Origin of the sequence: Rothia sp. 27098_8_29 (assembly GCF_041432785.1) — a bacterium.
GTDB classification, from domain to species: Bacteria; Actinomycetota; Actinomycetes; order Actinomycetales; family Micrococcaceae; genus Rothia; species Rothia mucilaginosa.
The window spans coordinates 1211100-1268770 of the sequence record NZ_JAPWAI010000001.1; the positions used below are offsets into that span (position 1 = coordinate 1211100).

General features: G+C 61.0%; 41 protein-coding genes, 3 tRNA genes and 1 pseudogene (2 of these 45 cut by a window edge). 8 read left to right on the forward strand and 37 right to left on the reverse strand.

The genetic code is table 11. The features are described from left to right. The 6 genes from O3649_RS04665 to glnA form a co-directional block, all read right to left on the reverse strand. On the reverse strand, positions 1–389 hold the start of the coding sequence (locus tag O3649_RS04665; protein WP_371572983.1) for an HNH endonuclease. Its footprint begins 607 nt before the window's first position; 389 of the gene's 996 nt are visible here — the first part of the coding sequence; its start codon is at positions 387–389; its stop codon lies off the left edge, out of view. A gap of 599 nt (positions 390–988) precedes the next feature. After that, a tRNA-Val gene (locus O3649_RS04670) sits at positions 989–1060 on the reverse strand. Positions 1061–1084: 24 nt separating this feature from the next. Then, positions 1085–1155: transfer RNA gene (locus O3649_RS04675), tRNA-Cys, on the reverse strand. A 47-nt stretch (positions 1156–1202) separates the two neighbouring features. Then, a tRNA-Gly gene (locus O3649_RS04680) sits at positions 1203–1275 on the reverse strand. Positions 1276–1675: 400 nt separating this feature from the next. Continuing rightward, positions 1676–5029 carry a bifunctional [glutamine synthetase] adenylyltransferase/[glutamine synthetase]-adenylyl-L-tyrosine phosphorylase gene (locus O3649_RS04685; protein WP_371572986.1) on the reverse strand — a complete coding sequence of 1118 codons (3354 nt, stop codon included), beginning with the start codon at positions 5027–5029 and terminating at the stop codon, positions 1676–1678. A 229-nt stretch (positions 5030–5258) separates the two neighbouring features. Further along, positions 5259–6599 (reverse strand): type I glutamate--ammonia ligase, encoded by a 1341-nt coding sequence (gene glnA / locus O3649_RS04690; protein WP_296546936.1) that lies wholly within the window; start codon positions 6597–6599, stop codon positions 5259–5261. Between the two features lie 405 nt (positions 6600–7004). On the opposite strand from glnA, the gene O3649_RS04695 reads away from it, so the two are divergent. After that, positions 7005–8852 (forward strand): geranylgeranyl pyrophosphate synthase, encoded by a 1848-nt coding sequence (locus O3649_RS04695; protein ID WP_371572988.1) that lies wholly within the window; start codon positions 7005–7007, stop codon positions 8850–8852. A gap of 66 nt (positions 8853–8918) precedes the next feature. Next, a complete protein-coding gene (gene panB / locus O3649_RS04700) occupies positions 8919–9833 on the forward strand; it encodes a 3-methyl-2-oxobutanoate hydroxymethyltransferase (protein ID WP_102034051.1) in 915 nt (304 codons plus the stop codon). Positions 9834–10005: 172 nt separating this feature from the next. Here the strand turns inward: panB and O3649_RS04705 are convergent, their stop codons facing one another. Then, positions 10006–10263 (reverse strand): hypothetical protein, encoded by a 258-nt coding sequence (locus tag O3649_RS04705; RefSeq protein ID WP_070593468.1) that lies wholly within the window; start codon positions 10261–10263, stop codon positions 10006–10008. A 283-nt stretch (positions 10264–10546) separates the two neighbouring features. On the opposite strand from O3649_RS04705, the gene map reads away from it, so the two are divergent. Then, positions 10547–11458 (forward strand): type I methionyl aminopeptidase, encoded by a 912-nt coding sequence (gene map / locus O3649_RS04710; protein ID WP_005506520.1) that lies wholly within the window; start codon positions 10547–10549, stop codon positions 11456–11458. Between the two features lie 97 nt (positions 11459–11555). Then, positions 11556–12407 (forward strand): polyphosphate--glucose phosphotransferase, encoded by an 852-nt coding sequence (gene ppgK, locus O3649_RS04715; protein WP_049340710.1) that lies wholly within the window; start codon positions 11556–11558, stop codon positions 12405–12407. 132 nt (positions 12408–12539) lie between these two features. On the opposite strand, the gene nrdR is transcribed toward ppgK, so the two are convergent. From nrdR to dinB, 24 genes and pseudogenes are all read right to left on the reverse strand, one after another. Beyond that, positions 12540–12995, reverse strand: a complete 456-nt coding sequence (gene nrdR / locus O3649_RS04720) for a transcriptional regulator NrdR (RefSeq protein WP_005506525.1) — start codon at positions 12993–12995, stop codon at positions 12540–12542. Positions 12996–13169: 174 nt separating this feature from the next. After that, entirely contained in the window at positions 13170–16712 is a 3543-nt protein-coding gene (dnaE, locus tag O3649_RS04725; RefSeq protein WP_070634439.1) for a DNA polymerase III subunit alpha, read from the reverse strand. 90 nt (positions 16713–16802) lie between these two features. Continuing rightward, positions 16803–17789, reverse strand: coding sequence for an RluA family pseudouridine synthase (locus O3649_RS04730; RefSeq protein ID WP_005506532.1), 987 nt, complete (start codon positions 17787–17789; stop codon positions 16803–16805). Between the two features lie 122 nt (positions 17790–17911). Beyond that, positions 17912–18514: a signal peptidase II gene (lspA, locus tag O3649_RS04735; protein ID WP_371572991.1), complete on the reverse strand. Its 603-nt coding sequence runs from the start codon at positions 18512–18514 to the stop codon at positions 17912–17914. A 294-nt stretch (positions 18515–18808) separates the two neighbouring features. Continuing rightward, complete coding sequence (locus O3649_RS04740; protein ID WP_303954479.1) at positions 18809–19348, reverse strand: DivIVA domain-containing protein; 540 nt, start codon at positions 19346–19348, stop codon at positions 18809–18811. Between the two features lie 462 nt (positions 19349–19810). After that, positions 19811–20110 carry a YggT family protein gene (locus tag O3649_RS04745; protein WP_005507764.1) on the reverse strand — a complete coding sequence of 100 codons (300 nt, stop codon included), beginning with the start codon at positions 20108–20110 and terminating at the stop codon, positions 19811–19813. 10 nt (positions 20111–20120) lie between these two features. Further along, positions 20121–20432, reverse strand: a pseudogene (locus O3649_RS04750) (cell division protein SepF); the annotation flags it as partial. 765 nt (positions 20433–21197) lie between these two features. Further along, positions 21198–22031 (reverse strand): YggS family pyridoxal phosphate-dependent enzyme, encoded by an 834-nt coding sequence (locus O3649_RS04755; protein WP_070687130.1) that lies wholly within the window; start codon positions 22029–22031, stop codon positions 21198–21200. A 49-nt stretch (positions 22032–22080) separates the two neighbouring features. Further along, complete coding sequence (locus O3649_RS04760) at positions 22081–22929, reverse strand: polyphenol oxidase family protein (protein ID WP_371572993.1); 849 nt, start codon at positions 22927–22929, stop codon at positions 22081–22083. A 149-nt stretch (positions 22930–23078) separates the two neighbouring features. Next, positions 23079–24260 carry a cell division protein FtsZ gene (gene ftsZ / locus O3649_RS04765; RefSeq protein WP_005506541.1) on the reverse strand — a complete coding sequence of 394 codons (1182 nt, stop codon included), beginning with the start codon at positions 24258–24260 and terminating at the stop codon, positions 23079–23081. 196 nt (positions 24261–24456) lie between these two features. Continuing rightward, positions 24457–26127 carry a cell division protein FtsQ/DivIB gene (locus O3649_RS04770; protein ID WP_371572995.1) on the reverse strand — a complete coding sequence of 557 codons (1671 nt, stop codon included), beginning with the start codon at positions 26125–26127 and terminating at the stop codon, positions 24457–24459. Positions 26128–26136: 9 nt separating this feature from the next. Next, entirely contained in the window at positions 26137–27636 is a 1500-nt protein-coding gene (murC, locus tag O3649_RS04775) for a UDP-N-acetylmuramate--L-alanine ligase (protein WP_049352998.1), read from the reverse strand. Then, complete coding sequence (murG, locus tag O3649_RS04780) at positions 27636–28736, reverse strand: undecaprenyldiphospho-muramoylpentapeptide beta-N-acetylglucosaminyltransferase (RefSeq protein WP_049345226.1); 1101 nt, start codon at positions 28734–28736, stop codon at positions 27636–27638. The genes murC and murG overlap by 1 nt, the downstream gene beginning before the upstream one ends. A 211-nt stretch (positions 28737–28947) precedes the next feature. Further along, positions 28948–31053, reverse strand: coding sequence for an FtsW/RodA/SpoVE family cell cycle protein (locus O3649_RS04785; protein ID WP_371572998.1), 2106 nt, complete (start codon positions 31051–31053; stop codon positions 28948–28950). A 149-nt stretch (positions 31054–31202) separates the two neighbouring features. Then, positions 31203–32789, reverse strand: coding sequence for a UDP-N-acetylmuramoyl-L-alanine--D-glutamate ligase (gene murD, locus O3649_RS04790; protein ID WP_371573001.1), 1587 nt, complete (start codon positions 32787–32789; stop codon positions 31203–31205). Continuing rightward, entirely contained in the window at positions 32789–33994 is a 1206-nt protein-coding gene (gene mraY / locus O3649_RS04795) for a phospho-N-acetylmuramoyl-pentapeptide-transferase (RefSeq protein ID WP_049353001.1), read from the reverse strand. Before mraY ends, murD begins: the two co-directional genes overlap by 1 nt. A gap of 6 nt (positions 33995–34000) precedes the next feature. Beyond that, complete coding sequence (gene murF, locus O3649_RS04800; RefSeq protein ID WP_371573003.1) at positions 34001–35620, reverse strand: UDP-N-acetylmuramoyl-tripeptide--D-alanyl-D-alanine ligase; 1620 nt, start codon at positions 35618–35620, stop codon at positions 34001–34003. After that, positions 35613–37358 (reverse strand): Mur ligase family protein, encoded by a 1746-nt coding sequence (locus O3649_RS04805; protein ID WP_371573006.1) that lies wholly within the window; start codon positions 37356–37358, stop codon positions 35613–35615. The genes murF and O3649_RS04805 overlap by 8 nt, the downstream gene beginning before the upstream one ends. Positions 37359–37526: 168 nt before the next feature. Beyond that, positions 37527–39392 (reverse strand): penicillin-binding protein 2, encoded by a 1866-nt coding sequence (locus O3649_RS04810; RefSeq protein ID WP_049345236.1) that lies wholly within the window; start codon positions 39390–39392, stop codon positions 37527–37529. 62 nt (positions 39393–39454) lie between these two features. Further along, complete coding sequence (locus O3649_RS04815; protein WP_070690050.1) at positions 39455–40462, reverse strand: amino acid ABC transporter ATPase; 1008 nt, start codon at positions 40460–40462, stop codon at positions 39455–39457. A gap of 20 nt (positions 40463–40482) precedes the next feature. Then, a complete protein-coding gene (gene rsmH / locus O3649_RS04820; RefSeq protein ID WP_371573009.1) occupies positions 40483–41547 on the reverse strand; it encodes a 16S rRNA (cytosine(1402)-N(4))-methyltransferase RsmH in 1065 nt (354 codons plus the stop codon). A 100-nt stretch (positions 41548–41647) separates the two neighbouring features. Next, entirely contained in the window at positions 41648–42079 is a 432-nt protein-coding gene (gene mraZ / locus O3649_RS04825) for a division/cell wall cluster transcriptional repressor MraZ (RefSeq protein ID WP_005507741.1), read from the reverse strand. 552 nt (positions 42080–42631) lie between these two features. Further along, entirely contained in the window at positions 42632–43033 is a 402-nt protein-coding gene (locus O3649_RS04830) for a DUF3040 domain-containing protein (RefSeq protein ID WP_005506566.1), read from the reverse strand. A 158-nt stretch (positions 43034–43191) separates the two neighbouring features. After that, entirely contained in the window at positions 43192–44586 is a 1395-nt protein-coding gene (dinB, locus tag O3649_RS04835) for a DNA polymerase IV (protein WP_371573011.1), read from the reverse strand. A 185-nt stretch (positions 44587–44771) separates the two neighbouring features. On the opposite strand from dinB, the gene O3649_RS04840 reads away from it, so the two are divergent. Then, the gene (locus tag O3649_RS04840; RefSeq protein ID WP_371573013.1) at positions 44772–46004 is read left to right on the forward strand and encodes a polyprenyl synthetase family protein; all 1233 of its coding nucleotides are present in this window, start codon (positions 44772–44774) and stop codon (positions 46002–46004) included. Between the two features lie 127 nt (positions 46005–46131). Here the strand turns inward: O3649_RS04840 and O3649_RS04845 are convergent, their stop codons facing one another. Further along, on the reverse strand, positions 46132–46500 hold the full coding sequence (locus O3649_RS04845) for an Rv2175c family DNA-binding protein (protein WP_219101697.1): 369 nt from the start codon (positions 46498–46500) through the stop codon (positions 46132–46134). 248 nt (positions 46501–46748) lie between these two features. Here O3649_RS04845 and O3649_RS04850 point away from each other — a divergent pair, with 248 nt between their 5' ends. Next, positions 46749–48446, forward strand: coding sequence for a serine/threonine protein kinase (locus O3649_RS04850; protein ID WP_371573016.1), 1698 nt, complete (start codon positions 46749–46751; stop codon positions 48444–48446). A gap of 186 nt (positions 48447–48632) precedes the next feature. Here O3649_RS04850 and O3649_RS04855 read toward each other — a convergent pair whose 3' ends face one another. Together O3649_RS04855 and O3649_RS04860 are read right to left on the reverse strand one after the other, a co-directional pair. Further along, positions 48633–49997 carry a class II 3-deoxy-7-phosphoheptulonate synthase gene (locus O3649_RS04855; RefSeq protein ID WP_294628888.1) on the reverse strand — a complete coding sequence of 455 codons (1365 nt, stop codon included), beginning with the start codon at positions 49995–49997 and terminating at the stop codon, positions 48633–48635. Positions 49998–50302: 305 nt separating this feature from the next. Continuing rightward, positions 50303–51052 (reverse strand): lysophospholipid acyltransferase family protein, encoded by a 750-nt coding sequence (locus tag O3649_RS04860; protein WP_314360176.1) that lies wholly within the window; start codon positions 51050–51052, stop codon positions 50303–50305. A gap of 228 nt (positions 51053–51280) precedes the next feature. Between O3649_RS04860 and O3649_RS04865 the strand changes: the two genes are divergently transcribed. Both O3649_RS04865 and O3649_RS04870 read left to right on the forward strand, forming a co-directional pair. Next, on the forward strand, positions 51281–52147 hold the full coding sequence (locus O3649_RS04865) for a carboxylesterase (protein ID WP_070819772.1): 867 nt from the start codon (positions 51281–51283) through the stop codon (positions 52145–52147). A 151-nt stretch (positions 52148–52298) separates the two neighbouring features. Continuing rightward, positions 52299–54458: an AMP-binding protein gene (locus O3649_RS04870; protein ID WP_371573018.1), complete on the forward strand. Its 2160-nt coding sequence runs from the start codon at positions 52299–52301 to the stop codon at positions 54456–54458. A 110-nt stretch (positions 54459–54568) separates the two neighbouring features. Here the strand turns inward: O3649_RS04870 and O3649_RS04875 are convergent, their stop codons facing one another. The 3 genes from O3649_RS04875 to O3649_RS04885 all read right to left on the reverse strand — a co-directional run. Beyond that, the gene (locus O3649_RS04875; RefSeq protein WP_371573020.1) at positions 54569–56026 is read right to left on the reverse strand and encodes a mycothione reductase; all 1458 of its coding nucleotides are present in this window, start codon (positions 56024–56026) and stop codon (positions 54569–54571) included. 300 nt (positions 56027–56326) lie between these two features. After that, positions 56327–57139, reverse strand: a complete 813-nt coding sequence (locus tag O3649_RS04880) for a ParA family protein (protein WP_005507726.1) — start codon at positions 57137–57139, stop codon at positions 56327–56329. Positions 57140–57330: 191 nt separating this feature from the next. Then, a protein-coding gene (locus tag O3649_RS04885) for a MerR family transcriptional regulator (protein WP_371573023.1) crosses the window boundary here: on the reverse strand, positions 57331–57671 show its 3' portion. 304 nt of this gene lie beyond the right edge of the window; only the last 341 of its 645 coding nucleotides appear in the window; its start codon lies beyond the right edge, outside the window; the stop codon is at positions 57331–57333.

A 57671-nucleotide genomic window follows, 5' to 3' on the forward strand; every position in this document is an offset into this window, starting at 1 on the left:
TCGAGAACGACCTGTTGGGATGCCTTGTAGATGTGAGGGTGGCGTTCTTCGGGTTTCTTCTGCAGCAGCGTCTTCCAGGTTTTGGGTTGTTGAACTTCGACGGTGGCGAGGTGGCTGTACATGTCGTTGGTGGAGGTGCCGAGTTCGTAGATTCCGTGCGTGTAGATGTCGTGTACGTAGCTGGCGATTTCGTTGTATTCGCTGGCGAGTGTGGCGGTGCGTTGGCGGTGCGTCTGGAATTCGGGGGATGCGAAGTACCGGTTTTTGCGGATGGTCAGGACAATGCCCACGATGACTACGATGATGACGACGCCGAGGATGACGTACCAGAGGGAGAAGGCGAAGCATACGGCGAAGAAGACGCCGAACCCTTTGAGGGAGGATTTCACGGGTGTTCCTTTGCGATACGGCGGTGTATCTGTGAGTGTAGATTTCCTCCATTAGGGTATCGGAGGTAGGTGCGGTGCGCAAAGCATTTGGTCGTATCGGTGAGCTATTGAAAAGGGTTGGCGGGCAGACTACACCTTCCGGATGCGCCCTCAGGGTGCCCGAAGCGGAGCGAGGGCGGGTCCCCTGCGACGGCGCGGAGGAAGTGTGTAAGATGCGCGCCCTACGAATGTAGACTCGGCGGAGCCAGCAAAAGATTGAGAAGGCGACAGCCCCTCCCCCTCCAGTTCGTTATACCGGTATCGCGCACACAAGCCCTGCGCTTACTGAACCGGGCTCGAGTGTTTTACCTACGGGGCGGAGGGATGGTGTCCTCCGTCGTGACATCGGGGACGCGGAGCGGGGCGAGCGTATTTTCCGGAAGCGCCCTCAGGGTGCCCGAAGCGAAGCGAGGGCGGGTTCCCTGCGACGGCGCGGAGGAAATATACGGAGCACCGCCTCCAGAACAAACACAAGTCAGCTGAGGAGTACCACCCCTCTAACCAAAACCAAAAAAGTTAAACACAAAAGCCCTTAGCTCGAAAGCTAAGGGCTTTATCTGTGCGCGATACTGGGATCGAACCAGTGACCTCTTCCGTGTCAGGGAAGCGCGCTACCGCTGCGCCAATCGCGCTCACAAAACAGTTGTTTTGTTGCGAGGTGAGGACGGGATTCGAACCCGCGTACACGGCTTTGCAGGCCGCTGCCTAACCACTCGACCACCTCACCGCATACGCTCCACGAGGGAACGCGTTCGAACTCTTGGAGTCCTTACGAGCGGTTGACGAGACTTGAACTCGCGACATCCACCTTGGCAAGGTGGTGCTCTACCAACTGAGCTACAACCGCATATCAGCGTATTCAATTTGAATCATTCCGTTGGAGTTTTTCGCTCCGTCGTGCTGACAGGTAAATACTATACGGGGTTTTTGAGCGTTTGCCAAATCCTTTGCAGATCACCTTGTGTTCCGCGTGTTTCCGGGGCAGAACGGGGTATTTGGGGTCGTTTTTGAGGTGTGCGAGCAAAATTTATTTTCATGGTGCCGGTCACATTTTTGGGGTTTTGGGGTGGTTACTGTTCCCGTGAGGGCAGCGGCGGGCACACGATGTCCTCCACGATGTCTGCAGAACGTCCGCAAAATTTTTCGCAAGGACACGAAAAGGAGGGGCGGGGAACCTGGTTCCCCACCCCTCCCCTATGAAATCCGCACCGGCAAATACGCCAGGCTCATATTTTTCTGGAATCTTTTTAGAGTTCTTCGAAGAAGAGGCGTTCGTAGACCTTGCGGGCGTTGCGGGTTTGGCGCAGGTAGTCCTCTTCGAGGGCGCGTGCGCTACCGGCGGGGTATCCGCACCAGCGGGCGATTGCTTCCAGGTCGGCACGTCCCGAGGGTAGGGTGTCGGATTGGCGCACGCCGCGCAGTACGTTGCCGCCGCGGATCTTCGTGGCGAGTAGCCAGGCGCCACTGAGGATTTCAGCGTCCGCAGCTTCGACCAGCCCCGCCTCAACCGCGGCGTTTAGCGCCTTCAGGGTGGAGGTGGTGCGCAGCCCAGGCACGGCGTGCGCGTGGCGTAGCTGTACGAGCTGGACCAGCCATTCCACGTCGGAGAGGCCACCGCGGCCGAGCTTGAGCTGGCGGGTGCGGTCAGCACCGTGCGGCATGCGTTCGTTTTCAACACGCGCTTTCATGCGGCGAATCTGCTGCACCTGTTCGGGCGTGAAAGCTGCCGGGTAGCGGTATGGGTTGATGAGCTCCACGAAAGCCTCGCCTAGCGCCTCGTCGCCGGCGATGGGGCGGGCGCGGGTGAGCGCCTGGAACTCCCAGGTTTCCGCCCAGCGTTCGTAGTAGGAGCGGTAGGAGTCCAGCGAGCGCACGATAGCGCCCTGCTTGCCTTCGGGGCGCAGGTCGGCGTCCACTTCGAGGGGCCGTTCGGCGCGAATGGCGGGTTTGACGGGCTGCTTGAGGAGCGTCAGGGTGCGGTTGACGATGCGTGCCGCCTGTTCCTGCGCGGCGTCTTCGTCGGCCCCGTCGAGGGGTTCGTGGACGAACATGACGTCCGCGTCGGAGCCGAAGCCGTTCTCGGCGCCGCCGAGGCGGCCCATGCCGATGACGGCGATGCGGGTGAGCAGCTTCTCCCCCGCTGTCTCCTCAGCTTCGGCGGGTTCGGCGCCTTCCGGTGCCGCTTGGAGTTCACGCAGGGCAATCTGCAGCGCCGCACCGATTGTGCACTCGTCGATGGCGGCAAGACCGGCGCAGGTGTCCTCAACGTCGACGATGCCCAGGGTCCAGCCCATGGCGGTGCGCAGGGTTTCGCGGCGGCGCAGGTAGCGCACGGCGCGCATTGCCTCGGCGGCGTCCGCGTGGCGTGCCAGCAGGGAGGAAATCTCGGAGGCGAGCGCTTCCTCCCCCAGCGGTTTGAGGTCGGCGACCTTGTCCAGCCAGGCGATGGAGGCGGAGGCATCCTCGAGCAGGTCGGTCATGGGGCGCGAGCTGGAGAGTAGCTGGCTGAGGCGTTCGGCGGCTGCGGGTGAGTCGCGGAGCATGCGCAGGTACCAGCTGGTGCTGCCGAGCGATTCGGAGACGATACGGAATCCGAGCAGGCCGGCGTCCGCGTCCACACCGCGGGCGAACCAGCCCAGTAGCACGGGCATGAGGTGCCGCTGAATGTCTGCACTGCGGGAAAGTCCCGTGGTGAGTGCCTTGATGTGGCGCATGGCGCCGCGCGGGTCGCGGTAGCCGAGGGCTGCGAGGCGGTCCTGTGCCGCCTGTTCGCTGAGCACCACTTCGTCGCGGCTGAGCGTGGAGACGGCGGCGAGCAGCGGGCGGAAGAAGATTCGCTCGTGCAGTGAACGGACGTTCCGTTTAATTTTCTGCCATGCCTTGAGCATCTGCTCGGCGGAGAGCGTGCCGTTGCGTTCCGGGGAGAGGATTGAGCGGGCGAGGGCGCGCTGTTCGGCGTCCTTTTCGGGCATCAGGTGGGTGCGGCGCAGCTGCTGCAGTTGGATGCGGTGCTCGAGCACGCGCAGCTTCTTGTAGTCGCGGCTGAATGCTTCGGCGTCGGTGCGGCTAATGTAGCTGACGGCGGTCAGCGCCGCGAGGGAATCCACGGTGGATTTGGTGCGTACGGCGGGGTCGGTTCGACCGTGCACGAGCTGCAGCAGCTGCACGGTGAACTCGATATCGCGCAGGCCGCCCGGGCCCAGCTTAATCTGGCGGTCCACCTGGTTCGAGGGAATATTGTCGGTCACCCGGGCGCGCATCGCCTGCACGGATTCCACAAAGGATTCACGGGCGGCGGACTCCCACACGAAGGGGTCAATGGCGCGGGCGTAGCGGGCACCCAGCTGCGCCGAACCGGCGATGGGGCGCGCCTTGAGCAGCGCCTGGAACTCCCAGTTTTCCGCCCAGCGCTTGTAGTACTGAACGTAGGATTCAACGGTGCGAACGAGCGGGCCGTCCTTGCCCTCGGGGCGCAGGTTCGCGTCGACCTCCCAGAGGGCGGGTTCGGGTGCGGGGCCCATGATGGCGCGGGTGAGAGCGTGCACGAGCTCCGTGCCGATGGTGGAACATTCGTTCTCGGTGAGCTTGAGCGGTGCGCTCTCCCCCTCTGCCCCGGCATGAGGCGCGGCGCCAGCGGCGGCGGGTTCCACGGGCGCAACCACGTACACCACGTCAACGTCAGAGATGTAGTTCAGCTCGCGGGCACCGCACTTGCCCATGCCGATAATTGCCAAGTCCAGGGCGTCTACGGCTTCGCCTCGGCGAGGAGCCGCCAGGCCGGGGCCCAGCCCCTCCGCCACTTCGGTGCGCGCAATGGCGAGCGCACCCTCCAGCGCGGCGGCAGCCAAATCGGCGAGGTGACGACCGATGGTGGGCATCATTTCGACCGGGTCTTCGCAGCACACGTCGAGCAGGGCGATGCGCGCCAGGGCGGCGCGGTAGGCGACGCGCAGGGTCACGTAGCCGTCTTTGCCGGTCTGTTCGGCGGTAGCGCGCGGACGCTCCGCGTGGGGGTCGGCACCGAGGGCTGTGAGTATGTCGCGGCGGTAGGGGGTGTCCAGCGGTGCGATGGGGGTCAGGAATTCCCCGTCGGTTTCCGGCAGAATCGACGCCGGGTACTGGGAGCGAATCAGCGCGCTCTCAGCCGGGTACACCTGCGTGTCGAAGAGCGGGTCAATGTGTTCGGGGCGGCGGTAGAGAAAATCGCCAATCGCCTGGGATGCGCCGAGCAGGCGGTACATGCCGAATTCTTCTTCGCCGCGGTTGGCGCGTTCGGCGACCGCCGGGTGCTTCTCGATGAGGCGCACGAGGGCGGGCAGGGCAATATCCGGTGAGGGCGCGAGGCGCAGCCCGGCAAAGAGCGCATCCTGCGAGACGTGCTTCAGTTCGGGTGCGTTGAGCCAGCGTTCTGCCTTGGACGGGTCGTGGAAGCCGGTGGCGATCATGCGGGTGCGCAGGCGTAGCTGGGCTTTGCGTTCGGCTTCGGCGCGTTGCTCGTCGTCGAGTGCGTCGGGGGCGATGTCGGTGAGCGGTTTGGGTTCTTTGGCGGGGTCGATAATGCGGATGAGCCCGGTGGCCGGGTAGTGGGAGCTGTCAGTCATAGCGTGAGAACCGTGGGTAGAGAACTAGGTTAGAGAACTGTGGGTGGAGAGTAGATCCGGGGCGGAAAGTATAAATTTCGGCGGCTAAAAATCGGCGGTGAACGGCGCAGCCGATAGGTGCATTTGATAGACCTGTGGGCGGTACCCGCCGGCGTGTTACCGGTAGCGGGTACCGCCCTGAGGCTGTCAGCGCTCACTCATCCCGAGGGGAGGCTAGAAGATCCAGCCGTTAGAGGATTCCGAGGTTGTGCTTGAGCTCGTACGGGGTCACCTGAGCCTGGTACTGGTCCCAGTCGGCGCGCTTATTGCGCAGGAACTGCTCGAAGACCTGCTCGCCCAGAACCTCCGCCATGAACTCGGATTCTTCGGTGATATTGATGGCTTCACGCAGGGACGCGGGCAGCGGGTTGTAGCCCATGGCGCGGCGTTCGGCGTTGGTCATGGCGGCGAGGTCTTCGGTCACGGCGGGCATGAGCGGGTACTCGTTTTCGATACCCTTCAGACCTGCGGCGAGAATCACCGCGTAGGCCAGGTACGGGTTCGATGCCGAGTCCAGGCCACGGTACTCGATGCGGGCGGACTGCATCTTGTTCGGCTTGTACAGGGGCACACGCACGAGGGCGGAGCGGTTGTTGTGGCCCCAGGAGACGTAGGAGGGTGCTTCGCCGCCACCCCAGAGGCGCTTGTAGGAGTTGATGAACTGGTTGGTGACCGCGGTGAATTCGGGGGCGTGCTTGAGCACACCGGCGATGAAGTGGCGTGCGGTCTTGGACAGCTGGTATTCGGCACCGGCTTCAAAGAATGCGTTGGTGTCGCCTTCGAAGAGGGAGAAGTGGGTGTGCATGCCGCTGCCGGCGTACTTGGTGAAGGGTTTGGGCATGAAGGTTGCGTACATGCCGAGCGAGTAGGCGACTTCCTTGATGACGGTGCGGAAGGTCATGACGTTGTCGGCGGTCTGCAAGGCGTCGGCGTGGCGCAGGTCGATTTCGTTCTGTCCGGGGCCGGTTTCGTGGTGGCTGAATTCGACGGAGATGCCGACTTCTTCGAGCATCGTCACTGCCTTGCGGCGGAAGTCCTGCACGATGCCGCCGGGGGTGTGGTCGAAGTAGGATTCGTGATCCACGGGCATGGGGAATCCGTCGGCGCCGAGCTTGGAGGACTCCAGCAGGTAGAACTCAATTTCGGGCGAGGTGTAGCAGGTGAAGCCCATCTCCGCGGCCTTGTTGAGCACGCGCTTGAGCACACCGCGGGTGTCGGAGGCGCTAATCTCACCGTCGGGGGTGAGCACGTCGCAGAACATGCGGGAGGTGATGTCTTCCTCACCGCGCCAGGGCAGAATCTGGAAGGTGGAGGGGTCGGGCTGTAGGAGCATGTCGGATTCGTAGACGCGGGAGAAGCCCTCGATGGAGGAGCCGTCAAATCCCAGGCCCTCGTCGAAGGCGCTTTCTACTTCAGCCGGTGCGAGCGCCACGGATTTGAGGGTGCCGACCACATCGGTGAACCAGAGGCGGATAAAGCGGATGTCGCGCTCTTCGATGGTGCGCAGTACGAATTCCTGTTGGCGGTCCATGAGTTGCCCTCTCGGTGCGGGCGCGCATCCGCGTGGTACCCGTCTGTGGGTGGCGGAGGCGCGCTAAATTTGCTGCCGAGGTGAAGAAGACCCTGTTGCGGAAGGTCCTGCACGTCCCTTGGGTTTCCAAGGGGTTGCGGCGGGTTGTGTACCAGCGGTGCTGGCGCCTCCTTGCCCCGGCGTGTGTCCTGTTGTTATCTAGCCTATCGGGTTCTGCTGTGCGTCGCGCGGGTGGGAGGTTTCGTTTGTGTAAATTCTCTTCTTGCGTGCCGCGGTAGCTCAGATTCTGGGCGGTACCGGGGCCGCTCCCCCACTTTTCTGCGGTGCGGGTCTAGGCTTTGTTCAGATACCTGGCAGATGACGGTTCGCGGGGCGTGGTCGGAGTCGCCTTGCGATAATGGGGGTATGCTACATTCCGTTCTTCTCTCATCAGCTTTGCAGGCGCTGCCCGCACAGGTGGCGCCCGCACAGATTCCTCTAGCGGCAAGCACACTGGTTGCTGCTGACCCCACCGGGCTTGAGTGGCTGCTACTTATTGCCGCCCCCATTGTTTTCTTGGTGTTGTATCTGGTCTGCCTTTTTGCGGTTGCGGTCTTTGGCCCGACAGTCATGAAGAATAACAAGACCGGTGGTGCGACCTACCTGCTGGACCGCCCCTCCCGTGTGGCGTTTAGGGTTCGCACTTTGGCGTTGTGGGCGCTGATTGGTGCGTTTGTGGAGTTCATCTGGACCGGTTACACGGGCCGTTTGGGTTCGAGCGCGGCTATTCCGGTCATTATTTTTAGCTGGTCGTGGAAGTACACTTTCTTCTTCCTGCCACTTCAGATATTTCGTGCCTGGTACGTTCACGCAAGCCGCGGCAAGTATGATGCGCTGTCGGCTGAGGGTGCTCAGCGCCGTGAGAAGCTGAACCGTAAGAGCGCTTACGAGGTGTCGAAGATGATGCAGCGTAACCCACAGCAGTTCGCCATGAATAAGGAGCTGCATACGCTGGCGCGCGGTCAGAAGATTGCGGGCGTGCGTCCGTTCCAGAATCTTGACGAGGCGGGCAAGAAGCGCCGCACGAACTATACGGTGGAGCTGGCTGTGGCGCTCATGCAGGCGCGTGCCATGAACCCCGGCAAGCTTCCTTCGGAGGCGTTCGGTGAGAGCATCCTGGGTATGGGTGTTGGCATTACGTCTGATCGGGCGGTGGAGCAGACCTGGTTGACTCTGTGCACGGAGCGTGTCAACGCGCCGGATGCGCCGAACTACCCGGATTCGCTGTACCCGGTGGCGGCTCGTTTTTCACTGTTTACCACGATGTCGCTGTTGCAGCCGGTGATGGGCCGCCCCTATTCGCCGTTTACTGCACCGGATGCGCGCCGTTTCGTGCCGCGTGATTTCTCGGCGGATACTGTGCTGTTGAAGACTGAGGAGCTGGGCAAGAAGGCTCTGACGCAGAGCGCTATTTTCCGTCAGATTCATGAGCGTCTTCTGCCGTTGCATCGGCAGCAGCCTCAGCTGGTGGATGGCCGCGCCCTGGCGTATTGCGGTGCCCTGCTGGTAAGCGTGGCGAAGGCGGAGGCGGAGAGCCAGCGGTTGACGAGCCAGATTCTGGCGACGGCTGCTTCGGAGCGTGGCGTCCTGTCCTTTGGAGTGTTCTCGCAGATCTCTGAGGATTATCAGTGTGTTCAGCGTCTGCTGAATCTGATGGTGAAGGCGACCGCCGACGTTGAGCGTTTTATCAACGCGGTGGAGGCTCTGGTGCAGATGCATTCTGGTCCGGTTCAGCCTTCCGGCATTGCGTACGAGAAGGTGCAGATGGAGTACATCGCTGCTCTTCTGGACGTTATTGTCTTCTCTTCGCACGCCCCGCTTGCCGGTTCTATTCAGGCGTCTTACGCCCTGCTGAAGGCAGACTATGAGGCGTTTACTTTCAACACCACCGATGAGTTGAGCCGCAGCTACTGGCTGCAGTACGCGAAGAACGCGGTGAACGCCTGCGATACGGGCCTGTCCCAGGGCTATGAGGGTTTCTTCGATAACGATGCGGCGCTCCCGGCGTGGGAGTCCTACGCGGAGGACGTCGTGAAGGAAGTCTGCACCTATTCGATCATGCAGCTGCACTGGGATGCTCTGGTGCAGCAGGCGCTCATTCAGCGCGATTTGCCGCGTGAGTTTAGTGATGCTTCTTCCGCTGTTCCGGAGCTGATGAATAAGAACGCCGCTGCGTCGTTCCCGACCTACTACATTAACCTCATCTGGAACTAGGCATAGTTGTTCCCTCGTGGTGAGCGGTACGCCAGGTTGGAGCCGTGCAGGGTTAGAATAGTCAGCATGACTACTGAGCGTTCTTCCGAGATCTCTTCGCCCTACGCGGCACAGCCTGCCGCTACCTCCGCGGCTGCTCCCGCGACTGCTTCTGCATCGAAGCCTTTTGACCTGGACACCGTCAAGAAGGTGCGTACCGTTCACCTGGCTCAGGCTAAGGCGACCGGTCAGAAGTTCTCCATGCTGACCTGTTATGACGCTCTGACGGCGCAGATTTTTGATCGCGCCGGCATCGACATGCTGCTGGTGGGCGATTCAGCGGCGAATGTGGTGCTCGGCTACGAGTCCACCCTGACCATTACCCTGGATGAGATGATTCCGCTGGTTGCGGCAGTTTCTCGCGGTGCGTCCCGCGCCATGGTGGTTGCTGATTTGCCGTTTGGTTCGTATGAGCAGTCCCCGCAGCAGGCGGTGGCGAGCGCTGTTCGCCTGATGAAGGAGGGCGGCGCGCACGCGGTCAAGATTGAGGCTGATGCGTCGATGGCTGAGTGGGTTCGTGCCCTGGTGCGTACCGGTATTCCGGTGGTGGCGCATGTTGGTTTCACCCCGCAGTCGGAGCATGCCCTGGGCGGTTTCCGTGTGCAGGGCCGCGGCGATGCGTCTGAGCGTGTTCGTGAGGATGCGGTGGCGCTGGCTGAGGCTGGTGCGTTCTGCGTGCTGATGGAGATGGTGACCGCTCAGACTGCGCAGCTGGTGGATGAGGCTGTGGGCACTGTGCCGACCATTGGTATTGGTGCCTCGAATGTGACCACCGGTCAGGTGCTGGTATGGCAGGACATGATGGGTGTTCGTTCCGGTCGCGTGCCGCGTTTTGTGAAGCAGTTTGCGCAGGTCGGTCAGGTCATGGAGGACGCTGCGCGTGCTTATCGTGAGCAGGTTCGTTCGGGTGAGTTCCCGGCGGCTGAGCACACTTTTGAGTAGGCTTTAGGCTGAGAAGAAAAGCTTGAGAAGAAAGACCCCCGTATCCGGTGCTCCGGGTGCGGGGGTCTTTTCGTCTCAGGCTGTATGTCTGTTGGGCGGCGTGCGCCTTGAGCGTGGCTGAGGGCGTTGGGCAAGACTGAGGACGTTGGGCAAGGCTAAGGGTGCTCGTGCTTTAGAGCCAGCCGCCGTCCTTTTCCCAGGCGTCGTTGCGTTCGCGGGCGCGGTCCATGGCGTGTGCCGCCTCCTCGTAGGTTTTGAAGGGGCCCCACAGGGAGGTGACGGCGCTCTGCTGGCCGCGTTCAACCTCGCCGGTGGACAGGTTGTACCAGTACTCTTCGGGGTGCGGGCTGGTGGCTTCAGTCGCGGAGTTCAGGGTCTTTTCGACCGCCGATTCGATGGCTTCGCTCAGGTGGTTTTTCTTCTCACTCATGGGTTCTCCTTCGACGGTGAGGGGTTGGTGTTTCTAGCTTCTCACGCGCGTAGGTTCGTGGCAATGAGGCGGGTGGAGCTTCTCACGGCGTTTCCCCTCCACGGTCTTCCGCCCCGGTCTTCCGCCTCTGCCTTCCACTCCGGCTTTTCACCCGCGTAGTTTTGCCGCTAGCGTGCATGAAATTTTATTCACAATCTGGGAAAAAGGTACGGCTTGTGTATCCGCCGCTTTTTTAGCGCCTGAGCAAGGGACACAACCCGCCCACGCCCGGTAAGATGAAACTATGTCTTCAACCAAAACGAATACTTCGCACAATCTTCCTGCAGAGCCCGGTCGAGCACCCGTGGGTTGTCTGACCCCCGGACGCATCACCCCCATGCGCCCGGTCCCCTCGCACATTGTTCGCCCCGAGTACGTGGGTAAGCCCACCGCCAACGAGGGTAACGATTCGAACATGTACACCCCCGAGGAAGTTGAGCGGGTTCGCGCAGCCGGCAAGATTGCGGCAGGCGCCATTGTTGAAGCATCCAAGATTTGCGTGCCCGGCACCACCACCGACGAGATTGACGTGCTGGTCCACGAGTACATTTGCGACCACGGCGCGTACCCCTCCACCGTGGATTACCGCGGCTACCCCAAGTCCGTGTGCACCTCCCTGAACGAGGTCATCTGCCACGGCATCCCGGACTCCACCGTGCTGGAGGACGGCGACATCCTCAACCTGGACGTCACCGCATACCTGGACGGCATGCACGGCGATACAAACAAGACCCTACTCGTCGGCAACGTGGACGAAGAGTCCCGCCTGCTGGTTGAGCGCACCGAAGAGTCCCTGAACCGTGCGATTAAGGCTGTGAAGCCGGGCCGCCAGATCAACGTGATTGGTCGCGTCATTGAGAAGTATGCGGCACGTTTCGGTTACGGCGTGGTTCGCGACTACACCGGTCACGGTGTGGGTCGTGAGTTCCACTCGGGCCTCATCATCCCCCACTACGATGCGGCACCCGCCTACGACACCGAGATCCGTGAGGGCATGATTTTCACGATCGAGCCCATGCTGACCCTTGGCACCATCGAATGGGACCTGTGGGATGACGACTGGACCGTGGTCACCCGCGACCGCAAGCGCACCGCGCAGTTCGAGCACACCCTCGTGGTGACCGCTGACGGCGCGGACATCCTGACCCTGCCCTAAGCCCAGCACCTCACTTTTATATCAATTCACCCACTGACAAGCCCGCCCACTCCCCTAGGTTACACGGCAGTAGGCGGGGCGAAAGAGAGAGAAAACCATGAGCGAATACGCAGAACCCGGCGTCATCAACGAGCTGCCCGCCCCCACCCCCAAGGACCTGCAGATTGGTGTGGACATTGGAGGTACCGGCATTAAGGGCGGTATCGTCGACCTGCGCACCGGTAACCTCGTGTCCGACCGTTTCCGCATTGACACCCCCAAGCCTGCAACCCCCGAGGCTGTGGCTGAGGTTGTACGCCGCGTAGTGGATGAGCTGCAGGGCCGCGACCTGGCACCGGACCCCGAGTCCGCTGTCGGCATCGACTTCCCCGCAGTGGTGAAGAACGGCATGGTCTTCTCCGCAGCGAACGTGGACGACTCCTGGATCAACACCGACCTGGAACAGGTCATGAGCGAGGCTCTGGGCGGCCGCACCGTCTACGGCCTCAACGACGCTGACGCAGCCGGTCTGGCTGAGGCAACCTACGGCCAGGGCCGTAACCGTGACGGCCTGATCGCTGTCATCACCCTGGGCACCGGCATTGGCTCCGCCCTCATCAACGACGGCGTGCTGATCCCGAACACCGAGCTGGGCCACCTGGAGATCGACGGCCACAACGCCGAGTCTCAGGCTTCTGCCCGTGCCCGCGAGGTGCACGAGCTGTCCTGGAAGAAGTACGGCAAGCGCCTGTACCGCTACTTCGAGCACGTTCAGATGCTCTTCTCCCCCGACCTGTTCATCATCGGCGGCGGCATCTCCAAGAACCCGGAGAAGTTCATGCCCTACTTTGAGGACCAGATTCGTACCCCCATGGTCATGGCTGCCCTGCGTAACAACGCGGGTATTGTGGGTGCGGCACTGTGGGCTGGCGGCATGCTGCAGGAACGCAAGCGCCGCGGCGAAGCGTAAAGTGTAGCTACAGCTAAAGGGGCTGTTCCTGAGATAGATATCTCGGGAACAGCCCCTTTTTATATGCCGCCGCTCATGTAGCGGCGGCTGAGCTCATTAGCTACTGGGCTGGCCAGTTACTGGGCTAGCTAGTTACTGGGCGATGCGGTCCTCACGCAGACGCGCAATCGCCTCCTCAAAGTCTTCAAGGTTCTCAAACGCCTGGTACACGCTCGCAAAACGCAGGTAGGCGACCGCGTCCAGCTTCGACAGCGGCTCCAGGATGGTCAGACCCACCTCGTGCGCGTTAATCTCCGCCAGACCGCGAGCACGAATCAGCTCCTCAACCTCCTGGGCGAGCTTCGCCAAATCATCCTCACCCACGGGGCGGCCCTGGCATGCCTTACGCACGCCCGCGGCAATCTTCGAACGGTCAAAAGGCTCGGTCACGCCGGAACGCTTAATCACCGAAATGGTGGTGGTTTCAACGGTCGTGAAGCGGCGAGCGCAGGAGGTGCACTGGCGGCGGCGGCGAATTGCGGCGCCGTCATCGGTGGTGCGGGAATCCACCACGCGCGAGTCGGTGTGCTTGCAATAGGGGCAGTACATTCGTTTCTCCTTGGCTGGGCGCGCTAGCGCCCGCGTATACAGCGCTCAAGAATATTTATACCTATTCTACCGTGATATACAGCGGATACACCGTATGTTGTGAGTGAATATACGCTCAGGGTGGACTCTGCTATGCAGAATCCACCCTGTCATTCCCCTCATAGGGGCGTGTTGTTAGCGTCGAATGCAGCTCGGACCGAAAATCGTCTTGATTTCACCGAAGAGGCTCGGGTTCGGTTCCACGCGCACGCTCGCATCCAGCAGCACCAGCTGCTCCTTATCGCGGGTACGCACGAGCATGCGCACATCCGCGGTGCCCTTGTGGTCGCGCAGGGTCTCCTTCAGCTCCTTCAGGTTCTCCTCGGTCACCAGGTACTCGGGTACCACGATGGTGATGGGTGCGGCGCGGCCGTCATCGCTGATTTCCAGGATCTGCAGTTCCTGCGCGCTCATGTTCACGCTGCCGTCGTCGCGGCGCTGCACGCGGCCACGAATCGAGCAGATGAGGTCGTCCGCCAGGGCGGCGCCCATCGTCTCGTAGGCGCGGGAGAAGAACATGACCGTAATGGTTGCGCCCGAGGGGTCTTCCAGCTCCACGGAGGCGTACTGGTTACCGCTGGACTTGGCAATACGGCGCGAAACGCCGGTGAGCATGCCCGCAACGGTGACGGTTTCGCCGTCGCGCACGTGCGAGTCTTCACCAATGATGTCGTGCACCGAATGGCTTGCGGCATCCGAGAGCGCACGTTCCAGGCCACGCAATGGGTGGTCCGAAACGTACAGGCCCAGCATGTCACGCTCAAAGTTCAGCTTCTCACGGCGGTCCCACTCGGGCACGTCGGGGATGGTCACCGTCAGCTCATCACCCAGGGCGTCATCCATGCCGAGGGAGCCGAAGAGGTCGAACTGACCCGCCGCTTCCTTACGTTTGACCGCTACGGCTGCGTCCACTGCCGCCTCATGAATGAGGGACAGCGAACGGCGGGTGTGGCCCAGGTCGTCGAAAGCGCCCGCCTTGATGAGCGACTCGATGGTGCGCTTATTGCACACCTGCAGCGGCACCTTCTTCAGGAAGTCGTTGAAGGACTCGTAGCGGCCCTTCTCCTCGCGGGCGGCAATCATGCCTTCGACCACGTTCGCGCCCACGTTACGGATCGCGCCCATACCGAAGCGGATATCGTCACCGACAGGGGCGAAGGTCAGGGTGGACTCGTTCACGTCCGGCGCGAGCACGGTAATGCCCATGGCGCGGCACTCGTTCAGGTACAGCGCGAGCTTGTCCTTGTTATCGCCCACGCTGGTCAGCAGCGCAGCCATGTACTCCTGCGGGTAATGCGCCTTCAGGTACGCCGTCCAGTACGACACCAGACCGTACGCAGCCGTGTGTGCCTTGTTGAACGCGTAGTCAGAGAACGGCAGCAGAATATCCCAGAGCGCCTTAATAGCGCCCTCAGAGTAGCCGTTAGAAATCATGCCGTCGTGGAAAGTAGCGTACTGCTTATCCAGCTCCGCCTTCTTCTTCTTACCCATCGCACGGCGCAGCAAGTCTGCCTCACCCAGAGTGTAGTTCGCGACCTTCTGAGCAATCGCCATAACCTGCTCCTGATACACGATCAGGCCGTAGGTGGTGTCCAGAATGTCCTTCAGCGGCTCTTCCAGCTCGGGGTGGATCGGCTCGATCTCCTGCTTACCGTTCTTACGCAGAGCGTAGTTGGTGTGCGAGTTCGCGCCCATCGGGCCCGGACGGTACAGCGCCAACACTGCCGAAATGTGCTCGAACTCCTCGGGCTCCATGAGCTTGAGCAACGAGCGCATCGGGCCGCCATCGAGCTGGAACACGCCGAGGGTATCGCCGCGCGCCAGCAGACGGTACGATTCCGGGTCGTCCAGTGAGAGGGATTCAAGGTCCAGGTCGATGCCTCGGTTAGCCTTAATGTTCTCCACCGCATCAGAGATGATGGTGAGGTTACGTAGACCCAAGAAGTCCATCTTGATCAGGCCCAGGCCCTCACAGGTGGGGTAATCGAACTGGGTGATGACCTGGCCGTCGGCTTCGCGGCGCATCACGGGGATCACGTCCACGAGGTCCTTGCTGGACATAATCACGCCCGCAGCGTGCACGCCCCACTGACGTTTCAGACCCTCCAGACCCTTCGCGGTTTCAAAAACCTGGCCGTAGATCTTATCGACCGGGTCCTCAATGAGGGCGCGCAAATCTGCCGCCTCGGCGTAACGCTTATCCTCTTCGTTGTACACGTTCGCCAGGGCAATGTTCTTACCCATGACGTCCGGCGGCATCGCCTTGGTGAGGCGCTCACCGACCGAGTACGGCTGGTCCATCACTCGGGAGGCGTCCTTGAGCGCCTGCTTCGCCTTAATGGTGCCGAAGGTGACGATCTGCGCGACCTTCTCTTCACCGTACTTTTCGGTTACGTAGTCGATGACTTCGCCGCGGCGACGATCGTCAAAGTCCACATCGAAGTCGGGCATGGAGACGCGGTCGGGGTTGAGGAATCGCTCGAAGATCAGGTCGTGGTCGAGCGGGTTCAGGTCGGTAATACGCATCGCGTACGCGACCATGGAGCCTGCACCGGAGCCACGGCCGGGGCCCACGCGAATACCGTTGCGCTTAGCCCAGTTGATAAAGTCGGCGACCACGAGGAAGTAGCCGGGGAAGCCCATGGAGGTAATAACCCCCACCTCGTACTCTGCCTGCTTGCGCACATTGTCGGGAACGCCCTGTGGGAAGCGGTAGTGTAGGCCCTTCTCGACCTCCTTCACGAACCAGGATTCCTCGTTTTCGCCCTCGGGCACGGGGAAGTTCGGCATGTAGTTCGCCTTGGTGTTGAACTCCACGTTGCAGCGTTCAGCGATTTCGAGGGTGTTCTCGCACGCGCCGGGAATGTCGCCGAACAGGGCGTACATTTCTTCAGCCGAGCGCAGGTAGAAGTTATCCGCGTCGAACTTGAAGCGCTTGGGGTCGGTGAGGGTCGAGCCGGACTGCACGCACAGCAGCGCCGCGTGGGCGGTGTGGTCTTCCTGGCGGGTGTAGTGCAGGTCGTTGGTCGCCACGTAGGGCAGGTTCAGCTGCTTGGCGAGGCGGTGCAAATCCTCCTGCACGTTGCGTTCAATGTCGAGGCCGTGGTCCATGACCTCGCAGTAGAAGTTGTCCTTGCCGAAGATATCGCGGAAGTCGCTCGCCGCCTGAATTGCTTCGTCGAACTGGCCCAGGCGCAGGCGCGTCTGGATCTCGCCGGAGGGGCAACCGGTGGTAGCGATCAGGCCCTTCGAGTAGGTCTGCAACACCTCACGATCCATGCGCGGCTTGTACAGCTGACCTTCCAGCGACGCAATCGAGGATGCACGGAACAGGTTGTGCATGCCCTCGGTGGTTTCAGCCCACATGGTCATGTGGGTGTACGCGCCACCACCGGACACGTCGTCACGGGAGCCGTCGCCCCAGCGCACACGCGAACGGTCGGTGCGGTGCGTGCCGGGGGTCAGGTACGCCTCCACACCGATAATGGGCTTGATGTCGTGCGCTTTAGCCTGGCGCCAGAAGTCGAAGGCACCAAAGAGGAAGCCGTGGTCACTGGTCGCCATGGACTTCATGCCGAGTTCTTTAGCGTGGGTGAACAGGTCACCCAGGCGCGCGGCGCCGTCGAGCATGGAGTACTCGGTGTGCACGTGCAGGTGCGCAAAATCTTTGGTTGCCACGGATATCTCCTGAAGATGTGGGCTGGAGTATGGGCGGTGAATGTGAAGCTGTATGCGGCAGCCAGCGGGCGGCTATAGTTGCCGAGCTGTCTAGCCGAGCTGAACTTTGCCCTCGCGCAGAGCGGTCAGCGCATAGGACAGGTCGAGCGGGTACTCGCTGGTGAAGGTCACGCGCTCTCCGGTACCGGGGTGGTCGAAGCCCAGGCGGTGCGCGTGCAGCCACTGTCGGGTCAGACCCAGTTCGGCGCTAAAGCGCGGGTCGGCGCCGTAGGTCAGGTCGCCGCAGCAGGGGTGGCGCAGCGCAGAGAAGTGCACACGAATCTGGTGGGTGCGTCCGGTTTCTAGGTGCACCTCCACCAGCGATGCGGGGCCAAAGGCTTCGAGCACATCGTAGTGGGTGATGGAGTTGCGTCCGTCTTCGACCACGGCGAACTTCCATTCGTTGCCGGGGTGGCGGCCGATGGGTGCGTCAATGGTGCCGCGCAGCGGGTCGGGCAGGCCCTGCACGAGGGTGTGGTAGACCTTGTCCACGGTGCGTTCCTTGAAGGCTCGCTTGAGTTCGGTGTATGCACGTTCGCTACGGGCTACGACCATCAGGCCGCTGGTGCCCACGTCCAGGCGGTGCACAATGCCCTGGCGTTCTGCCGCGCCGGAGGTAGCAACCGAAATGCCCTCGCCCATGAGCGCGGAGATGACGGTGGGGCCGTGCCAGCCGGGTGAGGGGTGTGCCGCCACGCCTGCGGGTTTGTCCACCACAACGATGTCCTCGTCCAGGTGCACGATGCGGAAGCCATCCACCTTTTCGGGGCGGATGTCCGCCAGATCGCGCGGTGCGGGTGCATCGACGACGACCTCATCGCCTGCGGAAAGCTTGTAGGACTTGCCGATTTTCACGGTCTTGCCGTTGTTGGTCACGGTCACGTGGCCGTCACGAATCCACCCGGAGGTGCGGGTGCGCGGCGCATCGAGAGCACCGGCGAGCGCGGCGTCCAGGCGCATACCGGCGAGCGCGCCTTCAACGGTGAATTCAGCGCGGATGCGTGCCGTATCTTCGGCGGCGTTGGTGGTTTCGCTCATGCGGCTCTCCTTCGGATGGTGTTTGCTTTGGTTGTCTGTGTGAGGGGTCGTCTGTGTGAGAACGTCTTAGTAGGCACGTGTGTCGGCAACGTAACCGTCGGCGCGTATGCCGGAACGGGGAGCTACTTGGCGCTCTTCCCTGCCGCATTCTTGTCGTCAGCCTGCACACGGGTTCCGTTGAGGTTCAGGCCCTTGAAGTTCAGCAGAACGATGAACGCCATGCACACGCAGATTGCGGAGTCTGCAATATTGAAAATCGCGAAGTTCGGTACGGAAATAAAGTCGACCACGTGACCGGAACCGAAGCCGGGCTCACGGAAGAGACGGTCAAAAAGGTTGCCGCAGATACCGCCGAGCAGACCGCCCAGCGCGAGGGTCCAGGACAGGGCGCGGGTGCGGCGCAGCAGGTACAGCACCACGGCTGCGGCGGCAACCATGACGAGCGTGAAAATCCAGGTGACGTTCTCGCCCATGCTGAACGCGGCACCGGAGTTACGGATCGAGTACCACCACAGCAGCCCGTCAATAACGGTGATGCGCTCCCCCAACTGCATCTGGGTGACGACCAGGTATTTGGTGCCCTGGTCGATAGCGAACACGACGGCGGCGAGCACGAGCGCGAGGATGCCCGCAGAGCGAGCCGAGAGGATGCGCACGCGGCGTCCGTCAGCCTTTGTAGCGGTGTGTGAGACTGAGGATTCAGCAGTCTTGGGGGTGTTGGTCATAGCTCTCCTCTAGTCTGTGCCGGTTGCTACGCGCCCGAACGCAAACCTGGTGCGGTACCGTTCGATAGTGCCCCTCTAGCTTAGCAAATCGGGGTAGTGCATCGAGTATTCGGCGTGTGCTCTCCCCCGCTTCTCATCCTGTGTTCTCAAGCCGGGCGGAGCAGGCATGAGAATACCGCCCGGTTCTCTCCATCTTCCCCGGTGAATAGCGGTGGAAGAGAAAGAATCCGGGCGGCATACGCTTCAAAGCGTCGTTAACTTAGCAGCGTCGTTAGCTTATTTAAGCATGCTGATTTATGCGGAAGCCTCGATGGACTTGAGGTTCTTCAGCTCCTGAACCTGTGCATCCAGGTGCTGCAGCAGCTTGGAGCGGTAACGGCTCTCGAAGCCGCGCAGAGCCTCAACAGCGATCTCCAGCTCTTCCTTCTCGTCGGTGAGGCGAGAGAGAACCTCTTCGCGCTGCTGCTGAGCTTCGCTCACCATAGCGTCTGCCTTCTTCTCTGCCTCTTCAATCAGTTCAGCCTTAGCCTTCTCGCCCTGTGCCACGTAGTCGTCGTGAACCTTCTGTGCCATGGCGAGCAGTGCCGCCGCGTCCTGAGGTGCAGCCGGTGCCGCCGAGGACTGTGCGGGTGCTACAGCCGCTGCCGGGGAATCGGGTGCGTTTGCAGAGAGCTGCTCAACCTGACGCTCCAGAGCGTCACGCTCGGAGTACAGTGCGCGCAGTTCGACAACGAGCTCGTCCAGGAAGTCGTCGACCTCGTTGCGGTCGTAACCGGACTCTTCGGTGACGATCTTGAAGCTCTTAGTGATCAGGTCTTCGGGGGTGATTGCCATGGGCTTCTCCTCTGGGTATCCCTACGGGGTTTGGTGGTGATGTTGAGTGCCGCGGATTCACCAGCCAGATAGGGCGTGGCCCCAATATTTTAGGGTCCCGATGATTCAGGGCATGGTTATGCCGCGATGCAGTCGTTGGCACCAATTCTACTATTCTTTGGTTTCTGTGCCCGGTTATACGTCGGTTGAATCGTAAAATATTCGCTCGCGCAAGGGTGGGATTCACCACGCGCTGCGTTTATCCCTATCCCCGCCGTAATCAAGCTCGATATCTGCTCGCGGGTGCATTTCGCATGATTCGACGCCGGCTGTATTCGTCTCTCCCCCCCCCTCGCGGGAGGTTCTTCTCGGCCCAGAAATTGGGTACAGAAAACCCCGCCAGCACGTCATCCCATGTCAGGATGCCAAGCGCAAGCGGGGCTCTCATGCCTAGTTCTCGTATCTCTCCGATGGAGGGGCACGTTAGGACAGCTTCGCGGTAATCGTCGTCATGATGTTCAGCAGGAAAGACAGCAGAACAATCAGAATCAGAAAACCGGTATCCAACGCAACGTTACCCACACGCACCGGCGGAATCAGACGACGCAACAGGTTCATCGGCCAGTCCGTCACCGCGTACACGCCGCTAGCGAAGAGCAGAACGATGCCCTTCGGGCGCCATCCCGGAGCGAACATGCGTACCCAGTCAAAGAGCATGCGTAGCAGCATGGAGACGTAGAGAACGTACAGAATAATCGTAATGAGGGCGAAAATATAACCCATCTATCAGTCCTTAGCCCTGGTCGAAGGGGAATTCGCCGTCGGTCTCAAAGCCGGCGGGAACCTCGGAGTTAGCCACGCCCAGAACCTCCAGGTTGGAGGGGGTCAGCAGGAACACCTTAGCGGTGACGCGCTCAATGCGGCCCTCCAGTGCGAATGCCAGACCGGATGCGAAGTCCACCAGGCGCTTTGCGTCTGCGTCAGGCATTTCTTCCACGTTCATAATCACGGGGATGTTCTCGCGGAATGCCTCACCAATGATCTTTGCGTCATTGTAGGAGCGGGGGTGGATAGTGGTGATACGACGCAATTCGTCCTCTTCTTCCTCGTAACCGTAGGTGTATCCGTTGGTTTCTTCGGGCGCGTAGCCCTGTTCGTAGTAGCCGTCGTTGGAGTACGTATCGGCGTACTGCTCGGTGTATTCGGTATTCGGCACCGGGGTGTCCTCCCAATTGTCTGCGCTGGCGTCGTCCCAAGTCTGTTCGGTTTCCGCCAGATCAGCTGTGGTTTCAGGTGTATGAGCGGTGGCGTGTGCCGCTGCATCTACGGTTGCTCGTCCGTCGGCAGATTCTTCTGCGTCCAGATACTCGGTTTCTGTACCGTCATCGTAGCTATCAGCCTGCAGGTACTCTTCCTGTTCAGTATAGGCGGGTTCGTCCTGCAGATGGTAGGTTTCGCTCTGCGACTCGGCATCGCTGTACTGTGCCGAGCCGGGCAGTGCTGAGAGCCTGTTGGCGTTATCGGTCTTCTGCGCTGTAGCAGCCTGCCCTGCGGAGGCGTTCGCCTCCTTGCGGGTGTCAGCCTGCACAGCCTGCGGGGATTCTTCCGGCGTCGCCTCGGCGTCCTGGTATCGTTCCAGGCCGAGGAAACCCGCCAGACGGCTTTGCTTCGCCATGATTCTCTCGCTGTTCTTTGCTTGTGGTGTACAGGGTCTGCCGTGGTGCTTCGTCAGAAGGTGTGCGCGTGACGGTACGTCATGCACCGGCATGTATATATTACCAGCGCCCACCCCGCGCGGGCGGTCAAGGGCACCGATGATTATGCCGCCGCCAGCAGACCCATCAGCTGAAAAGACTAACGGCTAAAGGGCCTAGAGCGCCGGGCGCTTACCCATGATGTCGCTACCCACGCGCACGCAGGTCGAGCCCCAGCGCACCGCCGCTTCCAGGTCGCCGCTCATGCCGGCGGAAATCTCGGTCGCGTGCGGCACCTGCTCACGCACCAGCGAGGCCAAACCATAGAGCTTCTCAAACGCCGCATCCGGGTTCATGCCCAGCGGTGCCACCGCCATCACGCCACCGCAGCGCAGGTGCTCGTGATTCTCGATGCGCTCCACCAGCTCCAGCAGCTCGGAGGCGCTCGTACCGCCGCGCGCGCCCTCGGCGGCATGGCCAGCCGTCGCCACCTCCGCCAGGGACACCTGCACCAGGCAGGTCAGCGCGCCCTGCTCCGCCGCTGCAGGTGCGGGCGCCTCCCCCGCCTCGAAGCGTGCCAGCTGGTTTGCGTACGCCTTCGCCAGCGCGTCCGCCAGGGAGGGGCGGTCCACCGAATGCACGCTGGAGGCGTACTTGACCACAGACTTCGCCTTGTTCGTCTGCAGCTGACCGATAAACGCCCAATGCGGGGGCTGCACCTCACGCTGGGCGCAGTAGGCGGCGAGCTCGCGAGCCTTCGCGCTCGCCTCCTGGTCGCGGTTCTCACCGAAGAGGGTCACTCCCCCATCCAGCAGCGCCGCCGCGTCGGAGGCGGGAAAAAACTTCGTGACCGTCACCAGCTGCACCGGGGCGCTCGCCTCGGTACGCACGGCGCTGTGGTCCTGCTCCGCGGCGCGGATACGCTCAAGCACGCGGCGGTAGTTCTGCAGCAACTGCTCGGCACGTTCGGGAGTGTACTGCAGGTTCTCTTCTACGTTCATTTCAGACATCTTCTCTCCTTCAGCGGCTCTATCTTTAGCGACCCTATCTTTAGCAGCTCTAGGCGGCGGGCTCTGCCGCCTTCTCAACCCACACCAGACCCGCGATACGGCCCGGCTTCTCACCGCGGTTCGTGAACCCGCGATGCGAATACACCTCGGGCTCCTCAAACGTGCACTGCGCACAATCCATGCACACCTCCACGCCTGCATCCTCCAGCACCGCGCGGGCACCGGCGGGCAGATCCAGGCCGGGAGTGTGCTGGCTGGTCACCGCGTGCACCTGCGGAATCAGTTCGGTGGACTCGGTGCGCATCGCCTCGGGCACCTCGTAGCAGCTACCGCAAATGCTCGGACCCAGCCAGGCGGTAATTTTCTCCGCGCCGAGCTGGCGCATCCGCTGCACGGTCTGCTGGAGCACGCCGTCAAGCAGGCCGCGGCGGCCCGCGTGAGCCACCGCCAGGATCGGCTGCCAGTTCTCGACCCGCTCGCCCACCAGGACCACGGGAATGCAATCAGCAACCATAATCGCCAGGGGCACGCCCTCACTACTAATCGCCGCATCGGCGACCGGGGAGTTCTCCAGCACCGCGCGGGCACGCTCAACCGTACGCTCCTGCGGGGCACCGGGTGCGTAGGATTCCACCGCGTAGTCTTCCGGGTAGGCGATCTGCACGCCGTGTACCTGGTTCAGGTAGAAGAACGGGTCGGTACCCAGCGCCTCCTCCAGAGCGGCACGGTGGTTGAGGGTGCGCACCAGGGAGGCGTCCATACCGCCGCCGAGCTCATCGTCCACGTGCAAGCCCAGGTTGCCCGCCGCGCGGGAGGTGAAACCCACCCGCACACGCCAGGGGCCCAGGGTGCGGGTATCGGCAGAGGCAAGCAGCGAAGTTTTGGGGTTATCGCTCATCTTCTATTCCTTCATCAGATGTCAGCGGGTATAACGGCGGGTATAGCAAAGGGGAGCCGAGAACAGCACAATGTGCGTGTTTCTCAGCTCCCCTATAGCTTCATAAGACTCTCAGCCGTGCAACGCCTATGCGTTCACAGCCGGGCAGACTACTTCAGGAAGTCAGGGACATCCAGGGTGTCGCGGCGAGCCGGAGCTTCCTCCACAACCGGGGGAAGGTCAACGTCGAAGCCAGCAGCACCGGTGGAAGCCGGAGCAGCAGCGGGTGCGTTGTAGCCGTAGCCGTTAGCAGCCGGAGCGGTGGAACCGCCGAAGGATGCCTGGGTGCGCTGAGCCTGGGTAGCTGCAGCAGTGGAAGCGTTGGAGTTGGTTTCCGGGTTCACTGCGTCGAAGCCAGCAGCAATCACGGTCACGCGAGCCTCATCGCCCAGTGCGTCGTCAATAACAGCACCGAAGATGATGTTTGCGTCGGGGTGAGCAACTTCCTGAACCAGGCGTGCAGCCTCGTTGATCTCGAACAGACCCAGGTCGGAGCCACCCTGAATGGACAGCAGAACGCCGTGTGCACCGTCGATGGATGCTTCCAGCAGCGGCGAAGCGATAGCCAGCTCAGCTGCCTTCACGGCACGGTCCTCACCGGATGCCGAGCCGATACCCATCAGAGCCGAACCTGCACCCTGCATGACGGACTTAACGTCAGCGAAGTCAAGGTTGATCAGGCCGGGGGTGGTGATCAGGTCGGTAATGCCCTGCACACCGGAGAGCAGAACCTGGTCAGCGGACTTGAATGCGTCCAGCATGGAGACGTTGCGATCCGAAATCGACAGCAGTCGGTCGTTCGGAATAACGATCAGGGTATCAACCTCATCGCGCAGAGCCGCGATACCGGTCTCAGCCTGGTTGGAGCGGCGACGGCCTTCGAAGGTGAAGGGGCGGGTCACCACACCAATGGTCAGAGCGCCGAGGGAGCGGGCAATACGTGCCACGACGGGTGCGCCACCGGTACCGGTGCCACCGCCCTCACCTGCGGTCACAAAGACCATGTCTGCGCCCTTGAGGACTTCCTCAATTTCCTGCGCGTGATCCTCGGCTGCCTGACGGCCAACCTCGGGGTTTGCGCCCGCGCCAAGACCGCGGGTCAGCTCACGACCAACGTCCAGCTTAACGTCTGCATCGGACATCAGCAGAGCCTGAGCGTCAGTGTTGATAGCAATGAACTCAACGCCGCGCAGACCAACCTCAATCATGCGGTTGACTGCGTTGACGCCACCGCCGCCGATACCAACGACCTTGATGACTGCCAAGTAGTTCTGGGGAGTTCCAGCGTCCATGTATTCCTCGATTGTTCCGTGTTCCAGCTTCGGAAGACCCGCAGCTTAATCTAAGCCTGAAGGTTTCCTCTAAAGAATGACTTTATCTGCTAGGATACCAAACTGTTTTTGTCGGTTCCTAGTCACACAGCGCAATTACCCCCTCTTTTTGCGGATTTTACACAAAAAGGGAGGATAAAGCGCCTGAATGGTTCCCCTAACGGGTCACCGGTACGCGCGGGGCGGACACGTCATAGACGGTCACCTTCTGCGTCTGTGCCTCGGAAGATTTCTCCTCCTGAGCACGCTTAGCAATAGCCTGGCGCAGGGAGAGCAGGACCTTAGCCTTCAACTCGCTCTCTTCAGCGGTTCCCCACTGCACCGTAGTATTATCCCTCAAGGTTAGAGTGATACTTGAGGTTGACGTAGCGCCGGCTTCCTTAACCTGAGCTAGAAGTTCAGAGGGCATCGCCGAAAGCGCGGTAGAAATGGTGCGGAACTCAGCCGAAGTCTTCGGGTCATCACCGCTGAAACGAACCAGCGGCACCGACGTATCGGGCTGAGTCGCCGACTCCAGAAGGCTAACACCATCACTATCAACAGTATGGTACGTATCGCCCTGCTTCACAACCGCAACCGCGGTACGCTCCTTCAGAGTCACCACCAGCTCATGCGGCGGACGGCTCTCCACCTGCACGCTACGAATCACGTTATCCTGCCCGATCAGCTCACGCACCTTCTTCTCATCGATGCGAGTGAGCGGAACGCCGCGCAGAGGCTCAAGCTTCTGCTCCACCTGGGTGGTTTCCAGCAGGGACGCGCCGCGCACCGTAATCTTCTGAGTCGCCAACAGGGGCGAGAAGAAGACCAGCACCACATACAGCACCGCAATAATAGCCAGCGCCGAAGCGGTGTACAGCAGCTTACGGGCACGAGTCAGAGGTGCACGCTCCTTACGGGGGCGCTCCTCAGCACGCAGGCCGTCCAGGCCCGGATCCTGACGCAGACGCTCACGGTGAGCCTGACGGCTCGCACGCTCGCGCTCCTTCTCAATCTCCGCTGCACGCTGCTGCTCACGCTCTGCACGCCAACGACCAAAACGGCTCGCGGGGCGGAGCTCTTCAACAGCCCTCTCCCCCGCCTTATCGGCGCGTTCCTCAGCCTTCTGAGCGGCAGACTCTTCGCAAGATTCAACAGAACCGGCAGAAGACTTCTGAACAGAACTCTTCTGCGCAGCCTTCTGATCGGCTACTTCCTTTTCTGCGCTCTTCACCGACTGCGAGGATGCAGGCTGAGCAGAGGCACCCTTGGCGGATGAAATCTTCGACGAAGAATCCTCAAACGCCTCAACATCAAACAGCTCAGGCGCGTGCTCAACCTCAGACACAGTACGACCGGTCATCAGCGCAGAACGCACCGAATCCTTCAAAGACTGTGCCGAAGAATGAACCGCCGCAGCGCTCTTGGACGCCGAAGAATCAGCACCGTTCTGGCTGTGCGACTTATGCACCACCGGCTTACGCGGCATGTGTCGAACGGAGCTCGGAGGCTGAGTAGCGGAAGGCTGGGTAGCGGCAGACTGCGCGCCAGAAGGCTGAGCAGAAGCCTCCAAGGATGCAGCCTCGACAGGCTTCACGGCCTCCACAGACTTCATAGCTTCCGAGGGCTTTGCAGTCCCAGTAGCTTCTGTGCTCTTCACAACCTGAGGCTGGGTGGCCTGCGGCTGAGTCAGCTGAGACTGCGCAGATTCAGCCTGCACAGACTCGGATTTCTTAGCCTCAACCTGCGCATTCTCAGCTACCTGCTGGGCGCGCAAACGAGCACGCGAACGCGGAGCCTTCGGCGCGCGCGAGGAGGAACGCCCCTCCGAAGAGAGACCAGAACTCATCGGCACAGCCTAAGCCTCCGACTTCTTCGACTCGCCACCGTGACGGATTTCCAGGGACTCCAGCAGACGCGCGCCCAAAGCGGTCACGTCGCCAGCGCCAACGGTCATCACAATATCGCCAGCCTGAGCGCAGGTCACAATATCCTCAATAGCGTCCTCAGCGGTAGCGTAACGAACCTCAGAGAAACCAGCACCGGTAATCAGCTCACTGGTCACACCCTCAATCGGCAGCTCACGAGCCGGGTAAATATCCAGCACATGAGCACGATCAGCCATCGACAGGGCCTGCGCAAACTCCTTCGCGAACTCGCGAGTACGCGAGAACAGGTGCGGCTGGAAAATCACGTACAGGTTGTGGCCATCAGCCACGGTACGGCCGGTCTCCAGAGCGCGGAACACCTCGGTCGGGTGGTGCGCATAGTCATCAAAGACCTTCACGCCCGCAACCTCACCGCGCAGGGTGAAGCGGCGGTCAGCGCCCACAAACTCAGCCAGCGCGCGAGCAATATCGGCAGCCTCGTAACCAGAGATCAACGCCGATGCAAAAGCAGCCGAAGCGTTCAACTGGTTATGAATACCGGGCACCTTCAGCGCAAGATCCTGCTCACCCTCATAACGCACACCGTGGCACTCAAAAGACCACGACAGGTGCGACGACGAGGAAGAACCAGCGCTGGTGATCTCACTAATGCGCAGGTCTGCATCCGCCGATTCACCGTAAGTCACCACGGGCACACCCGCCGCACGAGAACGAGCCGCCAAATCAGCCGCGCCCGCATCATCAGCACAGGTCACCACAACACCGTTAGGCGCCAGCGAACCCACAAAACGGTTGAAAGCCTCAAAGACACGCTCATCCGTCTCATAGAAATCCAGGTGATCCGGCTCAACATTCGTCACCACAGCAATAGCCGGGCGGTAACGCACAAACGAGCCGTCCGACTCATCAGCCTCAGCCACAAAAATCGACTCCGGGCCCTGAGCACCCAGGTGAGCGTTCGTGCCGCGACCAGCAATCACAGTACCCACCGCAAACGACGGGTCAGCACCCAGCTGATCAAACATCACAGAAATCATGGAGCTGGTCGTGCTCTTACCGTGAGTACCGGCAACAGCAACCACCTGAGACTCACCCATCACAGCAGCAAGCGCCTCAGAACGATGCAGCACACGCAGACCCTGCGCACGAGCGGCAACAAGCTCCGGGTTATCCTCACGAATCGCAGTAGAAATCACCACGGTATCAACATCCACAATGTTCTCAGCCTGCTGAGGAACACCCACACGAGCACCCGCAGCACGCAAAGACTCAACAGTAGCCGACTCTGCACGGTCAGAACCGCTCACCGTCACACCAGCCTGCAGCATCAGAGCGGCAATAGCGCTCATACCCGCGCCACCAATACCGATGAAGTGCACACGACCCAGCTCGCTCATCTTCGCACGCTCAGGGAACGGCGGGTTCAGCGGTGCCGGCAACACCATCTCAAGATTCATCAATTCAGTCATTACTTCTCAGCTGCCTTCAATACTGCTTCAGCCATAACGCGCGCCGCGTCACGGATACCAAGTTCATACGCCGCAGCGCCCATGCGCTCCAGCTCCTCCGGGTTCGCCATAAGAGCCGGAATCTCACGGGCAAACCACTCACCGGTGACCTCTGCATCCTTCACCAGCAGAGCCGCAGACGCCTCCACCAGAGAACGAGCATTCAGAGCCTGCTCACCATTACCAATAGGAAGCGGCACAAAAATAGCGGGAACACCCACCGCAGCAACCTCACTGACGGTCGCCGCGCCCGAACGCACCAGCAGAAGATCAGCGGCAGCATACACATCCTGCATGCCGTTGCTGAACTCAATCTGGCGGTAATTCGGGGCGCTCAACAACTCGCCGTTCTCATCCAGAACAGCCTTACCCTTGCCGGTAATATGCAGAATCTGGAAGTCCCACTCCGCAAAGTGGTCACGGCACGCCGCCACCGCATTATTCAGGCTCAACGCACCCAGCGAACCGCCCGTCACAATCACGGTCGGCTTCTGCGGGTCCAAGCCCAGGTTACGGCGAGCCTTCGAACGGTGCGCATCACGGTTCAGGTAGGCAATCTCATCCTTCATCGGCATACCCACCAGGGTTGCACGCGGGAAAGGAGTATTAGGGAACGCCACACCGGTGAACTCCGCAAACGTACCACCCAGGCGGTTCGCCAAACCGGGCTTCGCATTCGCCTCATGAATCACCACGGGAATCTTAGCGCTCAACGCCGACAGGTACGCCGGCGGGCACACGTAGCCACCCACGCCAACAACCACGTCTGCATCTGCTTCTTTGAGGATGCGGCGGGTCTTCGACAGGCCACCAAAGAACTTAGCGGGGAAAGCCAAAGCGGCACGGTTAATGCTACGAGGGAACGCTGCACGAGGAATGAACTCAATATCGAAACCAGCTGCCGGAACCAGCTCGGCTTCCATCTTATCCGCAGTGCCCAGCATCAGAATCTTAGCGTTCGGTTCAAGATCACGAACCGCACGCGCAATCGCGAGCATCGGATTAATATGACCGGCGGTGCCACCACCGGCGAAGACTATAGAGGGCGCCTTCTTCGTCATAGGTCTTTCTCCCAACACATCGGTACAGCATCATTTTACGCTATCGCACCTGTTCAAAAGAGCGCCCCCGCCATTGAGCTACAACTCAATAGCGAGGGCTTTATCTTATATTCAGCGCATATTCATCACGGGTAGAGACACGAACCGCAGCTCGTTCCCCCGAATGTCATCCCCCCGATATGCAGGCTTCACGGAGCGGGCTCCGCGGGGTTTAGCCCTGCTTGCGGGTGCCGCGCTGAGCCGAGTTCCGAGCCGCGCCCTGAGCCGGACGCGGTGCCTGCTGAGCGCTGTTCTTCGGAGTACCCTTTGCCTGGGTGCCCTGTCGCGGCGCTGCCTGACGTTGAGCGCCCTGTCGAGGATTACCCAGTCGCTGGGCACGACGCTGACGGTCCTCCGGATGCAACGGCTGCAGACCCGCAGGTAGCGAGCCCGACGGACGGTGCTGTGCGCTACGGGGCTGAGTAGCACGAGGCTGCTGCACTCGCTTCTGAGCAGCAGGTTTCTGAGCAGTAGGCTGCTGAGCGGTACGGGGCTGAGCAGGCTTACCCTGTGCCGCTCGAGTAGAGGCAGTACTCTTCTGAGCAACACGAGTCTGCTGACCGGTACGAGGCTGAGCGGGTGCCTTCTGCGGTGCAGGCTTCTGCGAGGCCTTCTGCTTCTGAGCTTCAGCCTTCTGTTCCGCCTTCACGCGGGCAGCTTCCTCACGAGCCAGACGCGCCTCCTCGCGAGCACGACGCGCCTCTTCTCGAGCCTGCGCCGCTTCCTGGCGCGCCTGTTCCTCCTCACGACGAACCTGCTCCCGAGCCTGGCGCTCCTGCTCCTTCTGCTGCTCACGAGCCATACGAGACAACTCGCGCTGCTGATCCGGCGCAAAACCCAACCAGCGGCGCAACGTGCTCTCCGGACCGAAAACAACCTTCAAAGGATTATGTTCCTTCAACAGGTGGCCACCAGCAGCCGCACGATCTGCCTCTTCCTGATTCAGTACATCCTGCAACGGCGTACGACGCTGCCATTCAGCATTCTCACGACGAACCTCACGCGCGCTCTGGGTCTCGATATTCGACGGTTTCGTCGCGCCACGCAACGGAGTCTGCCGCGCAAACGCCAACAACAAACCTGCCGCAAACAACGAGGACAACAGCGACGAACCACCATAGGAGACAAACGGCAAAGGCACACCAATCACCGGCAAAATACGGGACACCATGCCCATATTGATAATCGCCTGAGAGGTCAACCAAATCATGATGCCGCCCGTAGCCAAACGCACCAGCGGATCAGTAGTACGCAGCATAATACGAACCGCGCAGTACACCAGGCCCACATACAGCAGCAGAACCGCCAGCGTACCCAGCAGACCCAGCTCCTCACCGATAATGGCGAAAATATAGTCGTTATGCGCCTCAGCCAGGTAGTTGTACTTCTGGCGCGACTGGCCCAGACCAACACCCAAGAAGCCACCGGTCGTCAGCGCCACCTCACCAGAATTCGCCTGGTCACAGTTAGCGTTCGTGCACGAACCCCAAATACCGAAAATACGAGCCACACGGTTCGCGCTACTGAGCACACCCACCAGCGCCAACGCCGCAAACGCGCCGCCAATCTTCAGCAGCGAGCTGCGAGAAGCACCCGCCAGCCACATCATGCCCACAAAGATGAAGCCATACACCATGGCGGTACCCATATCGCCACCGAGCATAATCAGTAGCACCAGGGCACCCACACCATAAATCGAGGGGAACAGCGTGCGCCAAATACTGCGAGAAATATCGCCGTGGCGGCTATACACCCATGCCAGCCACATAATAATCGCCAGCTTCGAAAACTCCGACGGCTGAATCTGCACCGGGCCAAGCTTCAACCAGTTACGGTTACCGTTCACCTCAATGCCGACAACCACCACAGCAAGCTGCATGACCAAAGCGGTAGCCAGCATCGCATACACCACAAACTTCTTGTGGTAAACGCCCACCGGAATACGCGTAATACCCGCCATCGCAAGCACGCCAAGGACCAAGAACATGATCTGAGACGAAACCTGCGAGAACGGCGACTGGCCCTGCGAAATCATCGTGACGCTCGAAGCCGACAACACCATAATGCAGCCAAAAATAGCCAGACCCAGGGTCGTCACCAACAGCATCACCGGCACATCCCACAGGTCAGCCTTCAAACCACGACGGTACAACCTACCGGCACGAGCACGGAACGGCGCTGAGAAATCCTCCAAACCGGCTCGCAAAGACGCCCAACGACCACTCGCGGTCGAACGCGCCGAAGAAGCCGAACGCTCCGAAGATGCGCTGGTACTCACATGCCCTCCTATAGGCCTCAACTGCCACGGATCCGTCGTGGCGAATACACGAAAAAGGTTCAGGGGTGGGACACCGTTACCATCCCACCCCCGAGAAGAACCCGCAGAAAGCACCCCGGTCACCCGAGACACCCTCTACAGGCAATATCCTAAGAGTCTGCCAGCTGGGCGGCAACAGCGTTCGCAAACGCATCACCGCGCACCGCATAATTCTTGAACTGGTCCATCGAAGCAGACGCGGGAGCCATCAGCACGGTATCCCCCGGATGCGCCAGCTCAGCAGCCTTCGCAACGGCCGCGTTCATCACGGCAACGCCGTCCGAAGAATCAGCCACAGCGGCGGTCATATTGTAGGTCGGAACCTGCGGAGCGTGGTTAGCCAATGCCGACTTCAACGCCGCAGTATCAGTACCGATAATCAGCACAGCCTTCAGACGCTGCGCGTGGGCAGCAATCAGCTCATCGTACTCAACGCCCTTCGACAGGCCGCCAGCAATCCACACCAGCGAGGGGTAGCCGCTCATCGACGCGTTCGCGGCGTGAGGATTCGTAGCCTTCGAATCGTTCACCCACATGATGTCGTTCGCGTAGCCCACCAACTGGTTGCGGTGCGCACCGGTCTTGAAAGAACGCAGGCCCGCGCCCACAGCCTTCGGGTCAATATCAGCCGCACGGCACAGAGCCGCAGCCGCCAGAGCGTTCTCCACGGTGTGCTTCGCGGGCATCTTACCGGGAGCCGGAGCCAAATCCTCCAGAACCGCCAGCTCATACGCCTCGTTGTAACGGTTCTTCAAGAAGGCGCGGTCCACCATGATGTCCTCAGCCAGGCCGAGCATCGACACGGCGGGCATCTCAGTGGAGCTGAAGCCAATCGCACGAGCGCCCTCAATAACGTCCGCGTTCTCAACCATGCGCAGGGTGTCCACGTGGTCGGTGTTGAAGATGCAGGCAACCTGAGTGTGCTCATACACGCGAGCCTTATCAGCCTTGTAACGCTCGAACGAACCGTGCCAGTCCACGTGGTCCTCAGCAATGTTCAGAACCACCGAAGCGTACGGGGACATCGAATGGGTCCAGTGCAGCTGGAAGCTGGACAGCTCCACCGCGAAGAACTCATAGGGCTCATCGTCGGCAATGGCGTACACGATGGGCATGCCCACGTTGCCTACCTGAATAGCCTTCTTGCCGGCAGCCTTCAGGATGGAATCGACCATACCCACGGTGGTGGTCTTACCATTCGTACCGGTCAGGCACAGCCATTTGGGGGTCGGCAGGCCACTACGCTCGTTTAAACGCCATGCCAGCTCAACATCGCCCCAAATCTGGATACGGCGCTCATAAGCGTCCAGCATCACCGGGTGGTCGGGACGCACACCCGGAGAGGTCACCACGAGCTCGGGTTCCTGACCGTCCACCAGGGGCAGGGCACGCATGTGCTCGGGACCGAACAGGCCCTCAACGTTGCCGTAGGCGTTAGCGTACAGGTCGATGCGTTCACGCTTCTCCGGGGTATCAGCCCCGTCGATGACAACGATCTTCGCACCCAGCTGGGCGAGCACATCGGTCACAGCGTCGCCGCTGGTACCCATGCCCACCACGACCACGCGCAGGTTAGCCCAGGGCGCACCCCAGTGAGTCAGCTCCGCGAGGCGCTCGTTCTCATACACCGGGTTCACCGCAATAGCGGCGGCGTTCGCTTCAATGCGAGCTGTATCCGGCTGTTCATTAGTTGACATTAGTGAATCACTCCAGAAGTCTGCGAGAACCAGTCACCGAAGAACAGCGCCAGGGCAACGAGCACGCAGAGGGCGTTAACAACCCAGAGGCGGAACACGGAGTTCACTTCGCCGCTGCTGACGGTACCGGGGGCAATGCCTCGCTTATCAATTGAGTATTTGCCGTTGACGCCGACCTTCTCCATGTGGTGGTGGAAGGGGGTCATACGGAAGTAACGGTGCGCGTGCAGGGGCTTCTCCCCCGCTGCGACCGAACGCTTACGGCTGGTCTTGAACACGAACTTCTGCACAATCACAGAGAACACTTCCAGCACGGGAATCAGAGCGATGACCAGCAGAAGCAGCTCGGTGCGGGTGAACAGCGCGAAAGCAACCATTGCGCCACCGAGCGCCAGGGAACCGGAGTCGCCCATGAAGATCTGTGCCTTCGACACGTTCCACCAGAGGAAGCCAGCCAGCGAACCCACCAGGGATGCGGCAATCAGCGCCAGTGAACCGGGGTCGCGCACATCGTAGCAGGCGGTGCCAGCGCCAGCGGAGCAGGCGTGTACGTACTGCCAGATGCTGATGGTCAGGTAGCCGGAGAAGATGGTCATCATGATGCCGCCAGCCAGGCCGTCCAGACCATCGGTGAAGTTCACCGCGTTCGTACCGGACAGGGAGATGAGGGTAATCCAACCAACCAGCAGGATGGAACCGAAGACCGCGCCCGCCGCGAACAGGTCAATGGGCAGGTCACGTACGAAAGAGATGGCGGTCGACGCCGGACGAGCACCCGACTCATTCGGGAACTGGAACGCCAGGTACGCAAAGGGCAGGGTCACGCCCAGAAGACCAATGGTCTTCTGCTTCTCGGTCAGGCCCTCGTTGCCCTTATTGCGGAACTTCATGATGTCGTCCGCCGCGCCCACACCGAGCATGCCCAGGGTGAAGGCGATGGTCAGCCACGCGGTAGCGGTCGGTACCGGCGCGGTTCCGAAGAGCAGTGCGCTCACCGCCAGGGTCAAGAAGTAGGCGAGAATCGCCGCGGGGATGAAGATCAGACCCGCCATGGTGGGGGTGCCCGCCTTGTGCTGGTGGGCTGCCGGGCCTTCCTCACGGATGAGCTGGCCAAGGTTGAGGGCCGACATCTTCTTGATGAACACCGGCAGCGCGGTGAGGGAGATGAGGAATCCGAAGATTCCAGCAATCAGCACGGTAATCATAAAGCGCTACCCTTCGTTCGTGGTCTGTTCGGTCGAAGTACGGTCGCCGTTAGCGGTGCCGTCCAGGTGAGCGGCAAGGTGGTCGCTCAAATCGGTGGTTTCAACAAAGTCACCGGCAGAAAGCCAGGTCGGTGCCTGCTCTTCCTCAGCACCGAAGGTGTACTCGGCGAAAGCAACCTGGTCACCCAGAATGCCCAGCTTCGCGCCGTTCGAGGACTTGAAAAGCACAATGTCACCGGGGCGAACCTCGGCGCGCAGAATCTGCTCTGCCTCTTCCGGGGTCTTCACCCAGGTCGCCTCATTACCCCAGGAGCCTTCCAGGTGAGCCGCATTGTAGGTGGGCTTCGTCTCGTCGCCCACAGCAATCAGCTTGGAAATGTTCATGCGCACCACGAGGCGGCCGATGCGGTCGTGCTCCTCCAGGGAGGCGTCACCGAGCTCCAGCATGGCGCCCAGAACAGCCCAGGTGCGGTGCGGCTGACCGGTCGCTGGGTCAACGGTGCGGCCCAGCTGCGCCAGGGTGCGCAGTGCCGCCGCCATCGACTCAGGGTTCGCGTTGTACGCGTCGTTAATGACGGTCACGCCGTCGGCACGGTCGGTGCGAGCCATACGCCACTTCGAAGCTGCCGCCGCCTTGTTGAGCGCGCGAGCAATCTTCTCACCCGAAATACCGCTGTTGTAGGCGACAGTCGCCGCAGCCAGTAGGTTGTGCACGTGGTGCTCACCAATCAGCTGTGAGGAAATCTCGTACTCGCTACCGTCAGGCAGGCGCAGAGTGAACTCGGGGCAACCGGCATCGGTGGTGCGCAGATTCAGCGCCGCCACGTAACGCTCGTAGGGCTGACCGTTCGCGCCGGTCTTCTCACCCACGCCGAAGTAAGTAATGGGGGCAACCGAACGCGACGCCATGCGCAGCACGCGCTCATCGTCAGCGTTCAGAGCCAGGGAGCCGGTCGGCTGAACGCCCTCAGCCAGCTCACCCTTAGTACGCTCAATATTGTCCACGCCGCCGAACTCGCCAGCGTGCGCGGTACCAACCTTCAGGATTGCGCCGTGGTCGGGGTGTGCAATATTCGCCAGGTACTCGATGTTACCCACGTGATCCGCGCCCATCTCAATGACCAGGTAGCGGGTGGACTCATCCGCACGGAAAACGGTCAGGGGCACGCCCACCTCACTGTTGTAGGAGCCGACCGGGGCAACGGTCGGACCCTCCGGGGTGAAAATGGCGGCAAGAAGGTCCTTGGTGGTGGTCTTACCGGCAGAACCGGTGATACCGATAACGGTCAGCTCGCCCTGAGCGCGCATCTGCTCAATGGAGTAGCGCGCCAAATCGCCCATCGCCAGCACCACATCGGGCACCTGGATGCTCGGGTAGGGCACGCCCTGCTCGTCGAGTACTTCACGCTCGACCAGCGCCAGGGTCGCGCCCCTCTCAAACGCCATGGGGATGAACCTGTGACCGTCAGTGACCGCGCCAGGCTTCGCAACGAACAGGGTACCGGTCTGCACCTCACGGGAGTCGGTGGTGGCGAAGTCTGCGTACACCTGCTCCTCACGGCCCTCTAGGCCGATAGCGGTGCCGCCGGTTGCCTCAATAATCTGGGCGGCGCTGAGCTTAATCATTCTTCACCATACCTTCAGCGGTCTTAGAGTCACTTTCATCGAGCATGCGCTGGTAGTCCGGCAGAATCTCGAAACCGTGCGCACGCAGGGCACGGGCGGTTTCAACGCGGTCGTCCAGGGCGATATCCACGCCGTCAACATCCTGTTCGGTTTCGTGGCCGCGGCCAGCAATCAGGATGGCGTCGTGCTCGCCCGCCAGGGCAATTGCCGCATCAATAGCGGCGGCACGCGGAGAAATGTTCAGGATCTGGGTGGCTCGGCGGTTCTCAGCCTTCTGCGCGCCCTCCTCAACGGCGGCACGAATCGGAGCCGGGTCCTCACCGTGCGGGTCGTCATCAGTCACGACAACAATATCTGCGTTCTGCGCAGCAATCGCACCCATAATCGGGCGTTTGAGCTGGTCACGCTCGCCGGTCGCGCCGAAAACAATCATGACCTTACCGTCGCCGGGGCGGTCCATTGCCTCCAGGGCACGGGTCAGACCGTCCGGGTTGTGGGCGAAGTCCACAATCGCGTGCGGAGCCAAAGAAATCAGCTGCATACGACCCGGCACCACCGGAGTCAGAGCCGCACCGGAGACCAGCTCAGGCAGCAGACGCTCACGCTCAGCAGAGTCAGTATCCAGGTACGCCATGAGGGCCGCCAGCGCAGCATTCGAAACGTTAAAGTCAGCGGGCAGACCGGTGTAGCATTCAACGCTCTCACCTGCGCCATTAGCCACGTGGAAGCGGTGGCCCAGGCCCTCACGCTGAACCTTCACCACAGCCCAGTCGCGGGCACCAAACTCTGCGGGCACCTCAGCCAGACCGGCACCGCGCGCAGTCACCAGACGGTGCACCTGCTGCGCACCCATCTGCTCGCAAGCGGCGGAGAACATCTTCTCGCCCCACTCGTCATCAGCAGTAATCACAGCCAGCTCGGCACGTTCGGGGGTGAACAGCTGAGCCTTCGAGTCGAAATAATGCTCCATAGTGCCGTGCAAATCCAGGTGGTCCTGGGTCAGATTCGTAAAGCCTGCAACCGCGTACTTCACACCGTCCACACGGTGGTAATCAATCGCGTGCGAAGACACCTCCATCGCCGCGCAACGCACCTGTTGCTGACCCATAATCGTCAGCAGAGAATGCACGTGAGGAGACTCCGGGGTGGTCATCTTCGAAGGAACCGAGACACCATCAATCAGAATCTGAATAGTGCCAATCAGACCGGTCTTCACACCCAGGCCGGTGCGGAACACCGACTCCAGCATGTAGGTGGAGGTGGTCTTACCGTTCGTACCGGTCACCGCGTAACGGTGGGTGGCGGGGAACGAAACCGAACCATAAATCAGCGCAGCCAACGGACCAACGTACTCGCGCAGGTTCTCAGTCACCAGGAGCGGCACCGGCGCCTCACCCAGCAACTGCGCACCGGCAGCATCCGTCAAAATAGCGGAAGCGCCCAGCTTCAACGCGGCCTCAGCAAACTGCGCGCCGTGCACCTTCGCACCGGGCAGAGCCACGTACAGGTCCTGCGGGCGCACGCCTCGGGAGTCCATGCTGATACCGGTAACCTCAACAGATTCACCGGACTCAGAGCCCTGAACGCCGCTAGCCGGCTGGGCACTCACCTGAGCACCCAATCCCTGCAGATGTTCGCGAAGGTGCGCCAAACTCACCGGGCGCACAGAATTCGGGCGCAGAGTCTGAGCGTCGCCGCCCAGCAGGTTCTGGCCGGGTGCGTGAGATGCGGTATCCATCGTCCTTCTTTCCTCTCCGCTGTCCGAAGCGGTGAGCTCTGTATGGTCAATGCGCTCAAGGCACACAGGGTCATTCAATATTCTACGGGCTTTAGGCTTCGACAGGTGTTCAGTCCCGGGGCTTCTTCATCACGAATCAGCTACCGGGAACCTCTCCCCCGCTCGCCTTTAGCTCGTCTTATTGGGGCTATCCTCAGCAAAAAGCGGAATCAACTCCGGTTCACCGGTAGAACGCGGCACATTATAGGTGTGCAGGGTCTTCTCCATAATCTTGGAGAACTCAGCCGTCGTACCGTTCGCACCCACGCTACCCTCAGGACGCTGCATGGTCACCGCCACCAAGAACTGCGGGTTCTCAATCGGCGCCACACCAATAAAGGACGTCGTGTTGCCGTCGTAGCCGCCCTTCTCACTCGGAGTTTCCGCAGTACCGGTCTTACCGCCCACGCGGTAGCCGGTCACCTTCGCCGGACGGGCGTGGCCTTGCTCCACCACATTCTCCATGAGAGTCAGGCAGGAAGCGGCAGTCTCCTCGCTGACCATGCGTTCGCCAGGCTCTACGGCACGCTTATGTTCGGTACCGTCGGCGTCAATGATCGCGTCCACAATGCGCGGCTTCAGACGAACGCCCTTATTGCCCAGCGCCTGGAAAATCATGGCGGTCTGCAGCGGAGTCTGCGCAACACCCTGACCGAACAGCACAGTGTACTGCTGACGGCCATCCCAATCACGCCAATCAGCGATTATACCCTGCTCCTCACCGGTCAGCTCAATGCCGGTAAACTCGCCGACGCCGTACTTCTTCAACCAGTTGTAGCGCTCTTCCTTGCTGAGCTTCTGACCGACCAGCACCGTACCGGTGTTCATCGAGTCATGAATAATGCCCGAGAAAGTACGCCGCTGCGCCCCGTGCTCAAACGCATCCTTGAAAGTCTGGCCGTCAATCGTGAGGGTCGCGGGCACGTCATACACGCTCGTCGGGGTGGTCAGGCCCTGCTCAATCAGCGCCGAAGCAGTTAGCATCTTCTCGGTCGAACCGGGCTCCACGCTCTGCGAAATAGCGCGCGGGGTCATGTCCGCCGCGTCCTCAATGGTTGCCGCGCCCGGGTCCATCGTGGAGGAATCAGCAAGAGCCAAAATGGAGCCGTCACGCACATCCATAACAATGGCGGTACACCATTCAGCTTTCAGCTCCTCGGCGCGGGCACGCACCACCTGCTGCGCAAAATACTGCACATCACGGTTAATGGTTAGGCGAATATTCTTACCGTCCACCGCCAGGCGCTGCTCTTCCTTCGCTACGGGGATACGCACGCCATCAGCGCTAATCTCGTAGGTGCGCTCACCGGGGGTACCGGCAAGCTCCTTCTCAAAGACACGCTCAATGCCCACGGAGTAGTTACGGGACACCGTACCGCCCGTACCGTTGCCGTCTGCCTCTTCAACAATGTTGTACTTACCGACCACGGAACCGCCCACACTACCGTTGGGGTACAGGCGCTGAGAGAACGCCTCACCGTAGATGAAGGGCGCACCCAGGGCATCAATCTTATTGAAAATTTCCGGGGTGATATTTGCTTTGATCACCGAGTACTTTGAGGTGCCGTCCAGCTTGGACTTGATGAACTCGTCGGTAATGCCCGGGTCAACGGTCTTGAGAATATCGACCATCTCGTACACCAGCTGGTTGGGGGTGACCTCAACCTTCTGGGTGCGATCCTCGTTGTAGCGTTTGAAGGTCGCCACGGCGCTCTGGTCAGCAGTCAGGTTATAACGCTGCACAGTACGCGCCATGACGTTGCCGTTGATATCGAGAATCTGACCGCGCACAGCAGGCAGCACCTGGGAGCGCAAACGCTTCTGACGGGACGCATTCGCCACCGCACCGGGATCAAAGCCCTGGCGGATAAACAGATTCGCACCAATGACGCCCAGAGCACAGGTGGCAGCGGCGCCGGCGACAAAGCCACGGCGGGTCAGGTCCGGCTGACCGGATGCCGATTCGTTCGCGTTCTTACGCGCGTCGGAGCTCATGCGGTGGTCCTTTCGCTGGTCTGGTCTATCGGTGATGCTACGCATCCTGTGGTCAATGTTGTTTATCGTGCGGGCTGGCTTGCCGCGGGGCTAGCGGCAGGGCTGGACTGCTGAGCGGCGCTCGGGGCGGCGGAAGCAGCCGGGCTAGCAGGCGCGCTCGGTGCAGGGTTGGCCTGCTGAGCGGGGTTGGCCTGCTGGGCGGGGTTAGCCTGCTGCGCGGGGCTTGCCGAGGCGCTTGCAGATGCCTTTGCCGTAGCGCTCGCCTGGCTGTGTCGCTGCTGAACAGACTTGTCAGCATCCACAATGCCCTTGGCGTAGCTTTCTTCCGAACCCGCTGCCGGCGGCGAAATCAGGTTCTCCTGCTTGGATCCTTCAATACCGGTGGGGCTTGCAGCCGGGGCGGGGGTGCCCTCAATCGTGGAAGTCTGCAGGTTCAGGGTCGCCTGCGAAGAGCTCACAAACATGCCCAGGGTACTGGCGCGTATCGCCAAATCCTGCGGGGCTTCCTTGAAACCAATCTCCTGCTGCAGCGCCTGGTTCTCCTGCACGAGGCGCTGTTCCTGCGCGCGCAAATCCACCATGTCGTACTGTCGGGTCACAATCAGCACGTTAAGCAGCAGAATAAAAATCAGGGTCAGCGGAATTGCCGCAAAAACAGCGAGCATGGTGGGCGGGCTGAGCTTACGGGCTCGGCGGCGCACAGTGGACAGCGGGTTACGCTGCTTGGGCTTCGTTTCGCGTGCTTCTTCGGTGCGTGCTGCCGCACGGACGCTCGAGGGGACACGGCTCGCGTTCGTTGAGGTGCGCTTACCACCGTGAGATGCAGCGGTGCTGGCGGGACGAACCACCGGCTGGGCTGCGGTGACCGGCTCCAGACGCGCGGTGCGGGTACGACCGGAGTGAGCTCGGGTGGAGGCGCGGCTCGCCCCGGTGGAGCCACCTGTAGAGGATGCGCGGGTAGAGCCAACGGCGCTGGGGGTGCCGGCGGCAGGGCGCGAGGAACCGGCGCGTCGACTCCGCGGGGCGCCCTGGGTGCGGGTGGGGCGCGGGGATGCGTGCTGGGTGCTCACTCTTCTTCGCTTTCTGTCTTCTACTTGGCGGGGATGCGGATCTTCTCGGCGGCGCGCAGCTTGGCGCTGGCGGCGCGGGAGTTCTGTTCGATTTCCTCGTCGGTAGGCGGTTCGGCGCCGCGGGTAATGATTTTTACGGTGGGCTTGTGTTCTTCAAGCTCTACCGGGAAGCCCTTGGGTGCCTTGGAGGTTGCCTCTGCGGTCAGTGCCCTCTTGACGATTTTGTCTTCGAGGCTGTGGTAGCTCATGGCGACGAATCGGCCGCCGAGGTTGAGCGCCTCCAGGGCCGCCGGTACGGTGCGTTCAAGGGCTTCCAGTTCGTGGTTCACTTCGATACGCAACGCTTGGAAGGTGCGCTTGGCGGGGTGGCCGCCGGTGCGCTGCGCGGCGACGGGCACAGCCTTCTGGATAATGCGCACGAGCTCACCGGTGGTTTCCAGCGGCGCGTTGGCTCGGGCGGTGCAGATAGCGCGGGCGATACGCGACGCGAACTTCTCTTCGCCCCAGTTACGGATAATGCGGCGCAGCTGATCTTCGCTGTATTCGTTGACGACGATGCGGGCGGTGAGCTCGTCTTCGGAGTTCATGCGCATGTCCAGGGGAGCGTCGTAGGAGTAGGCGAAGCCGCGGGTGCGTTCGTCCAGCTGCATGGAGGAGACGCCCAGGTCCATCAGGATGCCGTCGATGCCCTGCACGCCGGCAGCTTCCATGGCGCGGTCAATCTCATCGTAGACGGCGTGGACGGGTACGAAGCGGTCACCGAAGCGTGCCAGACGCTCACCGGCGATGGCATGCGCCTGCAGGTCGCGGTCAATGCCAATCAGCACAAGGTTTTCGAAGCGTTCAAGTAGCGCCTCGGAGTGACCTCCCATACCGAGGGTGCCATCAATAACGTAGGCGGTGCCGCGCTCCTCAACGGCGCGTTCGATGCCGGGCGCCAGCAGGTTAATGCAGCGGTCCAGCATGACGGGCACGTGACGTTCGCTGGCTTCACGCTGGGAGAGGTTCTCAATGGATGCGCCGGTCACCTTGGCGGCAGAGCCGGATGCGGTCGTACCGGTTTCGGGGGCGTGGTCTACGCTCATGGGTGCTCCTGTGAGAGTTTGTCCTGCGGGAAGGCTTACGGAAGAGTGGTGCGGGTGCTAGAGATGCCGGGCGGTAGCCGTCGCGTCGGCGGGATGCCGGTTAGAGTAGCGGACTGAACGGGTCCTCATCGAGGGAGGCAAATTCAGCTTCGGTGCGGGCGAGGTATTCCTCCCAAGCGGCTGCATCCCAGATTTCTGCGCGGGTACCGGATCCGATGACGACGAGGTTGTCGGTCAGTCCTGCGTATTGGCGCAGTATCGGCGGGATGGTGATGCGTCCCTGCTTGTCGGGCAGTTCGTCTGAGGCTCCTGAGAGGAAGACTCGCAGGAAGTCTCGGGCGGCTCGTCCCGGCAGGGGCGCGGTGCGCATCCGTTCGTGGATGCGTTCAAATTCTGCGGCGGGGAAAACGTACAGGCATCGTTCTTGACCGCGGGTCAGAACGAGGCCTGCTGAGAGTTCCTCACGGAATTTAGCGGGAAGGATGATGCGTCCTTTGGCGTCCATTCGTGGCGAGTAGGTACCTAAGAACATTCACTTCACCTCCCCGATGTGTGCCCCTGATGTGTGCCGATGTGCTGAAGCCTGCGGGAGTGTGGTTGCTCCACGAATCCTGTAGGTACCAGTGGCGGGGTGTGCCGGGCCGGCGCCTCCGCCGCATGTTTGAGGGCACGGCGATAGGACTGACTTTCAGCTTTCCCCTCCACTTTACCCCACTTTCCACCACCTACCCCACCCGGCAGAGTATCTTTTAGTGTTTTTATGCTCTCTTCTGCATTTTTAACGCTGGCGCACAGCTTCTACACAGCTTCGGGTGTGTCCGCTCAGCGGGCCGCCTTCATCATGCTTGCTATGCCCTGACTCAAGTACAGAGTCAATGACGGGGCCAGTTGCAGCAGTCAGTGCGCTCCATCCGCCCGCCTCTAAAACATCCATATCTCACTGGTTCGGGCATAGAAAAAACGGAAGGTAAGAATTCTTACCTTCCGCCTGTAAAGTCTTGATGAAGTCTTGAGACCCTAGAGATCACAGATGCTCAGCCGCGAGAAATACTAGCCACGAGAAAACTATTGCGCCAAAGCAGTATTAGAACTGGCCGTTATTGCGCTCGTCCCAGCGGTCCTCCAGACGGTTCATGAAGGAGGAACGCTCCTTCTGCTCACGCTGACGCACGCGAGCTGCGCCCTCTGCCTTACCGCCGAGGAAGGAGTCGACCGGGGTCTTCTTGCTGGTAGTCGCAAAGTACACACCACCGGCCGCAAAGAGGAAGCCAAATACGCCCAACCAAATCATGTTAGATGCGACCGCGCCAATAATGATGCCCAGGCCGATGAGAACGAAGAGAATACCGAGAGCCAAATGGCGAGCACTAAAAACCGGCGCAGTATTGCCGGTTGAAGACATGGAGGAGGCAAAGTGCGGGTCCTCATTGCTCATGAGTTCTTCGAGCTGGTCCAGAACCTTCTGTTCACGCTCGGACAGTGCCATCGTTTTCTCCTTTGAGGTGTCGCTACTCAAGATGACGTCGGTATCAGCCGGGTTAGCTAGTGCATCAGCTGGCGCGGTGAGCGCATCTTCCCGTCGTATGCTTCCCATCGTACCCCGCCGGGTGGGGTTGGCGCATTCTTTTTCCGGACAGAAGCTCTTTATGACCTCTTTTCGTCAATGCTCTTCTCGGGCGCGGTAACTCCGGAGGCTGGCTTGAGGCTTTCCTGTGAGTACTTACGGTGAATCGCGTCCATGACGTGCTCAACCTCGGACCATCTGCCGCTCTTCACGAGGCGGGCACCAGACCCCGAGTGAGCGCCAGCTCCCGAGCGAGTACCGTTCTGCGGGCTATTGTCCACTCCCCCGCCACCTCGTTGTGCTGAGGCGGTTCTGGCGGAGGCGGTTCTGATGGAGCGTGGGTTTGCCCCGCTCTCGATGGAGTCGAAGAGGGTTTGTTGCACCCCGTCTTCTGCGCGGGCGAGCTTTTCGGCGCGCACTCCGATGAGTCGCAGGGCGCGGGGTACCGCCTGCCCTACCACGATTTCATCTGCTCGCAGGGCTTCCACCACCAGGGAAGCGATCTGCATGCCGGAGTCCACGGGCACGTTTAGTGGGATAGCGCGGGTGTGCGTTTCGAAGGTGCTGTAGCGAATTTTGAGGCTGAGCCCTCCGGCGAGTTTCCCGGCGGTGCGCAGGCGCTTTCCCAGTTTGAGACTCAGCTCCCGAATAGCAGCGCTCACCTCCTGGGCATCGGTCGTATCCGTCTCGAAGGTGTGCTCGCCACCCATGCTTTTCTCTTCACGTTCGGTGATTACGGGGCGTTCGTCAATGCCGCGCGCCATGGCCCAGAGGTGCTCGCCCTGGGCGGTACCGAAGCGTTCTTTGAGCCAGTCCAGGCTCATGGACCTCATCTGGGCGATGGTGTGAATACCGTATCGGGAGAGCTGCTCGGTACTCTTCGCACCCACTCCCCACAGGTCGGAGACTTTTCTCGGGTCAAGAAATTCTTGAACGCGCTCGGGTGGAATGACCCACAGCCCGTTCGGTTTACTACCGGTGGACGCCATTTTGGCGAGCAGCTTATTGGGCGCAACCCCCGCAGAGGAGGGCAGGGATAGCTCCTGCGCGATGCGGTCGCGAGCGCGCTGCGCCAGGGCGACGGGGTCTTGGCCGTGCAGGTAGGCGCCGGTGAGGTCTACGAAGGCTTCATCCACGCTGACCTGCTCAACGTAGGGGCTCAGGTCGTGAAGGATTGCCATGACGGCGCGCGAGTAGTGCCGGTAGTCGCCGCGCAGCGGCAGGACGGTGGCGTTGGGGCTGAGGTTCCGGGCGCGACTGAGCGGCATGCCGGAGCGCACTCCGTGAGCGCGCGCCTCGTAGGAGGCGGAGCATACGACCGAGCGGGGACCCAGGGGCGCCACGATAATGGGCTCACCGCGCAGAGCGGGGTTTTCGAGGAGCTCGACGTTGACGAAGAAGGCGTCCATGTCCAGGTGCATAATGACGCGGCCCCTCCTTGCGCCGCTGTTCTTGCCGGTTCGCGTCTGCCCCATGTCGCCTCCTCTCATAGCTTCTACTCCCGCCTACCGAAAATATAGCACATTTCTACGAACAATAGGGGCAATATATCGTAAACGTGTTCGCAAATACGTTCTCTTGGGCTTTTCTCCACTAAGCTAGAAGAAGTGCACACCGCACGGCATCAGGACCGTACACAGCGACCACCAGCGAGGATAGTATGACTCCCCCTTCTCCTTCCGGAGCACCCACTCCCCAGGCGACCGAGAGCCTCACCGTAGCGGCACCGAATATCCCGGCGGCTTCTGCGCACCTCGCTGAGCGTATTGCTGAAGAGCAGCGAGCCTACCTGCACGCTTTTGACACCCTCATGGCTGAGTTTTTTACCCGCCAGCGCGAGCTACTCGAGGGCATCTCTGCTGAGACTCTACCCCTGCTGGAGGCTATTGAATCCCTCTCCACCGGCGGCAAGCGCCTGCGTGCCCTGCTGAGCTACTGGGGTTGGCGAGGTGCCGGTGGCACACCCGTAACCAAGAACCGCGCGTCCTGGTCTATTGTGAAGGCCGGCATGGCGGTGGAGCTGTTCCAGACCTCCGCACTGATTCACGACGACATTATCGACCGCTCCGATACCCGCCGCGGCGCTCCCTCCGTGCACAAGCGTTTCGAGGCGGCGCACGAGCAGAATAGTTGGCGCGGTGATGCTTTCAACTACGGTCTGACCGGCGGTATTCTTGCCGGCGACCTGACCCTGGCGTGGTCTGCCGAGGTTTTCGCGTCCCTGGGTGAGGGAGCGATTTATGGCGCTCCTGCACGCACTATTTTTGACCGGATGCGCACCGAAGTTCTGGCGGGTCAGTACCTGGATGTCTACTCCGAGGTTCTGGAAACCGAGGACGCTCAGGCGGCTCTGCAGCGTGCCCTGAACGTGATTCGTTTCAAGTCCGCCAAGTACTCGTGCGAGCACCCCTTCACGATTGGTGGTGCTCTGGCTCTGCAGGCTGCCGGGCTGGAGAGCGGTGCAAGTGCCGTGAGCGAGCAGCACCCGGTACTTGCCGGTTACCGTGCGTTCGGCCTGCCGCTGGGTGAGGGTTTCCAGCTGCGTGATGACGAGCTGGGCGTCTTCGGCCAGCCCGAGGTGACCGGTAAACCCGCTGGCGATGACCTGCGTGAGGGTAAGCGTACCGTGCTGGTGGCGCTCACCTCCGCCGTCCTCGACGAGAAGGACGCGGCGCTTCTGCACAATAGCTTGGGCAACCCCGAGCTGAGCGATGAGCAGGTGGAGCGCATCCGTGAGCTGATGGTTTCTTCGGGCGCTTTCGCCAAGCATGAGCAGCTGATTGAGCAGAAGTCTCAGGCTGTGTTTGAGGCGCTGGAGGCGATGAACCTGGACGAGCTGACGCATGCGGCGCTGACCGATATCGTGGGTCGTGCTCTGCGCCGCAAGGCATAGATGCGCTACGTCGCAAGGCGTAGAGGTTCAACACAGTTAGAACGTTAAATAGGTTGAGGCGGCATACCGAAGTATGCCGCCTCAACCTATTTAGCTATAGTACTGAGCCACTATTACCAAGCTGGTATTACCAAGCCAGTGCCTGCGCACGGCGACGAATCTCAGTCTTGCGACCGTCAATCAGTGCGTCGATCGGGCGGCCGGGCAGAGAGTCGTCGTTGGTGTACAGCCACACGATAGCTTCTTCATCGCTGAAGCCGGAATCCTTCAGGACCACAAGAGTTCCCTTGAGGGATTCGAGTACTCGCGAACCGTTCAGGAACAGTGCGGGAACCTTGCGCACGTTGGTTTCCGGGTCGCGCAGAGCGATGAGCGTACCGTCAGAAATCAGGTTGTGAACGCGGGTCACCTTCAGGTCGAGTGCCTGCGCAATTTCGGGGATAGTTACCCAATCGCCGACGAGGGCGAAGGTCTGAGCAATATTTTCGTTAGTCACCTTTTAAGAGTGCCAGAGCTGGCACGTATTTACCACTTTTGACCCGCCGCAGGTTCGGCGCCCCTCCCGGATTCTTTCGTTCTTGCGTGCTGCCCGCTGTTCGTGCGTTGGGGTCGGAACCGCCAGCGCTTCTTAAGAGTTCGCTGAGTGTTCACCTGCTCGGTGCTCTTTGGCATCGCGTCTGCCCAGGTGGGCGGGCTAAAATGTTGAGACGTATGAATACTCCCAGCCCACGCCGGATTTCTCCCGTGAACCCCCGTTCTTCTAATACTTCTGTTCCTCCCGCCACTCGTCCCGCTGCCCCGGATACCGCTATTGGTTCTTCGCAGTGGCTCAGTGGCGCCATTATTGAGGGGCACTACCAGGTGGGTTCGCTTATTGGCCGCGGCGGCATGAGCGAGGTGTATTATGCGCTGGACCTGTGGTCGAATAACCCGGTTGCGCTCAAGGTTCTCTCCCCCGCTCTGGCTGAGGATGCAGCGAACCGTCAGAAGTTCCACCGTGAGGAGCGCTCGATGCGCCAGGTGGGTGGCGGCGGTCATACGGTGGGTGTGATTTCTTCGGGTACCGAGTATTTTTCGGGTCAGATGGTCATGTACATCGTGCTCGAGTACGTGCACGGCTGCACCCTGAGCCAGCTGTTGCGTGTGCGTAACGCGCTTTCCCTGGGTGAGGCACTGGACATCCTCATTCCGGTGGTGGAGGCGCTCTCCGAGGTTCACGCGAACCGCTACCTGCACGGCGATATCAAGCCGGGCAACATTCTTCTCGACGCTAACGGTCAGGTAAAACTCACGGACTTCGGCCTCTCCCGCCGTGACGATCAGGTGGATGCGGGTGCCCCCATGGGTACCCCCGCATACGTGGCGCCGGAGGTGCTTGATCCGAAGGTGAAGGTCGGCGCTCAGGCTGATATTTTTGCGCTCGGCGTGATGATGTACCGCATGCTTTCCGGTCGCCTGCCCTTTGTGGGCCTGGAAAATGACCAGCAGGTGCTCTACCACAACGCCAATATTGAGATGCCCGCGCTGACCGATGTGGCGCCGGGTGCGGACCGCGATATTGCAGGGCTGATTTCGTGGTGTACCCGCAAGCAGCCTCACGCCCGCCCCGAGGATGCGACCGAACTATTCACGGCCCTGCTGGAGATTTCTGAGTCGCTGGGTGAGTCTGAGCGTGCTTGGCGCGCCCCCTCGTGCCCGGAGCCGGAGCTTCCCCTTTGGGAAGCTGTTGCCGATATTGCGGAGCGTAGCGGTGCCGCGCAGATGGTGCGTAACACCCCGATTAGTGCTTTTAGCGATGCCCGCGATCTGCTCGCCTACGATGTGTACTCCCCCGACAGCCTCGTGTACGATGCCTCGGCAGCGGGTCAGGGCGTGCACCTTGCCGACGTGGATGCTGAGGACTCCGTGCTCAACCGCCAGGGCATTCCGCCTCTGGTGAGTTCCGCCTCCGATAATGACGATTCTGACGCTGATCAGAATCAGGAAGGCTCAAAGGGCAAATCCGGCAAGCGTGGTCTGGGCTCATTCATGAGCCGTCGTACCGCCACGGCGAAGGGCCCGCTGACTCAGTCCGTTGGTATTGGCCCGCAGACGGAGCAGGAGTTCATCTCAGCTCATGGCGAGTACGCCCCAATCCATGCGGAGCGTTCGTTGAGTCCTTCCGGTACGCGTCGTTCGAAGTCTAAGGGAGCGGCGAGCGCGTCGGAGGCTTCACCGGCAGAGGAGGCCGCTTCTTCTCAGGAATCCGAGCAGTCTTCGCAGAAGGATCCTCGTCTGCCCGCCAAGCAGTTTAGGACCCCGCCCTCGGGTATGGCGGTGGGCGGTTGGGCTCTGGCGCTGATTCTGCTGGGCATGGGTTCGAGCTTTACCGGTTGGTGGCTTGCGACCTCGCTGGTGCAGTCGCAGTGGTGGCGCAATATTGAGGCGTTCCTGACCTTCTAGTAGTGCTCCCCCTCGAGCACTCCGTCCTCGTCTGTGCACTCTGTCCTCGTCTGTGCACTCTGTCCTCGTATTTGCAGCGCGCAGGTTAAACGCAATGCCCGGGTCTTCATTCACGATGAATGAAGACCCGGGCATTGTTTTTTCTGCTATTTCTCACCGACTAGTACGGCGAGGCGCATGAACGTTTTATGCGCGGTTCTTGAGGTACTCGGAGACCAGGAACGCGATTTCCAGGGACTGCGAGTGGTTCAGACGCGGGTCGCACAGGGACTCGTAGCGGTCAGCCAGTGCTGCCTCGTCGATAGCGTCGGAGCCGCCCAGGCATTCGGTCACGTCGTCGCCGGTCATTTCCACGTGGATACCGCCGGGGAACGAACCCAGCGCCTCATGCACCTCGAAGAAGCCGCGAACCTCGTCGAGCACGTCGTCGAAGCGGCGGGTCTTGTATCCGGAGGGCACGGAGATGGTGTTGCCGTGCATCGGGTCGGTTACCCACACGACCTTCGCGCCCTCGGCCTGCACGCCCTCGACGATGGAGGGCAGCTTCTCGCGAATGTTCTTCGCACCCATGCGGGTGATGAAGGTCAGTCGGCCGGGCTCGCGGTTCGGGTCGAGCTTGTCGATCAGTGCGAGTGCGTCCTCTGCGGTGGTGGTCGGGCCCAGCTTCACGCCGATGGGGTTGCGGACCTTGGAGAGGAAGTCCACGTGTGCGTCGTCGACGCCGCGGGTGCGCTCGCCAATCCACAGGAAGTGTGCGGAGGTGTCGTAGGGCAGCTGAGTACGGGAGTCGATGCGGGTCAGAGCACGCTCGTAGTCCAGAACCAGTGCCTCGTGGCCGACGTACAAGTCGGTGGTCTTGAGAGCTTCGAAGTTCACGCCGCAGGCTTCCATGAACTTGAGGGCGCGACCGATTTCGTTAGCGGTCTTCTCGTAACGCTCGTGCGCGGGGTTGGAGGTGAAGCCGCGGTTCCACTGGTGCACGGCACGCAGGTCTGCGAAGCCGCCCTTGGTGAATGCGCGCACCAGGTTCAGGGTGGAGGCGCTGGTGTGGTAGCCGCGCAGCATGCGCTTGGGGTCGTGCACGCGTGCTTCGGGGGTGAAGTCGAAGCCGTTGACGGTCTCACCGCGGAAGGAGGGCAGGGTGACGTCGCCGCGGGTTTCCATGTCTGCGGAGCGGGGCTTGGAGAACTGGCCCGCCATGCGGCCCATCTTCACCACGGGCATGGATGCGCCGTAGGTGAGCACTGCAGACATCTGCAGGATGGTCTTGACGCGGCCGGAAATCTTGTCGGCGGTTGCGCCCGCGAAGGTTTCTGCGCAGTCGCCGCCCTGCAGGAGGAATGCGCGGCCTTCGGCAACCTCGCCAAGTGCCTGACGCATGGCATCGACCTCACCGGCGAAGACGAGCGGCGGTACCGAGTTCAGTTCGGCGATGGTGCTTTCAAAATCTTCGTGCTCGCTCCAGGTGGGCTGCTGGTCAATGTGCAGCTGACGCCAGGTGTCTAGGCCGTGGTCGGTGGCCTGCGAGGTGCTGAGGTTTTGGTTGCTCATCTTCACTCCATCGGGATGGTCTTGTGCGTTTTCGGATTCAGCCGCCGTTTCGGGTATTCGGCGCGCCGTGTGCGGCGTGCTGGCTTGCGATTCTTCAGGCCGAATAGACTAATTGTACTCTTGCTCCCTTCAACGCCTAGCCGTCTAGTCAGGTACATCTCATATGTTTAGATAGAGCTATTCAAAATCAATGATTCGGGCATGGAAGATTAACTGCGCGGAGGGGACGCGAAAGGGCGAGACTCGGGGTATCACCCCTTATCCCGCCCTTGGCGTAGTCGCATACCCGCTTGGGCAACGTTTAGTTAGTTCTGTAGCTGTGCGACTGCCGCATCAGCGCTCATGTTTTTATCGGCCATGAGTTTCTTGACGCGGTCGGCGTACACGTCCACGTATTCCTGGCCGCTGAGGGCACGGATCTCGGAGCCAATACGGTCGGCGATTTCACGCTGAACGCGGTGGCTCAGGTCTGAGCCGTCGGTGTATTCCTCGAAGGTGAGGGGCTTGCCGATAATGGTGCGCACCTGGATGGGCTTGCCGTCGTGGCGCAGACGGATACGGTTCGAGCCGGAGGGCTGAATCAGGTCGGTACCGATCTGTCCGATGGGCACTACGGGCACGCCTGCTTCAACTGCGAGGCGGGCGACACCGACCTTGGGACGGTAGCCGCGTCCGTCGGGGCTGCGGGTGCCTTCGGGGTAGATGCCAATCACGCCGCCGTCCTTGAGGACCTGCGCACCGGCATTGAGGGATTCCTGGCTCTTCTGGCCGCCGGAACGGTCCATGGGAAGCTGGCCAACACCGCGGAAGAATGCCGCCATGGCGCGACCCTTCACGCCGGGGGTGGTGAAGTAGTCGCTCTTGGCGAGGAAGTTCACGGTGCGAGGCATGGCGAGAGGAATAAAAATGGAGTCGCAGAATGCCAGGTGGTTGCTGGCGACAATGTAGGGGCCCTCGGGCAGGTTTTCCAGGCCAACCACGTCGTGGTGGTACAGTCCCTGCAGCAGGGGTGAGCCAAGAACCTTGAGCGTTGAATAGAGGGCGGTGTTAGGCATTGGGGTCTCCTCTCTGAATGTTCCCGGCTCAATTCTAGCGTGTCTGGAGAGGCACGAGGGAACGCGCGATAATTAAAAAGAAAGGGAACGATTTTTCTGCGCACCGGTGTATTCGGGTGCGCTGGAGGCGATATACCGGCATCGGCGCTGTATCTGTGGCGCCCCACCGGGGTACGCTATAGAGCCTGCACCTGCGTTCATATTCTCGCAGGTTGGCGAAGGAGGACCATGAGCATTTTTGATAACTCGTTGGAGCCGCTCAAGCGGATGCGCCGCAAGGCTCGCGAGCGCAGGCTTCTAGCAACCCAAAATGTTAAGGACTCCCTGGCGCGTCGCCTCGAGGGCGACCAGGAAGCGTTCGATCACTCCCCCGTTTCTTTTAGTCCTGACCCGGCGCAGCATTCTGTGGGTATTTTGCTGGTGCACGGTTTTACGGGTTCACCGCATAGCATGCGCCCGTTGGCTCAGCATTTTATGGAGCTCGGGTATGCGGTGGAGATGCCGTTGCTGACCGGTCACGGTACTCATTGGAAAGACTTGCGCGATAGCACCTATGAGCAGTGGCTAGCTTCTGCCGAGCAGGGGTACCGTCGCCTAGCCGATCAGGGTCTGCGTGTGGTGGTCATTGGTATGTCGATGGGCGGCACGGTGGCGACCCATCTGTCGGCGCGCCTGCCGGTGGCGGGTACGGTGCTGATTAACCCCTATATGGTGGATGTGAACCCGATGATGCGCCACGCCGGTAAGGTGTCGAAGGTTCTGCCGATGCTCAAGGCGATTGGTTCCGATATTGCGGTTCCTGGCGTGAGCGAGGGCGCGTATTCTATCGTTCCGACGGCGGCGGTGCATCAGTTACATCTTTTGGGCGCTGAGACGCGTGCACTGATTCCGCAGTTGAAGGCGCCGGTTCTGTACGCGCGTTCACTGGGCGATCATACTGTGTCGGATAGCTCCCACAAATATTTTCTCGAACATTGTTCAGTTCCTGTAGAATTTAGGTGGCTGACCCGCAGCTACCATGTGGCAACGCTCGACTACGACGCCGAGTATCTTTTCTCTACTGTTCAAGCTTTTGTCGCATCCCTAAACCACTAAATTCTGACAGTTCCGCCCGCTGCACACCGGCGAATGCATCACCCGCCGCGGCGAGCAGAACAACCAGAAAGCCATCACGGCACCTCGAGCATTCGAGGACAGCCCGCGGCCCGGACCGCCCGAGCTTACGCCCTGATTCGAAAGGCGCATTATGAAAGTCTTCTCCACTCCCGCTGAGGTTCTTGTCGACCCCTCACTGAACCTGACAAGCATTGTTGAGCGTCACCGAGCCGACAGCTCCAACCCGGTGCTGTACCGCCGTCAGATGTCTCCGGGTAACTGGCAGCCGATTCGCGCCCAGCAGTTCCACCAGATGGTAACCGACCTAGCTAAGGGCATGATTGCTGCGGGCATCCGCCCGGGTGACCGTGTGGGCATTATGAGCCGCACCCGCTTCGAGTGGACCGTCATTGACTTCGCGATTTGGTACGCGGGCGCCATCTCCGTGCCGGTGTACGAGACCAACGCACCCGCACAGGCGGCGTGGGCGCTCGCCCACTCGGAGGCTACCGCCATCTTCGTTGAGGATGAGAAGCTTCTGGCGCGCATCGCGGAGGCTGAGGAATTCGCCTCCACGACCCAGGAGCCCATGCAGTTGAAGCACCGCTGGGTCATTGAGAACGGTGACCTCGATACCCTGAGCACTCGCGCCTCCGAGGTAAGCGATGAGCAGCTGGAGCAGGTACGTTCCGCAGCCGGTTGTGACGACCTCGCGACCATTGTGTACACCTCCGGCACAACCGGTCGCCCTAAGGGTTGCGCACTGACTCACGGCCACTTCCTGAACCTCAGCGCCAACACCAGGCTGGTCGAGCCGGAGATTGCGAACTCCCGCAACTCCTCCATTCTTTTCTTGCCGCTGGCGCACGTTCTGGCGCGCCTGATTCAGGTTCTGGCGCTGGATGCTGGCCTGGTTATTGGTCACTCCCCCAACATCAAGAACCTGGCAGCTGACTTGGATAGCTTCAAGCCGACCATGCTGCTGGTGGTGCCCCGCGTCTTTGAGAAGGTGTACGAAGGTGCCATGGCAAAGGCGGCTAAGGGCGGCAAGTTCAATAAGTCTCTGTTTGAGCGTTCCACCGATATTGCGGTGCGCTGGTCGCAGGCGAAGGTTGAGGGTCGTGTGCCCCTCAAGCTGGCGGCGCAGTACGCTCTCTACGACAAGCTGGTCTACTCGAAGCTGCGTGCGGCTCTCGGCGGCGAGCTGCGTTACGCGGTCTCCGGCGGTGGCCCCCTCGGCGAGCGCCTGGCGCACTTCTTCCACGCGGTGGGTGTGCAGGTGGTGGAGGGTTACGGTCTGACCGAGACCTGCGCCCCGATTGCTGCTGGCCGCATCAACCCGTACCAGATTGGCATGATTGGCCCGCTCATCCCCGGTTCCGAAGGCTACATTGCTGAGGACGGCGAGCTTCTGGTTCGTGGCGTGGGCGTGATTAGCAGCTACTACAAGAACCCCGAGGAGGACGCTCATGCGTTCACCGAAGACGGCTGGTTCCGCACCGGTGACCTGGCTCGTTTCGATGAGCGCGGCTACCTGAAGATTGTGGGCCGTAAGAAGGAAATCATTGTCACCGCCGGCGGTAAGAACGTGATTCCGGGTATTGCGGAGGGTCATTTGCGCACTTCTCCCCTGGTGTCTCAGGCAATGCTGGTTGGCGATGAGAAGCCGTTCATTTCAGCGCTGGTGACCCTAGACCCGGATACCTTGCCCGAGCAGCTCGAGCATCTGGGTCTGCCGCGTTCGCTCTCCATTCCGGAGGCTGCGGTTCACCCGGCGGTCCGCGCCGCGATTCAGAAGCTCGTGGATGAGGCGAACCAGCTGGTTTCCCGCGCCGAGGGTATTCGCGAGTTCCGCATCATGAACCGTGACCTAACCGAGGAAGATGGTTACCTGACTCCCTCGCAGAAGCTGCGCCGCGCGAAGATTCTGCAGGATTTCTCCTCTTACGTGGATGAGATGTACGGCAAGGTTTCTGATAGCACGTCGGATTCTTTGGCTCGTCTGCAGGAGTACGCGGCAGAGCAGTCTGAGAAGTTCGCTGAGCTGCGTGAGCAGGCTGCTGAGCGTCTGCACGAGTACGCGGATCAGCAGACGGAGCGTCTTGCTGAGTTGCGTGAGCAGGCTGCCGAGAAGTTTGAGGAGCTGCGTGAACAGACCGCCGAAATGATGCAAAAGCCTCAGGAAGAGAAGGCTAAGGACGACGCCAAGAAGTCCGAGAAGGCAAAAAAGCCAGAAAAGGCTGAAGATTCTTCTGCTGAAGCTCCTGCAGAGAAGGCAGAAGCTAAGAAGGCTGAAGGCGACAACGCCTAAATAGCTCTGGCTATATCAACGAGAGGAGGGGGCCGTACCGCTTAGGTACGACCCCCTCCTCTCTGTTTGTTCGCTAGACGCCTCGGCTTCCGGGCGTTATCTAGCCATTGTTAGTTGGCGGGCTCGTCGAATTCCAGGCCGAGCAGCGCGTTCTCAATGATTTCGGTCAGTGCCGGGTGGATCCAGTACTGGCCGCGTGCGAGGGTGCGCGCGTCCATGCCGAAGCTCATTGCCTGCAGTAGCGGCTGGATGAGCACGGAGGATTCTTCACCGACCAGGTGCGCACCGAGCAGCTCGCCGTTGTCCTTGCGGGCAATGAGCTTGCACAGGCCAATCTTGTCTTCCATTGCCCAGCCGTAGGCGGTGTCGCCAAAGTTCTGTGCCTTGACGGTGATCTCAAAGCCTTCACGCTCAGCGGCCTGACGCGCCTGCTCTTCGGTCATGCCGACCACGGCGATCTGCGGGTTGCTGAAGACCGCGCCGGGTACATAGCGGTGGTCGCTGGCGCGCAGGTCCTCGGGGTGGCTGAGGTTGTGCTGCACAACGCGGGCCTCGTGGTTTGCCACGTGCTTGAGCTGGTAGCTGCTGGACACGTCCCCGAGGGCGTAGACGCCGGGTACGGGTGCACCGTTGTAGAGCACGCGCTGGTACTTATCGACGCTGAGCTGACCGCCGTCCTGCACGTCGAAGTAGTTCTTCGCGTTGAGGGTGTCGGTGTTGGGGCGGCGACCGGTTGCTACGAGCACAGCGTCTGCCGGGATTTCGAGCAGTTCTTCACCGTTCTCGGTGGTGCGCTTCGCTACGACGGTTACGCTGCCGTCGGCGTTCTCACGGATTTCGGAGAGAGACGCATTCTTGACGATGTTCCACTGCTTGCTTGCGGCTTCTTCAAAGCGTGCCACGACCTCTTCATCCACGCCGCGCAACAGGCGGGAGGAGCGGTTCAGCTGGGTCACTTCGGTGCCGAATGCGGAGAAAACGTGGGAGAATTCTGCCGCAATCACGCCACCGCCGATGACGACCATGCGGGCGGGCAGCTCGTCCAGGCGCATGACATTGTCGTTGGTGTAGACCTTGGAGGAATCGATACCGGGCACGGGAGGCAGCACGGCGCGGGAACCTGCCGCAATCACAATCTGGCGGCCCTGCAGGCGGGTGCCGTCGGTCAGCTCAACCGTGTGGGAGCCGACGAAACGCGCGTACTGGTCGTAGAAGTCGACGTTGGGCAGGCCGGCACGCCATTCACGGCCGCCTTCAACAATCGGGTCAATGCGGGAGGCAAAGATGCGGTCACGAATCTGCGCCCAGTGCACGGCGTCTACGTGTGCGTCGACGCCCAGGTGCTTAACATCGCGGCTCTTCTGCGCGATAGTCGCCGGGTAGACGTACATCTTGGTGGGGATGCAGCCAACGTTTAGGCAGGTACCACCGAAGATACCGCCGTCGATGAGAGCGACCTTCTTGTCGTCCCATTCGGGGCCGATGAGGGTGTTGCCGGATCCGGAGCCGATGACGATGAGGTCGTATTGTGCTACGCCGTCAATGCGTTCTACGTTCTCGATGCTCATGTGGTCCTCTCGTTGTTGGTGTTGAGGCTGGGCTCGTTCCCAGCGTGCTCTTCGATGGCGGGGTTATTTCTGTTACTGCCACTATAACGCGTGGAAGCTTCCGGCTATTCCCACTTCTGGTGTCAATGTTGACGGATATGCGAAAGTGCGCCATCCCAAAGAACGCAGCACTGAGAACACAGCGCTGAGAACACAGGGGTTCTTTGAGAAGACGCACTCAAGCGTTGAGACCTCAAGCGTTGAAACTATGTGAGCCCGCGGATTAGTAAGGCTTAGATGTCTGCGCTAAGAGGTCAGCGATTAGAGGTCTGCCATAAGCCCGGCCAGCAGGCGGGTGAAGTCAATGGCGGGATCAACCGATTCTTCGTCGGGCCAAAAATGAATCGGGTATGCGGCACCTTGGGCACGCTGCAGCACGGGGCTTTCAGCGAGCACAGGATCTGCCACGAGCTCGCCAAAGAGGGAACGCATTTCGTCGCGTCGGTAGCGGTGTTCACTGTCGTTGGGGCGCATCTTGTTGATAACTACTCCCGCACCGTCAATGCTGATGCCGCTTTCCTGCTGAAAGCGCACGATGGCGCGCAGGGTTCGTTCGGTGCCCGCCACGGAGAAAAGGGAAGGCTCTGCGACCGAAAGGATGCGCTCGCTAACCGCCCAGCCCATTGAAGACAGGGTTCCGAGGAACGGCGGGCAGTCAATCAGGATCACGTCGTAGGCGTCCGCAGCCGCCTCCACCATGCGCTTGAAGCGGCGAATGAACGGCGCGGCTTCCTGCCGGTCCACGAGGGTGGAGCGCGCCGAGCCTCGCGCCACCTTCACGCTACCGGTGGTCACGGGGTTATTGGTCAGCAGGGTGGGTTTGCCGACGAGCGCGTTCCAGGAGGAGCTACCGGCTTCCTCCGCGAAGGCACGCTCATTGGAACTAGCGATCAGGGAGGCGACGTCAGGGATGGTTTCATCCACTGCCAGGCCGGTGCTGGCGTCGCCGTGGGGGTCGAGGTCAATAACGAGTGTGGAGAGTCCGCTGTGTAATGCCGCGGAGGCGAGCCCCAAAGTGATGGACGTTTTGCCAACGCCGCCCTTGAGGCTGCTGATACTGACGATGCGGGGCATGCAGGTCCCTTTTATGAGTGAGGTGTAATGCCCCTTTATTTTAGCGAATCTTCGCTTTTCTTCTGGCTCTGACAGGGGTGTATCTTGAGTTTTTTCTCAAGTGAGCATTGAATATTCCCTCGCATTTAAAGCTTCAGCCCGCGCTCGCTACCCGATAGGTAGTGAGCGCGGGCTGATTCACGTTTTGTGTTTTATGCCTGTGCGCGGCGGGCACGGCGGGCGGCAAGTTCGTCGCCTTCGAAGTTTTCGTGCATCTCTTCGCCGGGCTGGCCGTTGAGGTTTATTTCGATTTCGCGCCAGACGCGACCGATAGCGATGCCGAAGACGCCCTGACCTGCCTGAACCAGGTCAATGACCTCGCTCGGGGAGGTACATTCGTAGACGGTGGTGCCGTCACTCATGAGGGTAATGTTCGCGAGGTCGTCAATACCGCGGGTACGCAGATGCTCGATGGAGGTGCGAATCTGCTGCAGGGACACGCCGGTGTCGAGCAGTCGCTTCACAATCTTGAGCACGAGCACGTCGCGGAAGC

What these genes read in the sequence shown, in the direction of transcription:
- O3649_RS04685 (WP_371572986.1), bottom strand. Translation starts at nt 5,029, where the DNA reads ATGACTGACAGCTCCCACTACCCGGCCACCGGGCTCATCCGCATTATC.
- glnA (WP_296546936.1), bottom strand. Translation starts at nt 6,599, where the DNA reads ATGGACCGCCAACAGGAATTCGTACTGCGCACCATCGAAGAGCGCGAC.
- O3649_RS04695 (WP_371572988.1), top strand. Translation starts at nt 7,005, where the DNA reads ATGCTACATTCCGTTCTTCTCTCATCAGCTTTGCAGGCGCTGCCCGCA.
- panB (WP_102034051.1), top strand. Translation starts at nt 8,919, where the DNA reads ATGACTACTGAGCGTTCTTCCGAGATCTCTTCGCCCTACGCGGCACAG.
- O3649_RS04705 (WP_070593468.1), bottom strand. Translation starts at nt 10,263, where the DNA reads ATGAGTGAGAAGAAAAACCACCTGAGCGAAGCCATCGAATCGGCGGTC.
- map (WP_005506520.1), top strand. Translation starts at nt 10,547, where the DNA reads ATGTCTTCAACCAAAACGAATACTTCGCACAATCTTCCTGCAGAGCCC.
- ppgK (WP_049340710.1), top strand. Translation starts at nt 11,556, where the DNA reads ATGAGCGAATACGCAGAACCCGGCGTCATCAACGAGCTGCCCGCCCCC.
- nrdR (WP_005506525.1), bottom strand. Translation starts at nt 12,995, where the DNA reads ATGTACTGCCCCTATTGCAAGCACACCGACTCGCGCGTGGTGGATTCC.
- O3649_RS04730 (WP_005506532.1), bottom strand. Translation starts at nt 17,789, where the DNA reads ATGAGCGAAACCACCAACGCCGCCGAAGATACGGCACGCATCCGCGCT.
- lspA (WP_371572991.1), bottom strand. Translation starts at nt 18,514, where the DNA reads ATGACCAACACCCCCAAGACTGCTGAATCCTCAGTCTCACACACCGCT.
- O3649_RS04740 (WP_303954479.1), bottom strand. Translation starts at nt 19,348, where the DNA reads ATGGCAATCACCCCCGAAGACCTGATCACTAAGAGCTTCAAGATCGTC.
- O3649_RS04745 (WP_005507764.1), bottom strand. Translation starts at nt 20,110, where the DNA reads ATGGGTTATATTTTCGCCCTCATTACGATTATTCTGTACGTTCTCTAC.
- O3649_RS04755 (WP_070687130.1), bottom strand. Translation starts at nt 22,031, where the DNA reads ATGTCTGAAATGAACGTAGAAGAGAACCTGCAGTACACTCCCGAACGT.
- O3649_RS04760 (WP_371572993.1), bottom strand. Translation starts at nt 22,929, where the DNA reads ATGAGCGATAACCCCAAAACTTCGCTGCTTGCCTCTGCCGATACCCGC.
- ftsZ (WP_005506541.1), bottom strand. Translation starts at nt 24,260, where the DNA reads ATGGACGCTGGAACTCCCCAGAACTACTTGGCAGTCATCAAGGTCGTT.
- O3649_RS04770 (WP_371572995.1), bottom strand. Translation starts at nt 26,127, where the DNA reads ATGAGTTCTGGTCTCTCTTCGGAGGGGCGTTCCTCCTCGCGCGCGCCG.
- murC (WP_049352998.1), bottom strand. Translation starts at nt 27,636, where the DNA reads ATGACTGAATTGATGAATCTTGAGATGGTGTTGCCGGCACCGCTGAAC.
- murG (WP_049345226.1), bottom strand. Translation starts at nt 28,736, where the DNA reads ATGACGAAGAAGGCGCCCTCTATAGTCTTCGCCGGTGGTGGCACCGCC.
- murD (WP_371573001.1), bottom strand. Translation starts at nt 32,789, where the DNA reads ATGTCAACTAATGAACAGCCGGATACAGCTCGCATTGAAGCGAACGCC.
- mraY (WP_049353001.1), bottom strand. Translation starts at nt 33,994, where the DNA reads ATGATTACCGTGCTGATTGCTGGAATCTTCGGATTCCTCATCTCCCTC.
- murF (WP_371573003.1), bottom strand. Translation starts at nt 35,620, where the DNA reads ATGATTAAGCTCAGCGCCGCCCAGATTATTGAGGCAACCGGCGGCACC.
- O3649_RS04805 (WP_371573006.1), bottom strand. Translation starts at nt 37,358, where the DNA reads ATGGATACCGCATCTCACGCACCCGGCCAGAACCTGCTGGGCGGCGAC.
- O3649_RS04810 (WP_049345236.1), bottom strand. Translation starts at nt 39,392, where the DNA reads ATGAGCTCCGACGCGCGTAAGAACGCGAACGAATCGGCATCCGGTCAG.
- rsmH (WP_371573009.1), bottom strand. Translation starts at nt 41,547, where the DNA reads ATGAGCGTAGACCACGCCCCCGAAACCGGTACGACCGCATCCGGCTCT.
- mraZ (WP_005507741.1), bottom strand. Translation starts at nt 42,079, where the DNA reads ATGTTCTTAGGTACCTACTCGCCACGAATGGACGCCAAAGGACGCATC.
- O3649_RS04830 (WP_005506566.1), bottom strand. Translation starts at nt 43,033, where the DNA reads ATGGCACTGTCCGAGCGTGAACAGAAGGTTCTGGACCAGCTCGAAGAA.
- dinB (WP_371573011.1), bottom strand. Translation starts at nt 44,586, where the DNA reads ATGGGGCAGACGCGAACCGGCAAGAACAGCGGCGCAAGGAGGGGCCGC.
- O3649_RS04840 (WP_371573013.1), top strand. Translation starts at nt 44,772, where the DNA reads ATGACTCCCCCTTCTCCTTCCGGAGCACCCACTCCCCAGGCGACCGAG.
- O3649_RS04855 (WP_294628888.1), bottom strand. Translation starts at nt 49,997, where the DNA reads ATGAGCAACCAAAACCTCAGCACCTCGCAGGCCACCGACCACGGCCTA.
- O3649_RS04860 (WP_314360176.1), bottom strand. Translation starts at nt 51,052, where the DNA reads ATGCCTAACACCGCCCTCTATTCAACGCTCAAGGTTCTTGGCTCACCC.
- O3649_RS04865 (WP_070819772.1), top strand. Translation starts at nt 51,281, where the DNA reads ATGAGCATTTTTGATAACTCGTTGGAGCCGCTCAAGCGGATGCGCCGC.
- O3649_RS04870 (WP_371573018.1), top strand. Translation starts at nt 52,299, where the DNA reads ATGAAAGTCTTCTCCACTCCCGCTGAGGTTCTTGTCGACCCCTCACTG.
- O3649_RS04875 (WP_371573020.1), bottom strand. Translation starts at nt 56,026, where the DNA reads ATGAGCATCGAGAACGTAGAACGCATTGACGGCGTAGCACAATACGAC.
- O3649_RS04880 (WP_005507726.1), bottom strand. Translation starts at nt 57,139, where the DNA reads ATGCCCCGCATCGTCAGTATCAGCAGCCTCAAGGGCGGCGTTGGCAAA.